This window comes from Methanobrevibacter sp. AbM4, from assembly GCF_000404165.1.
Lineage (GTDB): Archaea > Methanobacteriota > Methanobacteria > Methanobacteriales > Methanobacteriaceae > Methanarmilla > Methanarmilla boviskoreani.
Window position 1 is genome coordinate 772,501 of record NC_021355.1, and the last position, 57,671, is coordinate 830,171.

At 26.8% G+C, this 57,671-nt stretch carries 38 protein-coding genes (1 of these 38 running past the window's edge); 17 read left to right on the plus strand and 21 right to left on the minus strand.

Annotated elements, in window-relative coordinates; translation table 11 throughout:
• Positions 1-104 precede the first annotated feature (104 nt).
• On the plus strand, positions 105-1,646 hold the full coding sequence (locus ABM4_RS03120) for a hypothetical protein (protein ID WP_016358220.1): 1,542 nt from the start codon (positions 105-107) through the stop codon (positions 1,644-1,646).
• Between the two features lie 314 nt (positions 1,647-1,960).
• Entirely contained in the window at positions 1,961-2,251 is a 291-nt protein-coding gene (locus ABM4_RS03125) for a hypothetical protein (RefSeq protein ID WP_016358221.1), read from the plus strand.
• A gap of 307 nt (positions 2,252-2,558) precedes the next feature.
• Here the strand turns inward: ABM4_RS03125 and ABM4_RS03130 are convergent, their stop codons facing one another.
• On the minus strand, positions 2,559-3,101 hold the full coding sequence (locus ABM4_RS03130; RefSeq protein WP_016358222.1) for a hypothetical protein: 543 nt from the start codon (positions 3,099-3,101) through the stop codon (positions 2,559-2,561).
• A 713-nt stretch (positions 3,102-3,814) separates the two neighbouring features.
• On the opposite strand from ABM4_RS03130, the gene ABM4_RS03135 reads away from it, so the two are divergent.
• Entirely contained in the window at positions 3,815-4,240 is a 426-nt protein-coding gene (locus tag ABM4_RS03135) for a YkvA family protein (RefSeq protein ID WP_016358223.1), read from the plus strand.
• Positions 4,241-4,540: 300 nt separating this feature from the next.
• On the opposite strand, the gene ABM4_RS03140 is transcribed toward ABM4_RS03135, so the two are convergent.
• Positions 4,541-7,339 carry a hypothetical protein gene (locus ABM4_RS03140; protein WP_016358224.1) on the minus strand — a complete coding sequence of 933 codons (2,799 nt, stop codon included), beginning with the start codon at positions 7,337-7,339 and terminating at the stop codon, positions 4,541-4,543.
• A 160-nt stretch (positions 7,340-7,499) separates the two neighbouring features.
• Between ABM4_RS03140 and ABM4_RS03145 the strand changes: the two genes are divergently transcribed.
• Positions 7,500-8,336: a DUF4145 domain-containing protein gene (locus tag ABM4_RS03145; protein WP_016358225.1), complete on the plus strand. Its 837-nt coding sequence runs from the start codon at positions 7,500-7,502 to the stop codon at positions 8,334-8,336.
• Positions 8,337-8,586: 250 nt separating this feature from the next.
• Here the strand turns inward: ABM4_RS03145 and ABM4_RS08900 are convergent, their stop codons facing one another.
• Positions 8,587-8,751, minus strand: coding sequence for a rubredoxin (locus ABM4_RS08900; RefSeq protein WP_016358226.1), 165 nt, complete (start codon positions 8,749-8,751; stop codon positions 8,587-8,589).
• A gap of 156 nt (positions 8,752-8,907) precedes the next feature.
• On the opposite strand from ABM4_RS08900, the gene ABM4_RS03150 reads away from it, so the two are divergent.
• Entirely contained in the window at positions 8,908-9,675 is a 768-nt protein-coding gene (locus ABM4_RS03150; RefSeq protein WP_016358227.1) for an EFR1 family ferrodoxin, read from the plus strand.
• 201 nt (positions 9,676-9,876) lie between these two features.
• Positions 9,877-10,362, plus strand: coding sequence for a hypothetical protein (locus tag ABM4_RS03155; RefSeq protein ID WP_016358228.1), 486 nt, complete (start codon positions 9,877-9,879; stop codon positions 10,360-10,362).
• A gap of 1,343 nt (positions 10,363-11,705) precedes the next feature.
• On the opposite strand, the gene ABM4_RS03160 is transcribed toward ABM4_RS03155, so the two are convergent.
• On the minus strand, positions 11,706-12,485 hold the full coding sequence (locus tag ABM4_RS03160; protein WP_016358229.1) for a sulfite exporter TauE/SafE family protein: 780 nt from the start codon (positions 12,483-12,485) through the stop codon (positions 11,706-11,708).
• A 196-nt stretch (positions 12,486-12,681) separates the two neighbouring features.
• Here ABM4_RS03160 and ABM4_RS03165 point away from each other — a divergent pair, with 196 nt between their 5' ends.
• A complete protein-coding gene (locus ABM4_RS03165; RefSeq protein WP_016358230.1) occupies positions 12,682-13,155 on the plus strand; it encodes a hypothetical protein in 474 nt (157 codons plus the stop codon).
• Between the two features lie 338 nt (positions 13,156-13,493).
• Here the strand turns inward: ABM4_RS03165 and ABM4_RS03170 are convergent, their stop codons facing one another.
• Complete coding sequence (locus tag ABM4_RS03170) at positions 13,494-14,135, minus strand: DUF447 domain-containing protein (RefSeq protein WP_016358231.1); 642 nt, start codon at positions 14,133-14,135, stop codon at positions 13,494-13,496.
• A 149-nt stretch (positions 14,136-14,284) separates the two neighbouring features.
• Here ABM4_RS03170 and ABM4_RS03175 point away from each other — a divergent pair, with 149 nt between their 5' ends.
• The 4 genes from ABM4_RS03175 to ABM4_RS03190 are packed head-to-tail and all read left to right on the plus strand — an operon-like array spanning position 14,285 to position 15,924.
• Positions 14,285-14,590 (plus strand): hypothetical protein, encoded by a 306-nt coding sequence (locus tag ABM4_RS03175; protein WP_016358232.1) that lies wholly within the window; start codon positions 14,285-14,287, stop codon positions 14,588-14,590.
• A gap of 52 nt (positions 14,591-14,642) precedes the next feature.
• On the plus strand, positions 14,643-14,924 hold the full coding sequence (locus ABM4_RS03180; protein ID WP_016358233.1) for a hypothetical protein: 282 nt from the start codon (positions 14,643-14,645) through the stop codon (positions 14,922-14,924).
• A gap of 37 nt (positions 14,925-14,961) precedes the next feature.
• Positions 14,962-15,303 carry a DUF2085 domain-containing protein gene (locus ABM4_RS03185; RefSeq protein ID WP_016358234.1) on the plus strand — a complete coding sequence of 114 codons (342 nt, stop codon included), beginning with the start codon at positions 14,962-14,964 and terminating at the stop codon, positions 15,301-15,303.
• A gap of 24 nt (positions 15,304-15,327) precedes the next feature.
• Positions 15,328-15,924, plus strand: coding sequence for a class I SAM-dependent methyltransferase (locus ABM4_RS03190; RefSeq protein ID WP_016358235.1), 597 nt, complete (start codon positions 15,328-15,330; stop codon positions 15,922-15,924).
• A 202-nt stretch (positions 15,925-16,126) separates the two neighbouring features.
• On the opposite strand, the gene ABM4_RS03195 is transcribed toward ABM4_RS03190, so the two are convergent.
• From ABM4_RS03195 to ABM4_RS03215, 5 genes are all read right to left on the minus strand, one after another.
• On the minus strand, positions 16,127-17,071 hold the full coding sequence (locus tag ABM4_RS03195) for a hypothetical protein (RefSeq protein ID WP_016358236.1): 945 nt from the start codon (positions 17,069-17,071) through the stop codon (positions 16,127-16,129).
• Positions 17,072-17,329: 258 nt separating this feature from the next.
• Positions 17,330-17,815: a hypothetical protein gene (locus ABM4_RS03200; protein ID WP_016358237.1), complete on the minus strand. Its 486-nt coding sequence runs from the start codon at positions 17,813-17,815 to the stop codon at positions 17,330-17,332.
• A gap of 248 nt (positions 17,816-18,063) precedes the next feature.
• The gene (locus tag ABM4_RS03205) at positions 18,064-19,623 is read right to left on the minus strand and encodes a DUF530 domain-containing protein (RefSeq protein WP_016358238.1); all 1,560 of its coding nucleotides are present in this window, start codon (positions 19,621-19,623) and stop codon (positions 18,064-18,066) included.
• Between the two features lie 216 nt (positions 19,624-19,839).
• A complete protein-coding gene (metG, locus tag ABM4_RS03210; RefSeq protein ID WP_255349077.1) occupies positions 19,840-21,873 on the minus strand; it encodes a methionine--tRNA ligase in 2,034 nt (677 codons plus the stop codon).
• A gap of 480 nt (positions 21,874-22,353) precedes the next feature.
• Complete coding sequence (locus ABM4_RS03215) at positions 22,354-24,477, minus strand: Tex family protein (protein WP_338093127.1); 2,124 nt, start codon at positions 24,475-24,477, stop codon at positions 22,354-22,356.
• A gap of 308 nt (positions 24,478-24,785) precedes the next feature.
• Between ABM4_RS03215 and priL the strand changes: the two genes are divergently transcribed.
• Both priL and priS read left to right on the plus strand, forming a co-directional pair.
• Positions 24,786-26,144, plus strand: a complete 1,359-nt coding sequence (gene priL, locus ABM4_RS03220; protein WP_016358241.1) for a DNA primase large subunit PriL — start codon at positions 24,786-24,788, stop codon at positions 26,142-26,144.
• Complete coding sequence (gene priS / locus ABM4_RS03225; RefSeq protein ID WP_016358242.1) at positions 26,145-27,149, plus strand: DNA primase catalytic subunit PriS; 1,005 nt, start codon at positions 26,145-26,147, stop codon at positions 27,147-27,149.
• Positions 27,150-27,373: 224 nt separating this feature from the next.
• On the opposite strand, the gene cca is transcribed toward priS, so the two are convergent.
• Positions 27,374-28,759, minus strand: coding sequence for a CCA tRNA nucleotidyltransferase (gene cca / locus ABM4_RS03230; protein ID WP_016358243.1), 1,386 nt, complete (start codon positions 28,757-28,759; stop codon positions 27,374-27,376).
• A 485-nt stretch (positions 28,760-29,244) separates the two neighbouring features.
• Positions 29,245-29,844, minus strand: a complete 600-nt coding sequence (locus tag ABM4_RS03235; protein WP_016358244.1) for a TetR/AcrR family transcriptional regulator — start codon at positions 29,842-29,844, stop codon at positions 29,245-29,247.
• 453 nt (positions 29,845-30,297) lie between these two features.
• Between ABM4_RS03235 and npdG the strand changes: the two genes are divergently transcribed.
• Both npdG and ABM4_RS03245 read left to right on the plus strand, forming a co-directional pair.
• Positions 30,298-30,981: an NADPH-dependent F420 reductase gene (npdG, locus tag ABM4_RS03240; RefSeq protein ID WP_016358245.1), complete on the plus strand. Its 684-nt coding sequence runs from the start codon at positions 30,298-30,300 to the stop codon at positions 30,979-30,981.
• Positions 30,982-32,002: 1,021 nt separating this feature from the next.
• A complete protein-coding gene (locus ABM4_RS03245; RefSeq protein WP_016358246.1) occupies positions 32,003-32,512 on the plus strand; it encodes a nitroreductase family protein in 510 nt (169 codons plus the stop codon).
• A gap of 94 nt (positions 32,513-32,606) precedes the next feature.
• Here the strand turns inward: ABM4_RS03245 and ABM4_RS03250 are convergent, their stop codons facing one another.
• Both ABM4_RS03250 and ABM4_RS03255 read right to left on the minus strand, forming a co-directional pair.
• Positions 32,607-37,769 carry a collagen binding domain-containing protein gene (locus ABM4_RS03250; RefSeq protein WP_016358247.1) on the minus strand — a complete coding sequence of 1,721 codons (5,163 nt, stop codon included), beginning with the start codon at positions 37,767-37,769 and terminating at the stop codon, positions 32,607-32,609.
• Positions 37,770-37,951: 182 nt separating this feature from the next.
• Positions 37,952-43,504: a right-handed parallel beta-helix repeat-containing protein gene (locus ABM4_RS03255; protein ID WP_048200810.1), complete on the minus strand. Its 5,553-nt coding sequence runs from the start codon at positions 43,502-43,504 to the stop codon at positions 37,952-37,954.
• A 456-nt stretch (positions 43,505-43,960) separates the two neighbouring features.
• Between ABM4_RS03255 and ABM4_RS03260 the strand changes: the two genes are divergently transcribed.
• Entirely contained in the window at positions 43,961-49,345 is a 5,385-nt protein-coding gene (locus ABM4_RS03260; protein ID WP_016358249.1) for an Ig-like domain repeat protein, read from the plus strand.
• A 406-nt stretch (positions 49,346-49,751) separates the two neighbouring features.
• On the opposite strand, the gene thpR is transcribed toward ABM4_RS03260, so the two are convergent.
• From thpR to ABM4_RS03285, 5 genes are all read right to left on the minus strand, one after another.
• Positions 49,752-50,312: an RNA 2',3'-cyclic phosphodiesterase gene (gene thpR / locus ABM4_RS03265; RefSeq protein WP_016358250.1), complete on the minus strand. Its 561-nt coding sequence runs from the start codon at positions 50,310-50,312 to the stop codon at positions 49,752-49,754.
• 97 nt (positions 50,313-50,409) lie between these two features.
• Positions 50,410-51,546: a 3-dehydroquinate synthase II gene (locus tag ABM4_RS03270; RefSeq protein ID WP_016358251.1), complete on the minus strand. Its 1,137-nt coding sequence runs from the start codon at positions 51,544-51,546 to the stop codon at positions 50,410-50,412.
• Positions 51,547-51,643: 97 nt separating this feature from the next.
• Positions 51,644-52,435: a 2-amino-3,7-dideoxy-D-threo-hept-6-ulosonate synthase gene (locus ABM4_RS03275; RefSeq protein WP_016358252.1), complete on the minus strand. Its 792-nt coding sequence runs from the start codon at positions 52,433-52,435 to the stop codon at positions 51,644-51,646.
• Positions 52,436-52,763: 328 nt separating this feature from the next.
• On the minus strand, positions 52,764-53,300 hold the full coding sequence (locus tag ABM4_RS03280) for a class I SAM-dependent methyltransferase (protein WP_048200812.1): 537 nt from the start codon (positions 53,298-53,300) through the stop codon (positions 52,764-52,766).
• Positions 53,301-53,358: 58 nt separating this feature from the next.
• Positions 53,359-54,249, minus strand: coding sequence for a pantoate kinase (locus ABM4_RS03285; RefSeq protein ID WP_016358254.1), 891 nt, complete (start codon positions 54,247-54,249; stop codon positions 53,359-53,361).
• Between the two features lie 159 nt (positions 54,250-54,408).
• Here ABM4_RS03285 and ABM4_RS03290 point away from each other — a divergent pair, with 159 nt between their 5' ends.
• Entirely contained in the window at positions 54,409-55,071 is a 663-nt protein-coding gene (locus tag ABM4_RS03290) for a histidinol phosphate phosphatase domain-containing protein (protein ID WP_016358255.1), read from the plus strand.
• Positions 55,072-55,333: 262 nt separating this feature from the next.
• On the opposite strand, the gene ABM4_RS03295 is transcribed toward ABM4_RS03290, so the two are convergent.
• Entirely contained in the window at positions 55,334-57,010 is a 1,677-nt protein-coding gene (locus ABM4_RS03295) for a transglutaminase domain-containing protein (protein ID WP_016358256.1), read from the minus strand.
• Between the two features lie 315 nt (positions 57,011-57,325).
• Positions 57,326-57,671, minus strand: the 3' portion of a protein-coding gene (locus ABM4_RS03300) for a 2,5-diamino-6-(ribosylamino)-4(3H)-pyrimidinone 5'-phosphate reductase (RefSeq protein ID WP_016358257.1). The gene runs 314 nt beyond the window's last position; only the last 346 of its 660 coding nucleotides appear in the window; the start codon falls outside the window, past its right edge; the stop codon is at positions 57,326-57,328.

The window sequence follows — 57,671 nt, forward strand, 5'->3', positions numbered from 1 at the left end:
ATTTTTATTTAAATATTTTTTAAAATTACTCTTTTTTTTAGATAAGATTTAAATAATAGTGTTATTTATATATTTATTGATATTTTATTAGAACGTGATAAGTTATGGAAAATGAAACGATTGAGCTTTTGCATAAATTAGGTATAAACGAAGAATTAGAATATGATGAGTCAATTCCTATCTTATCTAATTATTTGTCCTCTAAAGTAAAACAATTATCACAACATCTTTGGCAATTTGAAAATGATACATATATATTAACTATTGATTTTAGTAATAAAACATATGAAAATATTACAAAACCTTATGAGGATATGCCAAGTGAAGGTTATATCTTTGATTTTCATGGTAATGTGATTGATGAGATTAAGGCCAAAGAGTTTAGAAATAATGAAGATCCTATTATTAATGTTAGACCTTTTATAGGAACAGTACCTGGGACTGATCATAATTTTTATTGGGAATTCGGTAATCCCCAACTTGATAATAAAAACATTATTCTAGAAGGTGATTCTCCATATAAGTTTGAATTGATTAAGAACTTTATTATTGATTTATCAAATAAGAATATCCCGTCTGTTGTAATAGATGCAAATCATAATTTTGATGATTTGGAAGAATTAATACCTGGCAAAGTTTCAAGAAGTGTTAAGATTTCAGCAAAATCTATTGAAAAACCAGATAATAAGGATCAAATTAATGAAAAAATTCTAAAGAAGGTTGGTGAAAAATACCAGGACTTACCTCAGGAAGTCTATGATAATGTAATGAAAGTGGCAAGTAAAAAATCATTTAATCCTAATTTAAATAATGATCATAAACATAAGGATAAAGTCAATTTCAATCCATTTAGAAGATATCTGGAATATAGTGAAGAGGGTTTTGTTGAAGAGTCTGATTCCTCAGTTGCAAGAAGATTTGTCTTAACATGTTTTAATATATATCCTGAAATTAAATCTAGTGTCCTTAAAGATCTCTATATATTTACAATTAAAGCATTGGCTAAACATAAGAATCTTAATCTTAAACAATTGAAAAATGAGTTAAAATTTGAAAAGGCGGATAATATTGTTGATATATTAAATGATCTTTTTGAAGACGACCCATTCAATAACAGTGGAAAATTTGATTGGTCCTATTTAAACGATTTGTCAGGTAAAGTTAAGATAATAGATATCTCTTCATATAAATATTCTACTCAAAGGTTTGTTTATGATGTTATTTTAAATGATCTTTGGAATTATAGATTAATGAATGGTTTATGGGAATTTCCTTTCTTCATGGTTTTAGATGATGCAGATAATATTGACTTTTCTATAAATTCAATCATGAAGACTATTTTAGATAGAGGTAAAGAATATGGCTGGTCTATTGCATTTTTAATAAATGGTTTGTTAGAGGAAAACTCTTTTGACATGTTAAATTCAATTAAAGATAGAATTTATTTCAAATCATACGCTAATTGCATAGATTCTAATTATAAATCTATAAAATCACTGGAAAATAGTACTAAGGATTGGAAAAATAAATTAATTAATCTGAAAGGGGATGAATCTATTTTAACAACTCACTTTATAATTAATGAGGATGTTTTATTATCTCCTAAACCTATAGTTGTAAAGATTCCAAAAGCATATAAAAATTAATTTTTTATAATTTTTCAATTCTTTAAACTTTTTTTAAAATGGTTTAAAGCCTTTAATTCTATTTATTTTTTGGTTATTTTCAGTTAAAATCTACTGTTTTCCCCTTAAAATCTATTTTTTTATTTTTAATTTTTTTTAAAAATTATTAATTTTCTCTATATTAAATTCTTAAATATTTAAACAATATTTAGATTTTTCATAATCAAATATTAATTTGTATTATTTTACTTAAATTAAAAATCAAAACCTTTATATTAGTTCTTAAACTATTTTCTATATGAAGATTAAAGTCATTTAATTGCGGAGGGGATAAATTGGTAAATAAATATGTTGAATTATTACACAAGTTCAATATTCACGAGAAATTAAATGATGATGAAATTATTCCTAGGTTGGAACATTTTATTGATAGTAAAATTACCATGATTAGACCTGGAATCTATAGATTTGAAAAATCAAATGCTGTTCTTACTGTTAATTTTATAAAAAGGGAGTGTAAGGACGAAATCAAACCAACTAATGAGTCATACGGTAAAAGTTGGATCTTTAATTTTAAAGGAGACAATATTTTGGAATTTACAACAGCTCCAATCTTAAACTTTTAAATTTTTAATTATTACTAAATTATTGTTTCATGTTTTTTTAAATTGATTTTATAATTGTCTTTATTTAAAATTCTTTTTTTTATATTTATTTTAATCTTATAAGCTTTTTATATATTTTTAATAGTGTTTTTATTTTTAAAAATTGTAAAAATAGTTTTTAATGTTGTATTATGTTTTTTTTATTTTTTAAAATTAGTTAAAATTAGTTTTTTAATATTTAATGGAATATGGATTTTTTTATTTAAAAAATATAGGATATTGTCCAATTAATCAAAATAAATGAAAATAAGAAGAAAATGTGAATACTTTAATTATCTTTATTTTTTTCTTCAATCCTTCTTATATTTTTATGTACTAATTCATCAAGTCTGTCAAGACAGTAATAATATAGGGTACAATCATATTTGTCTAAATAAATATTGTCTAATTCCTCAGTGCTTCTATAAATTGATGTGAAGTAACTTAATATGGTTTTAATATTTGATTCTTTAATAATTTCTAATTGTTTCTGATTAAAGTCTTCTCTATTTTCACTTTCCTTATATACTTCGGCAGTGGCATCCTTAATTATTTGTTCATAATTAGGTTCTAGTACGTCATATGCTTTAAGACTTAAATTAAAACGATTAAAATTTATTAAAAATTCCAATTCTTTTTTATTATCCTCTTCTACTTGACTCTCATCTAATATGATCTTATTGTTTTCATTTAAATAATCATATATCTTTTTAAAATAGGGTTTATAATTATTGATTAAAAATTCATAGTATTCTAAGTAGGATAAAGATTTAATATAATCTACAAAGCTTTTATCTAAATATTTATTCATTAATTCACTTTTTGATTCCATGTAAATCCTCTGTTTAAATTTAAAATTTTTTTTAATATCTTACTTTTTTTATTTTATGTTTTTTCTAATATTAATATTATTTTTTTAATTATTTTTTCTTTGGAATTAAAGAAGATAAAAAAATTTTCATTGGGAGAAAAGATAGTAGAATATTTGTTTTTATAGTTTACATAATTTTAAATTAGAAAAATTAAACATGGACAAATATTCTGAGATTTAAAAAATTTATTCAATTTTGATTATTTTATATCATTAAATATTTTATTTAAATTTTAACAAAAAACTAAGGATTAATTAATAAATTCTTATTAGTAAATTTTATATACTAATAAATTCAGAAGTTATTATGGAAATATTTTTTAATATTTTCATTAGGTATATATTATATCGAGGGTACATTTATTGTTCTATTATTTTGAAGATGTTGATGTAAACTTTTTTTTAGGTGATGATGGTGGTAATAGAATAATATCTGTTTATAATAATTTAATTATTATATTGACATAGATTTTTGGTACTGGTCTATGTTAACCTTAAATTTAAGATGATGGTGATTAAAAGGGAATTCGATTTAATATATACCCTTTTTTTATAATATTTAATTATTTGAACATTTTCTCATTTTATCTAAACTGATCTTTATTTTATATAAATTATTACTTAAACGAAATATTTATTAAATAATTTTTAAAAAATAGTAGTGAGGGAATATTATGGAAGTAGATTTTAAAGATTATTATGATACTCTTGTAAATAACTTAAATTGTTTTGAAGGGGAGTATGATTCTTTCATTGATTATGGTCCTAGTTTATATAAGTTATTATGTGATTGTTTAAATTCTAAACAGTTATCCAGTGGTTTACGTTTAAACATTAGTGCTGCAATAGCATACTACGTTGTTCCTATGGATATTATTCCAGAACAGGTATTTGGTCCATATGGCTATATTGATGATATTTACATATCTGTATATGTTTTAAGAAAGGTAGTTAATCAATATGGTTATGATTTTTTACAGGATTTATGGACAGATGATGAGAGTATTGAAGATGTTCTAAATACTTGTTTTGAGGAATCTGTAAAAATCTTACAGGATCAGGTTGATGATATACTTTCATATGTAGGATTAATTGATTAAATTACTATTTTTTTTAATTCTATTGTTTTTTTAATTTCGTGATAAATTATATTATAAAATTTTTAATAAAAAAAGATATTATGATGCTTAACTTTATTTTTTGAGGTATTAATTCAAAACGTAAAAATCGATTACTGAAATTCTTTATTAATAATAATTTTCTTAAAAAGAGATAAAAAAAAGATTTAATTTTTATATGATTTTGACATGTTTATAGTATTTGAATATTTTTTTGTGATTAGTTACATGATTTGTAGAGTCGGATTTGATAGGTTTGTAGTGTTTGGATATTTTTTGTGATTAATCATATAACTTGTAAATCCAGCCATTAGATAATAATAGATTTAAATTATAATTCTCATCGTTTTTGTCTACTTTGAGTCTAAAGTTTAAATTAATAAAACCCTCTTCTTTAGATGGCATAAAGTTTAATTCTTTGTTTGCTGCTTTTATTTTATTAAATATTTTAAATAATTCGGGGTTAATATTATCTATTTTAATCATACCGCTAATAACCTGATGTATATAACCTTCATTATCTGTGTTATTGATTTTATTTGATGTAATGTATTTGCCTTCTGTAATATTATCTGGAGATACTTCATCAGTGTTTTTCTCTTTAGGGCCAATTCTATTAATATCTTTAATTTTATCATTGTTTTCAGAGTTGTTGCTAATTCTTTCAATCATTATTTTCTGCAGGGAATTTTCTATCATTGGAAAATCAATGTTTTCTTTAATGGATTCATAATCCTTTTTAATTTTTTCAATTGAAACTTTAGCTTCTAGTTTTTCATTTAACACATCAACACATTTTTTAGCGTTACTGTAGTTTGAAAACTTATCAAACAATGTGTTTTTATTTCTCACTTCCCATATTCCATATTTGCTAATTGGCTTTACAATACAGTCGGAACATAATTTCTCATAATTTTCCTGATTAAATTCTTTACCACAGAGCATACAGGTTTCTGTATTATCTGTTTTTGAGTTGAATACAATTTCATTAATAATTGTTTCAGGATCTTTGTATTTTAATGATTCATTGGCTTTAAGACATATTTTTCTTACTTCCTCTTCGGATTCTATCCTTTCAATCTCTTTTATATCCTCTTTTCCCCTATATATGATTGCATATCTTCCATTTGTAGGTTGATATATAAATCTACATTTGGGGCAGAATTTTTCAAATTTGTATTTTGAATCAAATGATCTTCCGCATAATTTACAGATTAAACTGTATTTTTCAATGTTTTCATATTCGGGATAATATTTCTCAATGAAGTTTCTGATTTGATTTTTTTCTCTAAAATAATATTGTTCCAAGGTTTTGTTTTCCATTATCAAATCGAACTTCTTTAAATTATTGATTATTACCTCAGTATGTTTGTCTGTGTAATATTTGTTTAACTCTTCCTTGGTAAAATTGTTTTTATGGCTTAATTTAGGTAGAAGAAGATTTATTGCTTTTGCAGTTAAGTATTTCTGTTTACACTCTTTACAGAATTCCTCTTCATTTGATTCCAATAATTTATTACAGATTTTACATGTATTTCCCTCTGAAGGTGTATTGATTTTATTTAATGCATCTTTATAATCATTATAGTATTTAGCATATTCCTTATTTTCCCTTCCCCGTTTTATGTAATAATTAATGGTGAAATAATCAACATCTTCACCTTCACAGGATTCTTTAAGAGTTTTACCCTTCTTAACGTTTTTAATGATTCTTTTCCATTCTTTGTTTGAAATGGTGGTTTTTTCAAAATTGTCTTTAATACTAATATATTCTTTGTAGAGTTTGTTGAATGGTTCTTCCTTGGATTCTCCTTTTTTAATCCATTCATTTAGTTGATTAAAATCAATGTTTATAATCATGGAAACTTCTTCTAATGTTTTACCATTCTTAAGTAGGGTTACAATCTGTCCATAGTATTGATTGAATAGGTTTATTTCGTTTTTATCATCTGATTCTACTTTTTTAAGATTCTCTTTATCAATTAAATAGAAATTGTCCTCGTCATCTATTACAATCGCATCCCTTTCTTCCAGGAGTTTTATGATTTTTTTAACCTCATAATTGGTGTAATCTAATTCATCGGTTAAATAATCAATTGAATAAGGTATTTCTGAACCTATTTTATCGAATAAATCCTTTAGTTTTTTCTCCTCAATATTTTTAAAAATATGTTTATCTTCCTGACTTATATGGGAGTATTTATTTATAAAATCTATTAAGTCCTGATTGATTTTAAAGAAATATTGATTTTCATTTGAAAAGATGGAATTTAAATTATATAATAGTGTGGTAACACCTGCAATCATTTCAGAATCATAGTTATAGAATTCTTCATCATTCATTAATTGGTTCACTGATATTACTTGGTTTAAAGTTAAATCTCCATATAATAACTTAAGATTGTTTGCAACTTTTTTGTTACAACTGTTGCATGTTCTGCTTGGGGATTTATTATCTAAAGGTTTATCACATATTTCACATTTATCTGATTCTTTCTGGATTTCTTCTTGTTCGTTTAGATATTTTAATCTTTTTTGATGAAGTTTAGGATAAAATAGTAATTCCGCTTCATTTAAAACCTTTTTCAGGTTTTCAACAATCTCTTTCTGATTATTAATTTCCCCTAAATCTAAAAATTCTTCTTCTCCGTCGATTTTGTTGATTTTAATTCGTTTAAGAGATTTTAATTCCTCTGATTTGTTATGATTGGATTGATAATTTCTGTAGTAGATATTTATTCCGCAATGGATTTCATTAGTGTTTAAATCCTTTAAGAAATGACTATTGTTTTTTTCTCCAAAAATATTGAAATTTAAAAAGAGGATTGTTTTACCTGCATCAAATCCCTTTTCACTTTCATCGTAATTAAATCCGAAGAAATAATGGGATTCAAAGTTTCTTTTAATTCTTGAAAACCAAATTCTTTTTGATTTGGAATAATATTTAGGGTTTTCAATATGTTTATTCCCATATTTTTTAGTAAAATTAATTTTTTGAGTAAATTCTTGTTGAAAAGTGAAAAATAGCTGATTTTCTGCTCTTTCAATATCATCGGAGTTATCTAGTATTATGTAGTCCATATTATCCCTTAAATAATATAATAATTATTAATAATTTTGATTATCTTTATTTAAATTTATTCCTATAATTTTTTAGTTTTAAAATTTTTAATATATAAACTATATTAAGGAAATGATAATATAATAATAACTTAAATAAATTTAATATTGATGTGGTAAAATGTCTGATTTCTGTTTCGAATTTTTATATTCATTTGACGGGGAATTATTAGAAAAATGTGTGGAAATGGAGGCTTATATCCGTAATGGGTATTATACTGATTCTATTATTACAGCAAGGGTAATTGGGGAAAACACCATAGAAAAAATTGCTAAAATGGAAAATATTGATTTTAATGAATCTGAAGCCAATAATCAAAAAGATAAAATAAGTTTATTATTTAAGGTTAATATTATTAATGAGCCTACAGCTAATTCATTTGATAATATTCGAGTATTTTCAAATAATGTGGCGCATGGTGTTTATAGGAGTACTTTGGAATCTGCGTTAAATGTTCATCGTAATGTTTATAATATTTTAACTTTCTACTATTCTAAATATGGTGGGGATGATGATTTCCATAAAAAACCTTATGATTATGATCCATTTCATATGAGAAAGCCAATTAATTCAATGATTAATTTCCATATGGATGATAATGAAATTGAAGAGAATGCATTCTTATTTGAAATCAATGAAATTAAAAAAATGCTCAGTGAAAAGAATGGGGAACTTGATTCAGGTTATAAACAATCAATAAACGATAAAACTGATAATGAGGATAAGCATATTGAAGATTTCATTGAAATTAACAGTGATGACAATGATTTAATTGATGGTAATGATTTAATGGACAATAAAAATAGAGGTCTTATGGATGATTTTAAGGATGAGGGATTGATTTTAGATCCTATTGATTTTGATTCATTAAATAAAGAAGGGATAAAACCTGCAGATGATAGTGATTTAAGTAAAATAAAATCTTTAATAAATAAACGTTTTAAAAATGATAAATAATTTATTTTTAATTTATTTTAGTTTTTTTTAAATTTTTTATTCATTAAGTTTTGCTTTTAATTGATTTAGTCTAATTATAATTTGTTCTATTTTTTTAATAATTGGAAATTACTGTTTTTTTATAGTTTAGTTGTAAACAATATTCTTTATAGAATTAAATTAAAGATTATTGTATTTTATAAAAAAATATGGGAATATTTTTTAGTGTATATAAAATACAATTTAATGGTTAGGAAGATTTATATAATTATTAATCTTCAATTTTTACCCAGAATGTTGGAAGTATTCCTTTGCATATTGGACATTCCCCACCAGGAATATCCTCAACCTTAGTTCCTGGAGCAATGTTGTATTTTTCATCACCTAATTTCTCATCATAGATATATCCGCAATTTTCACATTTATATTTAGCCATAATATCACATCATTATTAAATAATATTATATATTTTAACTAATTAAACTATTCTTTTAATAGTTTTTTCCATACATTAGAATATGTGTTTAAAAAACTATTTATATAAAAAGTTAGTTATTATATAAGAAAAGTATTAAGGGTAAAATGTGATAATATGATTTTATATTTTTCTGGAACAGGTAATAGTAGATTTATTGCTGAAGGCTTAAATAAAATATGTGATGATGAACTAATTAATCTTAAAGACTTAATGAAAAATGGGGGAACAGGGGAATTACATTCAGATAAACCTTTTGTTTTTGTTTTACCAATTCATGCTTTTAGAATTCCTGGAAAAATCAGTGAGTTTATTGAAACTATTAAGTTTACAGGATCTTCTGATGCTTATTTTATTGTTGACTGTGGTGGAAGTCCAGGTAATGCATTAAAATACATCAAGAATACATGTAAAAAGGTTAATCTTCAACTAAAAGGTTTTGATGCCATAAATATGCCTGCAAGTTATATTGTTATGTATAATCCTCCTGATGTAAATAGCGAGGCTGTTCATGATTCATTAGTCTATCAAAAATCCCAAATTGAAAGGATTGGAAGGGATATCAATGAAGGTAAGGAATTCTTTAACAGACCGTCTGATTTTAAAGGTAAGATACAATCCTCAATTTTAAATCCAATATTTGTAAAGATGATGATTAAAACAAAGGATTTTGCAGTATCTGATAAATGTGTAAAATGTGGCAGCTGTGTTTTAAGATGTCCATTAAATAATGTGTTTTTCAATGGTAAACCAGAATGGGGAGATAATTGTATGCATTGTATGGCTTGTCTTTCAGGTTGTCCCTCCAATGCAATTGAATACGGAAATAAAACAGTTGGAAGAAATAGATATTATCTTTTAAAACATTATGGTGATGTTAATTAAAATAAAATAATTAAATATCAATATTGTCTTATTCTTTATTGATTTTAAATAAGATTTTTGATTTTTAAACTTTAATAATCTTTTTTTTAAATATTTTTTAAATTTAAATACAATAATATACCTATTAATATATTTTACTAAGGAAATGTTATATAATATAAAAATTATATTATGATTGATTTAAAATTATAAAGTGATTTCATGGTTAGAAAGATCTGTGAGTATTGTGGTAAGCCATTTTATAGTAAGGGACATAATGCTCAGAAAATGCATAAGAAATGTGCACAGTTAAAACATAAGGAAGATAATGCTAGACGTCTTCGTCATCAAAGACATATCTTTAAAGTATGGCTTGAAAGCTGTGAAATTGATAGAATTCATAATCAAACACCTCCTGAAATGGGTTTTATGCAAAATGATTATGATATGTATAATCATTGGTTAGGTGGAAATACTAAATATCTACAGTCACCTACATTTGGATATACTAAAGAGGGTAAACCTAAACCTAATAGATTTTCAAATCTACCTAAGGAACGTGAGAAACAGATTAGGGAGATCCATTCCAAGATTGAGAAAGAGAAGAACTTCATATTCTGTAGTGGTCAGCAACATAATACAAACTACATGTCCGCCTATTATTCAAGATATGAGGATAATTTTGGAGTTTCCTATGACGGTTTTTAATTTTTAACATCTTTTTATCTATTTTTTGATAGTTTTTTAATTTTTACAAGTTTAATCTAATTGCTTTTTTGTATTTTAAATTTTTATAATAAATTTGATCCTTTTTTTAAAAGTATTTTTGATATATAAATTGTATTTTAATATTCCCGTATAATATTAGTCATTTTTATTTTATTGTTTATATGTTAAATGTATAGTGTATTCAAGTAAAAATAGATCATTATACTAAATTTTAGATGTAAAATTAAGATTAATTTCATAGTTTTAGTATTATTTTAAAATAGTTTTAATAATATTTTGTAAAACTTTTAATGAAAAATAGCAAGCTTTATATTTAGAAAAAATATAATTGATTTTATGAAAATCAGAATGGTTTTCATATGTTTTGAAATGAATTTATTAGATAATATTTTAATTAAACAATTTTTTATTTTTATTGATTTATGGAAAATTAAGTTATTTAGGAATAATATTTTGGACTCATTTTCAAAACAATCTTATATTATTTTCTAGAATTCAGTAAATATTTGCTGTAGTATTTATTTGATAAGGAATTCTAGCTAGTCTTTATAAATTAGATTTAGCTCCCACTATTATTTTATAAATCTATATTTTCTAAGGCTTCCAAATTACAGTAGTATCTAGTTTCACTCTTACTAGATACTTTTTTTATACTTTTTTCTATTTTTAGTTTTTTCGCATTGATTTTTGATTAAATCTAATAATTTTTCTTGTTTTTATATCGGACTATCCTTTCTAATTTTTCATGACTTTATTTGTATATCGATTATTTTTTCCATAGGTTCTTCCTTATTTTTTAGGTAAATCTATTTATTTTTAGTCTATTTCATTTATATTTAAAAATTTTCTTAAATTTTTCTATTTTTGCCTGTTTTTTATTTTTAGTTTTGTTTTTTAGTCCTTTTTTGATTCTCTTTATTTTGCATACATTATATACTGATAAGAAAGACATCGTGTTTTCTTAATTCTATTTTTATATTTGTTTATTTGCTTATTTGTTCCTGGTTTTAATAGATGGGCTGTTTTTGCTGTTTTTATATAATCTAAAGGATTTTAAATGGATTTTTTATTTTATTAAATAATTAAAAAATTAGCATTTTTTAAAATATCTAAAAAACTGATATTTCGATAAACATATCTGCTAGAAATATTAGATTTTATAAAGTTAGGTATGGGAAGTGTTGTTTTTAATATTTGGAGAAATATGAATATTAATAATATTAGATTTTATAAGGTTAAGTATGGGAAGTGTTGTTTTTAATATTTGGAGAAATATGCTGTTATAAAGTTGGAAAAATGGGAAAATTCTATTTTTTTAATATTTAGATAAACATGGCTACTCCAAATATTAAATTTAATGAAATTAGGATAAGGGGAAGTGCTTTCTCTAGCTTTTCCTTATTTATTCTATTTAATACTTTAGGGCCTATGACTGCTCCAATTATTGTACCTGAACATAAAAGCACAACAAGCATCAAATCAATTCTTCCTAAAAATCCGTATGTACAGATTCCACCGATGGAATTAAAAATCAATACAAAAATTGTAGTACCGATTACTGTTGTGGCATTATATCCTAACATAAGTAGGACCAATTGTATTGGTGGCGTTCCACTTAAACCAAATAAACCTGCAAGTATTCCACCAAGAACACCAAACAATGGAACGAATATCTTTTTATATCCGGTAAGTTTAACATGTGATTTTTTCTCTATTTTTTCCTTGGATCTCTGTTCTTTAATGTAATTCTTAAGATTTATTAATGCAAGTGTTAGAAATAGAACACCAAATAATATTTTAAGAAGCTTTGCTCCAATCAGGGTCCCAATATATCCTCCTATAAAGGTTCCTAAAAATCCACCAACACCTAGAATAATTCCCGTTTCAATATCCACATTATTGTTTTTATTATGATTATATGCACCAACAGCTGTGGTTGGAAGAACCGTTGCAAGAGAACTGGCTACTGCTACCTGTGGATCTATTCCTAACATAATTAGTATGGGGGTGTAAAGTCCTCCACCTCCCCCTCCAATTATTGTTACAAATAGACCAATAAGGAAACCTAAAATTGGAAGTATTATCATTGTTGTAAAATTCATATAATATTGGTATTTATTAATTAATCAATATAAAATTTTAAATTATGTTTTTGCTATATTGATTCTTTCTATAATCTGTTAAAGCATTGTCCATAAAATACTTTAAGTATAAAAGATAATATGAAATAATATGTATGAAAGATTATAACCTATTTGCAATAATCTTTTAAAATTATTTTAAATAAAATATTAAGAGGTGTTTAATATTTCAGAAGGTGGAGATAAGTCTTCTAAAAGGATGAGAACACTAATTATTTGTATTATTATCATAATAATTGCTATTGTTGGAATTTGGGCTATTGTAGACCATAATCTAACATTAAATGTTGCTGGACATGAGTTCAATACTCCTATGGGATATAGTGTTAATAATTCTTTATCAAATAATTCAACAGATAATATCTCTATTAATGCAGTTCAAATTGAAAACGGAACTGATTATTATAGATTTACTGTTATAAGTCATGAAGAGAATAAAATTGTGTCTCCTTCAGACGCAGTTATATCAATAAATAATTCTGAGAATGTTACAATTAAAAATCATAAGGGTGTAATTATAAACAAAAATAAGAAAGATCAATCCTTTATGTATAAGGATGGTTCTGATGAAATTGTGATTAGAACGTCAAACCCTAATGAAAATGCATTTGCAGATGTTATTAAGAACTAATTATTTTCTTTTTTTAATATTTTTTTTATAAATTTGTTTTATTAAGGGTTTAAAATCTTTTTTTAAGTTTTATAATACATGTTTTAAATAAAAATAGTTTATATTCAAGTTATAAATCTTAGTTCTAATTTATTTTAAATAAATTTGTATTTTTGATAAAAAGAGTTTATAGTTTAACTGTATTTTATTTACTCACTAATTTTAATGATATTCATATAAAATAATTTTTTTTTATTAATGATTTATATTAATAAAGTAGATATTTTTCTTGTTTTTCTAAATAGAATTTATTAATAAACTTTAAAAAAATAGTAAATTCAATAGAATAGTTTTTTAAACTATTCTACATCAAATCCTTTTTTACTCATATTTTCTCCAAGTAACTTCATAGCTTCCTTGGTTTTATTATCTGCTATTCTGTCAATTACTCTTTTATTTTCATTATATCTTCCAATATAATATTCCTGCTGATTTTCATCCACTAAATCAAGACGGGTAAAATTGGTTAATGATTCAATAAGGCAGCACAAACCTCTGTTTAATGCCTTGGCACATGGATTGTTTTTAACAATCTTGTCCACTCTGGCATTAATCAGATAAGCTTCTCCATGAGCATTGACATGATCTGCAATTGGTTCCATTTTTTCAATATTGTTAACTTTACAGTATATATAAGCCTCGGCATCTTTCATTAGAGGAACATCCTCATCATCAGTAAATTCGTCCTCATCCAGATTACCTACAGTGGCTTTAACGAAAGCTATTGGGTTACTTGTAATATTAATAACATACCTTTTAGTATCTTGAATGTTTTTAAGGGTTTGACTTCCTACAAATATTCTACATCCAATTTCATTATCTGCCTTACAGTTAATACCAATTGGTGCTGCGTCTTTAACTCCGTCCTTGCTTATTGTAGTATAAATTCCCTCATAATGTAATCCTTCTTCCATTCCTAAACTTTTTAAATCATTTGACATCTAATCTCTCCTTTTAATGTGATTAAAATAATTAATAAATACTATTAATTTTAATAAATATAATTTTTATTCTATTTTTTTAAATAAAAGAAATATTTTTATATTATGAAGTTATATTATAATCTCGTAAATAATTGCTATGTGTTAATATGAGTGAAAAATGTTCTACTTGCAGTGTTGATTTAGAAGAAGGTTATAGACAATGTCCTAATTGTCTGAAAATTATTAAGGAAGATTTGCCTACTTGTCCATATTGTAATGTTAACTTAGTTCCTGAAGAACATATTGAGATTATTGAAAGAAATAAACTGTTAACTATATGCCTTATAATCTCTTTAATTATTTTAATTCTGGAAAATTCAAACTTCCTATCATGGATATTTTATTTTCAATTGGTTGTTATTACCATAATCTTATATTATGCATTAAATTGGTTTATTAATAAACAGGTTTGATAATAAATTTTAATTATTATAAATTATATAAATTATGAATGGAGGATATTAAATGTGGTGGATTTTTGACACTATAAATAATCTAATATTATCACTTGCTTGTTGTTGTATTGGTCTGATTCTTATTAGTTTCATTTTTGGTTTTGGTTTTATGGATCAGAACACTATGGAACAAAGTCAATATGAGGACAATCAAAATCAGGCTTCAAGTGTTAATAATACTCATATGAGTAATATTAACAATGTTTCTGTTGACAGTGATAATAGTTCTTATAATATTTCAGGGGTAGATGAAAATGGTACTCCCGTTAGAATAAACATAGTACATGGTTAATTTATTTTTTATTTAATTTTTTTATGTTGTGTATAAAATGAGTTTCAATCCATTAAATTTGATATGTCATAGGATGCCGGAGAGAACTTTCTCTTATAAAGGTCATTATTTTCCAGTTTGCGCTAGATGTACAGGATTTTATATAAGTCTATTTGCTTATTTTGTGTATACTTTTTTCTTCTTTGTTAATTATACTCCTACTTTGCTTCTAGTGGCAATATTGCTAAATGTACCTGCAGGTATTGATGGAACTACACAATATTTTGGATTAAGGGAAAGTAACAATTACTTAAGATTAGTAACAGGTCTTTTAGGTGGAATTGGACTTGGAATATTAGTAAAGGCTTTCAAATATTATATTTATTTAGGTGTAATCTAATTTTGTATTAAATAGGTAGAAATTATGGATGAGATAGATAAAAAATCTAGTAAAGATTTTATTGATACGGAGTATATTTTAAAAATTTTGGAATTGGATAAGGTTAATTCTTTTTTGGATATAGGATGTGGTGACGGACATATTTCATTTGCTGTTAATAAATTAAATGAAGATGCAATAATTTATGCAGTTGACAAATCAGAAGATGCAATAAACTATGTTAATGATAAAATAAACAAGGATAATGTTAAAAATATTAAAGCTATTTGTTGTGATGTAGATAAACATATCCCACTTAAGGACAATACAGTAAATATGGTTTTAATGATTAATGTTTTCCATGAATTTAAAACTAAAAGGGATAAATATAAAGTATTGTCCGAGATTAAAAGGGTTTTAACTCCTGGTGGTCAGGTTGCCCTTGTAGAATTTAGAAAGGTTCCAATGTCTTTTGGTCCAGATTTTAAATATAGATTATCTCATAATGAATTGGAGAAGTATTTTTATAATCAGGGATTTGCAATTGAGATTCTCAATGAAAGATTGGGAATTAAGACCAAATACGGATATTCCCATTATTTAATTATTTTCTCAGAACAAGAGTTTATAAGTATTCCTTAAATGGTTATACTTTATTTGCTATTTTTTTAATATTAAACCCTTTCATCTTTTTTTTAATATCTAACTTTTTTTAATCGGTTTTCAATATTTTTATCTTTAGCTATTTTCAATCCTTCATACCTTTTTTCAATAATTTTTCTAGTAGAAATATATTAAAGTTTTCATCCTCTACTTTCGAATAATTTTTTAAATCAGTATTCTATCATTTACCTGTTCTATTGGTTTTATTTTCATTTGTCATGACAACTTTAATTAGGCTTGAATTCGTTTCATTCTTATCATTGTTTAATTCCTTATCATAATAATTGCTCCAGCCATATTCCCTATAAGGAAATGCAGTCCATGAGTTATTGGTTAACATTATTTGTACGCTTCTATGGTTTTTAGAAAATAAAGTAGGATATTCAATTACCCTGACAGTATATCCTGCATTGGCTAATGATTCATAAAGATATTCGGAGAAACCCCAACAGTCTCCATATTTGTTTGATTTTAGTCCTGATGAGGATGAGTAAGTTTGTCCATATAATTTATATGTGTATTTTTTAAAGGTATCCTCAGATATTTTTTCAAAATCGTCGTAATCCTCTACACAGTATCCATATATAAATTTATTTGTACCTAGTTCAGTTCCAAAACCTGAATAAACGGTTATGTTGTGAAGTTGATAGGTTTTGTTTGAATTTTTATATTTTAGATTTAATGTGGTTTGTTTATCCTTTAAGAAATAAATATTATTGGAACTTGTTTTATTGTCCTTTTCAATATGTATATTGGTTCCATTATCTACCAGGACTGTTGAATTAGATTTAATATTTGGGATATCTGTGTATAGGAGATAATGGTCTCCATCACTTAGATTTAAATAATCTTTCCTAATCGTAATATTATAGTCTTTCCAGTCTGGATCATTATAGGGATAAACGGTTGAGATATTGTTTACACCAGGATTAATATTTTCGCTTGTCGGATTTTTATTTTTTGTATTGTTGTCTATCTTTTCCTGATTTGGATTTCCCGTATTACTTGGATGTTTTACGTCCATAGATGCATATGGATTTTCAATATCTACAGAAAATGCTCCTAATGTAAATATGCCTAAAATAATTAATAATATAACCAATAAAATAAGGACAGTTTTTTTCATCTAATTCTTCCTTTAATGTCTAATTTTTATTAATCAAACAATATCTGGTTTTATTTTATTTAAAAAATATTCAATTATCATTTGAGGAATATTCGATTTTTTAGTTAAATAGAATATTTTATCATTATGTTGGTGAAATTCTATTTTAATTAATAATCTTTAAAAAAAATAATTTTCTCAATTTCTAAGGTAATCCCATAGGTTTGTTGGTTGAATTGTTATGGTGTAAATATCAAATGATTTTTTAGAATAAACTATTCATTTTTTATTTAAAATGTAATATACAGATCTTATTGGTATTCCAGTTTCCTTGGATATGTTCTGGACTTTAAGTCCATCCCTCTTCATTTGTCTGATTTTTTCTTTAAGCTCATCGGGGTATTTACTTTTATATCCCTTTAATTTAATATCTGAGTATTTTTCAATAATATAATAGACTTGTTTGGTTTTAATGTTTACCTCATCGGATATTTCCGCAGCTTTATATCCATTGTTTTTAAGCTCAATTACATTATCAATTAACTCTTTGGAGAATTTAGGTTTTGCACCTTGTTTGTATTCGATTTCAACATTTATATCTAGTTGCTCAAGTGCATTCAAATATTTTTCCGGAATTCTATCATATAGGCTTTTGGAGCATGTTATCAACTTAAGTTCAGGGTTCTCATTAATAAGTTCCATAATCTTTTTAGAACTTAAGGCCTCTGTAATATGTATCTTGTAATTATTGTCTTCATCACTCATAAATGACCCTAAAAATTATTTATTTGTTAAAAGTTTGTCTAAGTTATAAGAAATTATTAATTGTTATAATATAATAATTTAACCTTTTAATATTGCTTTTAAAAATAGGGATAAATTGATATGTTCATTTAATATCATGATTTACAAATTATTTAGATATAAAATCTTATTTAAAATCTATAAATAGGTGGTATAAATTTTAAATTGTATTTTAAAAATAGTGTTTAAAAGAATTTTATAGAAATTAATTAGCTTTTAATTAATTCTAAAAATTTCTTACTTTTATCATTTTTTGGTTTTGCAATGTTTTCAATATTCTTTGATTCTTTTTTAACATCTTTAACATCTAAATTAAAGCTTTTAGCACATTCCTCTATAGGAATAGTTCCTTCATTATAAATCATTGCAGCTCCAAGTGCCTGATAATTGACTTTAAGATTGGAATTTTTAAGTTCCTCTTCCAATTTGAACTTTTTATGTAAAATCAAATCCATTTCCTTTACAGGAAGAATATTTTCATGTTCCTTCTTGTTTAGTAATTCGATAGCTTTTGTAAATGTTATTTGGAAAATTTTACGTTGTTGGCGATCTATTTCACTACGTATGTATGGGAAAGGTCCACTTTGTCTTTTACGTTTGTCATTAGAACTTGTAAGGTAATATTTGAAAATGTCCCATAGAATGAGGGAAGGTGCAATATTAATGAAGACAGATTTTTCAAGTAACTGCCTATTTCTTAAATCGATTTCTAGTGTTCTGTTTAAATCTCCATTTCCATATTTGAGATTTGCATCTTTTAAATCAGCATCTATTTTTTCTTCTCTCCATGCTTCTATAGAATCTGTTTCATCTAAAAATCCTGGATTTGCAGTTTTTGCATTAATTACAATTTCATCATATTTATTTAATTTATCAATATCTTTGATGTTTTCTTTGAGAATTTCATCTTTATGTCTATTTGCAATTAATTCTGCAAGTTTAACATATCCAATGGCCAGGGCGGTTCTTGTATTCTTATCATCAATTATTGCAGGTTTGGTTCTATGAAATTGTAAAGCTTCAATACGCACATTTTTTCCATATCTTTTTCTAATTTCCTCTTCATAGCTATTTACATAGTCTGAACCAAGAGATACTCGTTTTCTGATTAATTTTTTATCTTCTCTATAACGAATAATTAATGATACTGTTTTTACAGAACCTTTACGTTCCTGTTTCAGCATATTGATGACTTTCTTAAAGGATTCCCTACCCCACTTAGTTAACTCACTCATTTTTACCATATAATCTCCAGCAAGGGGGAGGTATGGAATAATGTCAACTCTATGATTGCCGTTTTTATTGATGGAAAAGGAGTATTCTGTTTTACCGCAATCACATTCTGCTTTATAATTGTCAATTCTATAGGTTTTATTACAATTCTTGCAGTGAATTAATCCATATTCTTCTAGATTACCTAATGCTATTTTATGTGCATCAATGGCTGATTTGACTCTATCTAAAATGTTTTTCTTTGCAGATGCTTTTAATCTGAAGTATTGGTTGTGTCTATGTGTTTCTGATGCTTCCTCTGCAGTTACATCTGCTACAGTACTGATACCATATTTACTAAGTGATCTGTAGGGTGATGTATAACCCTGTGTATCCATAGTTTCTTTAAATTCTTGAAGAATGTTTAAGTGATTATTTAAATTGTCATATGTTTTTTTAAAATATTCAAAATCTGATAATCTGCTTGTTTCTATTTGTTCTTCTGATATTTTTTTTAGATATTCTTCAGCTTTTGTAATTAATCTATTTGAATCCATTAACTCACCGTGAGGACTTTTATAAAATCTATTGCCGCCTATAGACTTTAAAGTAAGTTATTATTTTGTTTTCAAACTTTTATTTAAAAATAAAATTTACTCTTCTAAATTTATAGTTTAATATTTTTAATTATTTAAATCTAATTATTAGTTAACTAGATTTTTAATTTTTATTAAGTGTTTTAAAAAAATAGTAAAAATCCAATTAAGGATTATTTACATTACTCTTTCGCCGACTTTACAGTCTTCATGTACACCTAAAAGTGCTGCTGCTTCTTCGGTTGCAAGAATCATACCTTCTGATTTTTCACCACAGAGTTTTGCAGGTTTAAGATTACATAATACAACTACTTTTCTGTCAATTAAATCTTCAGGTTTGTATTCATTTGCAATACCAGAGACGATTTGTTTAGTCTCATCCCCAATATCTACTTGTAATTTTAATAGTTTTCTGGATTTTTCAATCTTTTCAGCTTCTTTAATTTGTCCTATCTTCATTACTATTTTATCAAAATCATCAATTGAAATCATTTCTTCGCTCATTTTATCTCCTCTTTTGGTTTTTTTATCTTTATTTTCAGATTTTTCAAGATTTTTATATAGTTTCTCTTTCTCCTTAGATATTACATCGTCATCAATCTTCTTGAACAATGGTTTTGCTTTATTGATTGAATGTCCTACCTCTAGGAAATGACCTGCATTAGCCCAGTCTTCACTTGATTCCATATTCATTATTTTAGCTATTTCATCTGCTTTAGTTGGCATATATGGTTTGAGTAATGTTGCAAGTGATTGGCATAATTGGTTTGAAAGGTAAAGACAGTTTTTAGCTTTTCTTGGATTTTCTTTAACAGCTTTCCAAGGTTCCTGATCATTAAAATATTTATTAGCCGCTTTACATGTTTTCATTATTTCTACAAGACCATCCCTAAATTCCATATTTGCAATATGTTCACCTACTTTCTTAGGTGTTTTCTTGATTAATTTAATGAATTCTAAATCATCTTGACTTGGGAATTTATAATCAGGTATTTTTCCATCAAAGTTCTTGTTTGTAAATGTAATTGTTCTATGTAAGAAGTTTCCAACTACATCTGCAAGTTCATCATTGTTTCTTCTTTGGAAATCATCCCAACTAAAGTCGGTATCTTTATTTAAAGGTGCTACAATTGTTAAATAATATCTGAGTAAGTCCGCATCGAATTTCTTAACAAAATCATCGACCCAAACAACCCAATTTTTACTTGTAGACATTTTACGTCCTTCAAGGGATAAGAATTCACCTGCAAAAATGGAATCTGGCATTTTACAACCATGTGCATATAACATGGCTGGCCAAAATATGGTATGGTGATAGATAATATCCTTTCCAATAAAATGAATGGCATTATCATTCCAGTAGTCTTCCCATGCAGGGTTTCCATCTTTTCTAGACCATTCTGCTGCTGATGAGATATAACCTATAAAAGCCTCTCCCCAAACATATATTACCTTGCCTTTGGCCTCATCAAGTGGTACAGGTATACCCCAGTCCATATCACGGGTGTATACCCAATCTTTAAGACCATCATTAATCCAGTTTATTGTATAATTTTTTACATTATTAGGTAATTTATCGTTATTTTCAATGTAATCTCTTAATACATCTTCAAATTCACTAAGTTTAAAGTAATATTGAGTTGAATCCTTAATAATTGGTTTTGTATTACATGTTAAACAATGAGGTTCTAAAAGTTCTGTAGTCTCTAATGCTCTACCACAATTTTCACAATGATCTCCCCTTGCTTCACCACCACAAACTGGACATGTACCTTCCACATATCTATCTGGCAGGAATTTTTTACAATTTGGACAGTATAATTGTTCAATGGTTTTTTTATACATATATCCATGTTCATAAAGGTAAGTGAAGAAATCCTGTGATATTTTGTAATGTAGTGGATTTGTAGTACGTGAAAAATTATCAAGTGATATATTACATGATTTAATATCTCTCACAATCATATCATGGTATCTAGTTGCAATATCAATAGGTTTTTTACCTTCCTTGTCTGCTTGTACTGCAATAGGAGTTCCATGTTCATCTGTTGCACCAACCATAAGTACATCGTCGTCAATCATACGGTGGTACCTACAAAATATGTCTGCAGGTAAATAAGTTGATCTTAGATGTCCTAAATGGAAAGGACCATTAGCATATGGAAGTGCTGTAGATACAAAATATTTTGCCATTTGATTTTCTCCTTTAATTGATTTGAAATAAGTTTTTTATAAAAATTAATAGTAAATAAATTAAAAATTTATATAATATTTTTATATTTCTTAAACCAGTTATATATAGTTTTAATTATTATAAAATACTCAATTGATTTTAGTAATATTAATTTTTATTTATTAAAAAATTTTTGGATTCATATTTACACATTAATTTTAAAAAATATGTTTTGTTAAATATGGTGAAAAACAGCTTATTAACTCTATTAAAAATAAAAAATATGAAAATTTAGGGTTTCATTTAAAAAATTAATAAGAATAATTATATTTTTTATAAATTTAAAAAAAATAATTTTTAAATATTATTATTTATTAATCCAAGTTTCTTATTATTTGTCTTTGTTTTTATTTCAAATCCCAAATACTTTTTTAACTTATCATAAATGACTTAGTTCTATTTTATTTGAAATTTAATGGTGACTTGAATGATTATGGATAAATTGATTGTGATTTAATTTAAATTATCATAGATAGATTAATTCTATTTCTATTTAAATCAACACTTAAAACCCTAACATCTACAATATCCCCGACACTTACAATATCTAGTGGATGTTTTACAAATTGATCTTCAACAAGTTCTGAGATATGGACCAATCCGTCTTGATGAACTCCAATATCTACAAATGCACCAAAATCGACTACATTTCTCACTGTACCTTTAAGAATCATTCCTTCTTTTAAATCTTTCATTTCCAGCACATCGTTTCTAAGTATTGGTTCGGGCATTTCATCACGGGGATCACGGCCTGGTTTTTTAAGCTCCTTTACAATATCCTTTAAGGTTATCTCTCCAATACCTAATTCAGAGGAAAGTTCTTTATAGTCAAGATTATCTAGTTTTAAATCGTTACGACCGATATCATCTAAAGTGTAACCTAATTGTTTCAATAGCTTTTCGGTAGCCTTATATGATTCTGGATGAACGGTGGTGTTATCTAACGGGTTTTTAGAATTCGGTACTTTTGTAAATCCTGCACATTGTTCAAATGTTTTAGGACCTAATTTCTTTACCTTTTTAAGTTCTTTTCTACTTGTGAATTCCCCGTTTTCTTCTCTGTATTTAACAATGTTTCCTGCAACTGTATTTGAAATACCTGATACATAGGATAAAAGTGCAGGTGATGCAGTATTGAGGTTTACACCTACGTCATTTACTACCTTTTCTACAACCTCACTTAATGATTCATTTAATTTTTTCTGATTCATATCATGTTGGTATTGTCCTACACCAATGGATTTGGGATCTATTTTTACAAGTTCCGCAAGTGGATCTTGCAATCTTCTTGCAATGGATATTGCACTACGTGCACCTACATCATAATCCGGAAATTCCTTGTCTGCAAGTTTACTTGCAGAATAAACACTAGCACCTGCTTCGGATACAATAACATATTGGCAGTTAAGATTGTATTCTTTAATCATATCTGCAATGATCTGCTCAGATTCCCTTGAAGCGGTACCGTTTCCAAGAGCTATTAAATCAACATTATATTTTTCAATGAGTTTTGATATTGTTTCTTTACTTTCCTTAACCTTATTTTGAGGTTCCGTTGGATATATTACACAGTGGTCTAATACCTTTCCAGTTGGATCCACAATGGCTATTTTACAACCTGTTCTAAATGCGGGATCCCATCCTAAAACTGTTTTATTTTCGATTGGGCTTGTAAGAAGTAATTGTTCAAGGTTTTTTGAGAAAACTTTAATAGATTTATCCTCAGCCTCTTCCTTTAAGATAGAACGTATATCCCTTTCAATTGCAGGTTTGATAAGTCTTTTATATGAATCGTCAATGGAATCCTCTATGATCTCATCAGTGTATTTATTTGGTTTTATTGTATGGTTTGCAATATATTGTTTAATCTCATCGTCATCGGTATCGATTTTGATTTTTAAAATACCTTCCTTCTCACCACGATTAATTGCAAGGATTCTGTGAGGTGTAATGTCATATATGGATTCATCATAATCATAATACATCTCATACTCGGATTCAACATTATCATCTTTGGCCTTTATTGAAATGTCTCCATTCTTATAAGTATCATCACGTATTCTTTTTCTAAATTTAGCATTTTCTGCAATGTCCTCTGCAATAATATCCATCGCACCCTTAATTGCATCTTTAATGGTCTTAACCTTGTCATTTAGAAAATCCTTTGCAATGTTTTCAACCGGTTCATTAATATCCTGATCAAGTATGATTTCAGATAATGGTCCGAGACCTTTGTCTCGTGCTTTGCTTGCTCGTGTTGCCCGTTTTTTCTTATAGGGTAGGTATAAATCCTCAAGTTCAACAAGGGTTAATGCTTTGTCAATTGAATCTTTTAAAGTAGAGGTTAATTTTCCTTGCTCTTTGATGCTTTCCATAATTGTTTCCTTTCTACTTTCAAGATTTCTTAAATAGTTTAACCGTTCATTGAATTTTCTTAAAACAGTATCATCAAGGGAACCTGTTGCTTCTTTACGATATCTTGCAATAAATGGTATTGTGTTTCCATCATCAATTAGTTTTATAACAGCCTCACTTTGCTGAGGTCTAATATTTAGTTCTTTAGATAGTTGTTTGGAAATTATCATTATTTTATTCCTTTAATTAAATGTTTAAAAAAAGTATACTTTAAAATATTTTAAAAATATTAATAGATATTGCATAAAAATATTTGATTTTATCTTTTTTAAACTTTTATTTTTTTAAAAAATTTTCATCTAAACTTTATTAATATAATCTGTTTATTAAAAAAAAAGTCCTGATTTTTATTTTCATATTCCAAGTCTTTGATTGATTTCTTTTATTGCTTTTGAATATTATTTTTTAAATCATTTCTTTAAACTTTTGTTTTTAATAAATAATTTTTTATTATATAAATAATAGATTTATTTTCATGGTTCAAATAGCATATTTAAATCCTTTATCTGATACTGGTAAAGAGATTGTTAGAAGAAAGTCAGATTTGCAGTCTGTCTTCTATGAGGATATTGATTTATTGGATATTGTTAGCAGTACAAATAATCAAAATCTTGACGATGATTCAAAATTACCTAAAAAAATATCAGATCTAGTTTTAAAAAGGATTAATTGGTATATTGAAAAATCTAATAATAAAAATTACGATTCTCATGATTATTCCTATTTATTTAATGACGATATAACGGATTATGATGTTATTGCATTCCATTTGAGTTCTCAGGCTATAGCATATAAATTTAATTATAATTCCTGTGAGATGAGGTTGTTTATTCAATCTGAAGGTGCCATTATTGAGGAAAGACTTTCAAGATTGCTTTTAAATGAAAGAAGAATGATTGTAAATGATGTATTATCTGAACTTATGGTTTCAGGTACGGTAGAATGGACGTTTTTAAAGGATATCTTATCAAGTCGTAAATTATCACTTACTGATTTGGTAATTGATGACGGTGAGGTTGTTCTTGATAAGGATGAGTTTGTCTCCCGTTTTGATGAATATTTAAAGGATTATTCTATTGATACTATCTATGATGTTCTTGTAGGGGATAATGTAAAGGAAGAGGTTTTAAAAAATATTGTCATGGAGGAAACCGAGGAATATATTAAAAGGATTCAGGACAATATTGAATTTGTTAACATTCACCCAAGTATTAAAACACTGGCTGATGAGATAGAAAAATTAATTGATGAGGAGATGACTAAATATAGTGAATTCTACGCTAGTGTAAATAACAATTCCGGTTTTATGGAAATTGGAAAACTAGTAAAAGAAGCCTTTCCACCATGTATTAAATCAACATTGGAGGGTGTATCCTCCGGTGGCCGTAATGATGCAATCGTATTATTTTTAACATCATTTGTATCATATGCACGATTATATCCTGCAATATTTGCTAATGAGGGTGCTAATGTTAAGGTATCAGATATAGATAAGAATCTAAATATCACCGAAAATGAGATATTGCCTTTGATATTTGAGGCTGCAGATAATTGTACACCTCCATTATTTGAGGACCAGCCACAGGAGAAAATAAACATTATATCAAAGCTTGGTTTTGGAATGCATAATGAAGTTAGTTTGGAACATGAGGGAGAAACGAAATGGTATACTCCTATGAGTTGTGAAAAGGTTAAGATTCATCTTCCACAGTTATGTAAAAAGGATAAAGGATGTAAAGGGATTTCAAATCCATTATCCTATTATACAAGGGCTAAATGGAATCTTAAAAAGGAAGGAAAAATTGATTCCGAATCTTCAACTGGAGGTGATTAAATGTTTGGTAAATCTAGTATTCGTGAAAGAAGGGAATTTTATAGGGAAGAGTGGTCCTTGAAAGACTTACCAAGTTTTATTACAGATGAGCTTCCAAGAAGGGAATTTGGTTTTGACCATTATGGTAAGGGACCAAATGACAGATATAAGGTCTTTAAAAATCCGGATATTCTAAGAAGATTTCTGCGAAGCAAGGCTCCCTTTGCGGCTTATATTTCTATTGCCTATTATATCAATCCAAGAGCTAGGGAAGATTGGCAAAAGGCAGAATATGTATTTGATGTAGATGCAAAGGATTTACCAATACGTTCATGTGATTGTAGGGAAGGTGAGGTATGTCCGGTATGTTTGGCTGAATCACTAGAAATCGTAAACAATCTTATTGATACTTTGGATTCTAATCTGGGACTTAAAAACATTCATCTGATCTACTCTGGAAGGGGTTACCATATACGAATATTGGATCCTGACATGATGACTGCAGATAGTGACCTACGTTCTGAGGTTTTAAAATATGTGGCAGGTGCTACGGTTCCTAAATCTGCCTTTCCAAATCCAAACCCCGGAGAGGCTGCAAGTACTTTAAACATTCCTCACTTTGCATTACCAATCGGATACAACAAAATCTTTACAGATCGGGTGAAATATAACATTCAACATCTTAGAGGTAATGAGGAAATTGATGGAATTAATAAAAAATTAATGAAGGATATAATTAAATTCAGATATTTATTGGATGATGATAATTGGGGCATGTTTAGATTAAATATAGGTCCAAGACGTTATAATAATCTTGTAAAAGCCATGGCTAATGTTAATCTATCCACCATAGATGCAAAGGTATCAATTGATATTAAACGTATTTTAAGACTTCCAAGCTCTCTACATTCAAAGGTTAGTATGAAGTGTGTGGAGGTTAAAGATAGGGAAACATTTGATCCTTTAAAATATGCAGTTCCCAAATTCGTATATGAACGTAAAGATGAGTCTCATCCAGATAAATAATTGGTATTTAAAAATAGCGTTTTTTTTTAAAAGAAAATTTATTCAGATAATATTTAGAATTTAAAAATATTATTATTTTAATTTTTTAAAAGGTCCCGTTTTGGCTATTTTTTTTATTTGAGTAGTTATTTTTTATTTTTTTTTTAATTAAGTCTTAAAGTAAATAGTCCTGATTAAAAAATTTATATTCTATTTTAATTTTCAAATTAAGAAAATAATTTCATTTATCTTCTTGTATGTTGGCTTGGATGTAGAAAATCATCTAGATAATCTAAAAAACCATTTGAATCTTCTTTGTTTAATGTTTTTAAATAGTTTTCAAGTAAATATATCTTAAATGTTTTAATTGCAGTTTTTTTAAGATTCTTACCTATTTTAATATGTGAAATATTCTCCCTTTTGAATATGTATTCGATATAGTCGGTTGCGTTCTTAAATTCTCTTTCCTTATTAACTACTAAAAATTCATTTAAACAATAACAATTTGGCCCGTTAGCTTTTTTAAAGTTTTCGCAAGCTTGTTTTACCCATACCTTAGGTCCATAATGGATTTTAATATTATTGAGTTTATATACGTCCATGTTAAATATTAAAACTCCTTTGTCTTTCTCATTGGTCCAGTAACCACTTTTAAATACCTTAAAATCTTCCTCTTCAAGTTTTTCACTTAAAGACTCCTCAGTTTTTCTAAGTTGGGGATATAATGTATCTGCAGGAACTTCCGGAATTTCAAATTCGACAATATATGTTTTTCCACCAATATCGTTAAAGTCTTTTAAAATGGATTTTCTACTAATGTTTTCCTTTTTAAGGGGATAGAAGAAATCTAACTTGTTTTCGCTTCTTCTAAAATTACGGCAGGCATTAATGAACTCTTCCATTTTATCAGATCTTAAAGCCGCACCTACATTACGATTTTTATCTGTTGGATCTATGGCTATTAAAGGATCATTAAATAGTTCTGATGTTCCATATTCTTCTAAATCAATTACGGTTCCATATCTCCAGTTTGAAACCTCATCTATTAGGTTTTCAAAGTTACCATATTTAAGAATCAAGATCTCACATAAATATCCTGCAAATCCACCTACCTTAAATTCAGATCCGTAAACTCCTACACAGTCCATAAATCTTTTAAGAAGTAATATCTCATCAATCTGTTCTTCTTTAATATGGGATTTAATGTATCTTGTATGTAATATGGTTCTATCAACTGCAGATTTCATATCTTTGGCATCATCGATTTTATAGCAGGGAACAAAGTCTATTTCATATCCTTCGATTATACAGGTTAAGTATGGATGTGATGCATAGTGTTCATCGCACTCTCCGTTATATTCATCATTAATTTTATAAGCTATTTCAAGACCCTTTTCTTTTAAAACATTCATATCTGTGCTTAATGGGAAGGAAATAAAGATATCAATATCTGATTTACCTTTTAGAAAGGTTTTTTTAGCAACTGATCCAACTTGAACTGCCTCGGCATTAATATTCTCCTCTCTGCAAATTTGATTAATCCTTTTTATTAATTTAGATGAAATCTTTTCTATCTGATTTATCTCATCTGTATCTGGTTTTATAATATCTAAAATTCCTCTATAATCCATTCAAACCACAAATAAATTTTTTAAAAATAGTTTACATCTAACTTTAATTTTTATCTTTTATAATATAAATATCTAAATAATTATTTTTAAAGTTATTATTTCCTAATTTTCATAAATATCTCATTTTCAGATGGAGACGGTTTTTTAATAATTAGATTTAGATTACAAGTGGATGATTTAAGGTTTTATTAAAATTAATGATTGTTTTAATAAATTTGAATTATAATTATATTCCGAAGTTAATAGTTTAAAATTCAGTTGATAATATTAAATTATTCTTCTGGAATTTTCTATTAAAATTAGTTTGTGGTAAATTCAATTTAGAATATAAATTATTGTTTAAGATTTTTAAAAATAGAGTAATTATATTAACTTCTAAAATAAGCATTTGATTTAATTAAAAATATTCATTATCTGATTTATATTTATTTAAAAGATTATTTTAAATTTGAACCACCCTAATATATTAAAATAACCTTTCTATTTTAAAATATTTCGGTACCACCGTCAACTATATATGGATGATATAGTAGTAGTTTTAAATCCTCGGAGAATTTATTTCTATCGTATTCCTCTTTATTATTGAGATACCCATCGGTTACTTTTAGTATGCCTCTGGAAAAGAAATCACTAATTATTTTTATAGGAATTGTAAATTTAACTCCCTCTAATTCTATTTCTTCAAGATTATCATAGATTTCTTCTGAGATTATCTCATATAATATAAAACTGGAAATGCTTTTATTTTTTAGGTTCAATATCTTTGAGTAGAATTGTTCATGTTTTTCAACATGGTCCAGATAGGTATCAATCAAAATATCATAATAGTCATATAGGTTATCTTGATTTTTTAGTTCTACATCTTTGTATAGTTCATCTACGGTTTCTTTAAGGCATTCCTTAAGAAGTTCCAATTTATCATTAAAATGATAATAGAAGGTACTTCTGTGAATGCCGGCCTTTTCACATATATCAATAACTTTAATTTCTTCTAATGTTTTTTCTTCTAGAAGTAAGAAAAGACTTTCCTTAAGTTGGTGATATGTGTTTTCCTTTCTCGCATCAATTTTTTTCTTCCTTTTCATGTTAACTTTCTGCCATAAAAATTATTCCTTAAAAAAAATAGCTTTAAACATTTTTTAATATTGTATAAAATTCTTATTTGATACTTTTAATAATATTATAATATAAATGTATCTTTTTAATGTAACTTTTTTTAGAAAAAGATGTAATTAATATTTTCTAGATTGACTATCTAAGAGACTAATGAGCAGAATCATTGTATAGGATATTGGTATATTTCTTAATTGCTTGTTTGTATATTATTTTTAATTAAAATATAAAATTTTTGAAATAATTTTAATTCCGTATATGTTTTCACTGAAAATGACTAATTTTTCATTAATTTTTTAATAAAACACTGAAGGAAATCATATAGAAAACTTAAAATATAAGTTATTCATATAATATAGAGTAGATGAGTAAAAAGATGTAAAAAAAAATTTTTTTACTCAAAAAAATATGGGAGGTATAAATCTTTGGTGATTAGTGTAATTGGTGGAACTGGACCTCAAGGTTTAGGTATTGCAAAAAGATTAGCTATTGCTGGTGAATCTGTTATTGTAGGATCCCGTAAAGAAGAAAAAGCCGTAAACATTGTAAAAGAAACAATTGAAGAATTAAAAGATTATGATGTTGACATTAAAGGAATGGCTAATGAAGATGCAGCAAACAATGGTAATATCTTGATAATTACTGTTCCTTTGCAAGCTCAAAGTGCTACACTTAAAACAATTAAACCGTATGTAAAAGGAAAAATTATTCTTGATGCTACCGTGCCTCTTGAAACTGCGATTGGTGGAAAAGTTTCAAGGTTGTTAAAACTTCCCGAAGGATCTGCAGCTGAAAGAACTGCTTCACTTTTAGAAGGTGAAGATGTAAAAGTTGTTGCAGCTTTTAATAATATTAGTAATAGTTTACTTTTAAATATTACTGAACCTATTGATTGTGATTGTATAATTGCAGGTGATGATCAGGAAGCAAAAGATATTGCTTCAGAATTAATTGGTAAAATACCTGGAATAAGGGTTATTGATGCAGGTGCATTAGAAAAATCACAATTAATCGAGGCAGTTACTCCATTACTTATTGGATTGAATATAAAATATAAATCTAAATATGGTGGATTTAGAATAACTGGGATTCCAAATTTAGATGATTAAATTTGAATGCTATATATTTGTTTTAAATTTATAAAATCAAGAAACTAGACTTTGTTCTAGATATGTTTGATGAGCTAAAAACACAAAGAAGGTAATTAAAATCTACTAGTGAGTTTATAATCAAGGAAATACTTTTTAGTATTGGATAGTTGAATTATAAATTTAAAAGAAGGTAATTAAAATCTACTAGGAAAATTTATATTAAGTACTTGACTGTTGATTAAAAAATTTAAAGGAGAGTAATTAAAAAATACTAGAATGTTTTTATTCGGATTGTATTTTTGTCTGTTGATTTAAAAATTTACAGGGGAGTAATTAAAAAATACTAGAATGTTTTTATTCGGATTGTATTTTTGTCTGTTGATTTAAAAATTTACAGGGGAGTAATTAAAAAATACTAGATTGCTTTTATTTAAATTGTATTTTTGACTGACGAATTTAAATATTGAATTTGATTGATGAACTAGAATTTGTTAAGATTCTAGAAGGAAATTTGACTGTTGAGCTAAAATTACTGTAAACAAGAAAGGGACCTTGTAGTTTTAGTTGAAACTGACAGATGACTTGAATATTTTAATATTCAGAAGTGAAAAATGTAGTTGACGATTAAAAATAGTTATTGAAACATAATATTGTTTCTTTAATTTATTTTTAGTTTGATAAAGTTGTAGAACTAAGATTAGTTTGATCTTAGTAGTACTCTGTTGTTGAATTACTAAAGTTTATTTAAAATATAACTGTAATCTTATTTTAATGAACTTTTAGTAATATTATGATTGTTAAATAATAATGGCTTATTAGATTCTTTTCTAATAGGCTATTTTTTTTAATTGTCTTTGCTATTTTTTAATATTTTTTTTATTTATTGAGTTGTTTTATATGCTCTTTAATTGTTTTAAAGATTTTTTTTAAGATTATTTATTTTAGTCTGTTTTTAATAAGATTAGGCTATTTTTTTAATTTCTGATTCATCTTTAGAAAAAAATATATTCTATATGATTTATATTTTATAATGATTTTTATGGATTATGATGTTATTTTTAAAAGGAAAAGTATAAGGGATTATACTGATGAGGAAATTGATGACGATTCAATTAAAACCATTTTAAAAGCAGCTATGCAGGCTCCTTCAGCATGTAATACTCAGGGATGGGAATTTCTAGTTGTTAAAAATAGGGAAAATATTGAGAAACTGTCAAAAATGAGTAAATATTCCGGATGTGCAAAAAGAGCCAACACTTTAATATTAGTCATGGTAAATTTGGAAAAGGTTCCGAAAACCAGGCCATGGTTTGCACAGGATCTATCTGCATCTACAGAAAATATTTTACTTGAGGCAACAAATTTGGGAATTGGTAGTGTATGGCTGGGATTATATCCTGATTCAAAAAGGGTTCAATATGTAAAAGAGACCATGGACCTTCCATTAAATATTGTTCCATTTTCACTTGTAGCCTTAGGTTATCCGAAACATGAATATGCTATTGAAGATAGATATGATGAATCTAAGGTTCATTATGAAAAATATTAAAATTAGTCATTGTTAAAATTCAATTAATAAAATATGATTAAATAGTTTTTAAAAAAAAAGAAATTAAAGTGGAATTTACCACTTTTTAAAATATTTAAATAACTTTTATCTTACTACTGCCTGTGGTTTTATAGTATTTGCCGTCTCCGGAAAAGATTGCTGAGTATTTATAAGTTTTCTTTTGATTCAAAGTAACTTTAATTTTAGCCACTCCTTTTTTATCAGTTGTTGCTGTATAGGTTTTTCCATTAATAGTAATTTTTAATTTTTTACCTTTAATGACTTTACCTTTTTTATCTTTTAGTGTTACTGTTATATATTTGGATTTTGTTTTTAACTTGTATGTATTTGTATTTGCGGATATCCTTGTACTCTTTTTAGTTATAGTAATTTTAGATCTAGCAAAGCTTGCATCATATTTACTATCACTTAAAAATCCAATTGAAATAGTATATGTTCCAATCTTTTCAAGGTTTATTTGAAGTTTCGCAATTCCCTTACTATCAGTTGTCTTAATGTATTTCTTGTTGTTGATGAAGAATTGGACTTTCTTATTCTTTAAAATCTTTCCATTTTTATCTTTTAATGTTACCTTAAAGTATCCTCCTCTTTCACCATTTCTGTAGTAAACGAATTCCTGTTTCATATCTGTAGATATTATTTTAGTTGAAATCTTACTTGACGGTTTTTTAACTGTTAATTTGCTAGTATTGGTACTATTGAAGTATCTACTATCTCCAGTGTATTTCATTGTAATGTAATATTCACCAATATTGAGATTTGTTTTTAGTCTAGCTATTCCATAGTTATCGGTTGTTAGGTTGTATTTCTTGTTTCCATATATGGAATCGAGGTTTACTGTGATTTTCTCATTTTTAAGTAGATTATTGTTAATATCTTTTAAGGTAATTTCATAGAGTTCTCCACTATTGTATTTAATTGTAATGTTTTCTCCAATAATTCTTGTTGGGGTTTTAAGTATTGTAATTGAATTTTTACCAGTTTCATGTATTCCATAGTATATATTATCATATTTATATGTAATATTGTAATTTCCGGGTTCTAATTCTATTTTTAGTCTTACAATACCGTCTACGTCAGTTGTTAAATTATATGTTTTATAACTAGATTTACCGATAATACTTACAACTATATTCTTACCATTTAATGTTTTAGCATTAGGGTCAATAAGACTAATGTTAAAGTATTTATTTTCACCATAATACTGTTTAAAGTCAGTTCCATTTAATTTAATGTTGCTTGTTTTGTTACTTTCTAAATCTTTTGTTAATGATATACCATTAACTGTTGGATAATACCAATTATTTCCTAAATAACTTATCATACCTTGATAGTCACCAGGATTTAATTTGGTCTTAATGTATCCTATTCCCTCTTCGTCAGTTGTGGTGTTTATTGTATAATTCTGGTTTTCCATGTAAATAGTAATACTTACAGTTTGATTAGTTATTGCTCTCATGTATAGATCAATAAGTTTTATCTGGATTAAACCATCTGTTTTAGTAAGGTTAATATTTAGATCAGAGTTAATTCTACTTATTACTTTCTCTACAGTTATCTTAGCGTTTACCTTTGTAGGACTATAACTTTGGCTACCTTTATATGAGGCAGTAATATTATAAACTCCTGGTAAAAGGTTAATAGCTATTTCTGCATTAGCTTCATCATTTGTAATAAGTTTAAAGCTTTGACTTATATTTCCTTGTTTGATAGTTAATTCTACACTTTCTCCTTTAATTGGATTATTTTCATTATCTAAAAGTTTAAAGGAGTAAATGTCTCCATAACCATATAATATTTTGTCTGTTGCTATTATTTTTGTATTAGTTGCATAAATTGTAACATTAAGAGTTATGCCTGATGCAGTATACCAGCTATCTCCTTTAAATGAACTTGCAATTTCATATTTTCCAGGTTCAATTGATAATTGGATATCTGCCCTTCCACTTGGATCTGTATTGGTACTAAAGGCATAATGGTTCTTACCATCATTTACATCAAAGTAAATCTTTTTATTCATTAATGGATTATTAAATGAATCCTTTAATATAACATAAAAGTCATTGTTTTTTCCATAATAAATTTGATTATATCCAATAAGATTTGTGGAGGATATTAATATACGTAATGATGCTGTAGCATTACTGGATTTAAAGTAATTGTCACCGTCATATCTTACTATTACTTGATAAAGATCTGGTTTGAAATTTAATTCCAGATTTGCTGAACCTGTATCATTACAATCAAGTCTGTATGTTCCTTGATTTTCTCCTGTAGAATTAATGAAGCTTACAAATAATGTTTGATTAGCTATTTTATAACCGTTAATGTTGATTAAGCTTATATTGATTATTTGTTTATCTCCATAAACTACATTATCATCAATTAATATCTTTGTACTTCTATTGCTTATTCTTAAGTCTAATATCTGATTATCTACATTAACATAAACTATGGCATCATTATCTTTAAGATTGGAATATACTGTAGTATATCCGGTTCCATTTATAATTGGGACAATCTTCTGATCTAAACTACCATGGGTACAATTAAAGTATGCTATTCTTGAATCCGGAATAGAACTTTCACTGTCAAAGACCTCTCCTTCAGGATTTGTTAATTTATTTAAAGACACTTTAACTGTGTAATTATCTCCGGTATAATTTTCAATATTTAATGTCATTACTATCCAATTATCTAGGATTAAATCTCCAAGGAATCTATATGCCTTATCTGAGGTTGGACCTTGATTTGATCCCCACCAGTTAGATGAAGCATTCATCATTCCCTCTTTATTGAATAAATCATTACCTAAATATTTTGCTGTATTGTTTATAAATATGGAATATTTGATGTTGGTTGTTTTGGTATTGTAAATAGCTCCACCATAGGATGCGCTATTATTTATGAATGTTGAATTCTCAACATCAAGTGTGCCTCCATTAAATATTGTACCTAAATTATTGTAGTCTAATCCGGTGTAATTGTTAGTATTGTTAATAAATGTGGAATTATAAATTTCAAATTTATAGTAATTATTAATGATTATGTTATCTCCATAATTAGAGATAAAGCTTGAATTAATAATAGTGCAATTTCCACCTTTTATACAGGTACCAGGATTTTTTATAAATCTACAATTTTTAATCTGTATTGGATTTATACAGTATTTATTGAAGTTTATTACAGGTAATTTATTGTAATAGTTGTCGCTTGTATTTCCATCGACATTATTAATCTCTGAATTTTCAATTATGATTTTATTAATGAGTAGATTTTCACCACCACCGTTATTACTACCAATGTAAATTGCTGGGACGGTGCTATCTGTAAATAGTGTATTATTGATTATTAGATTGTTGTTTGTTGCAATAATGGTTTTTTTCTGATAAAAGGTACCATATGGTTTAAACCCTATAAAATTGCTGTTATTTATATTTAAATCAGCTACTCCATAAATGGCACATCCGTCAATATTACTAAATAATGTATTGTTGATGTTTAAACTTCCATATCTAAAGTAATCTTCACTAACATAAATAGTATGTACACTTAAAATATTTTTAAATGTACAATTGTTTATATTAATATTTCCTGCACTGGAAATTATAATATTGTTTGAAAAACTTTTATCTTTTGAATAGAAGTTTATACCTTCCAAACTTAATCTGGCCCATCTTGGAACTTTAAAAATATAATTGCTTTCATAAGTTTCAATATATACTGGTCCATTATAAGCTTTAAAGTTTATATTCTTATTAATATTCATTAAGCTATTATAATATCCATCATATGTTCCTTTGTCAATATAAATGGTATTTCCATTTAGAGCTTTTGATACAGCTTTAGTTAAGGTTTCATATGGATTTTCTTCTGAACCATTACCTGTACCATCATGGCCTGTTGTGGAAACATAAATGCTATAATTGGTATATCCTTTTCCAATTAATAGACTTAATCTTTCCTTATTAATAATAGCATAAATAACAGTCTCTTCTGTATTGTCACTATATTTTGTTTTAAAGACATTATCTCTTATAATTCCGGAGTCCGGGCTGAATTTACCATTTTCACATTCAAATTTAACATTAATGTCTATAACTTTAATGTTTTTAGGAATGTCCCGAGTATTCTTTCCATCAGTTAAATAAAGATTTATTGCTAAAGTATTGTTTTCACCTTTATTTAAAGGAGTTTCTGATGTAAAATTTGCAATTATCCAGGTTTCAGGTTTAAAACTATTTAAAATATCATTTTCTGGTATTTCATTAATTTGCCACCAATTGTTTGAAATATTAACAAATTTCTCATTTTCAGGTTTATTGCTATAAACTTTGTATAATGAAGAATAGGAAATTGTAAGATTGTTTAATCCATTTAAGTTTATAATGGATTCAAATAAAGAAGAACTAATAGTAATATTTGAATTATAGAAGTAATTTCTATATAATGACTCATTACCGTAAATCTTTGAATTTTCTATTACTCCATTGGAGTTAAGAATTTCAAAGTACGAATAACTATCTCTTAAAAGGATTGTGTTATTCATTTTAAGATTTGAAGGTTTACCACTTTCTGTTGTATTTGATATTAATCCATATTGGATATTACAATAATTTAAATCAATATTTCCAAAATTATAGATTCTATTTCTGTAAATATTGGAATTATTTGCATATAAATTACCATAATTAACAATATCCTCGTAATTTTCCCCCTTATTTAAATCAAGAGTTGAATCTTTAATTGTTAATGTACCATAATTGCTTATTCCAGATACAAACCCTGTATTATTTGTTAAAGTACATTTAATAATGGTTAAATTACCCCTATTATAAAAGGAACTTTCAGTATTTGCATCACCATGTCCATCTATAATATTAACAGATTCTAATAATAAATTAGAATTCTCTTTAACATTGAATATGAACTTACCAGATCCGTTTATCACTACGTTTCCATTAATTGATTTAATTGTTAAATCTTTATCTATGGTTAAGCCGTTGATATTGTAACTTCCATCAAAAAGGTAAATCGTTGAATTGTTACCTACATGATTAATTGCATAATCTAGGCTTTGATAAGGATTATTGTTTGAACCGTCACCTGAAGTATCACTACCATTTAATGAAACATAAGCTATATTATTTTCATCTAAACGTGTATGGTTTGTTGATTCATTACTTAGGATCGATGTGTTATTGGTTTCTAAAGTAGTTGAATTATGGGGTTCCATGTAATTAGAACTATTGTCATTATTGTTAACAGCACTAATTCCTGATATAGATAAAGTTATTATAAATATTATACATAGAAGAATAGAGTATCTTGCTTTTAACGTAATAATTCACATCCCCTTTTAATATTTGATTAATAAATCTTTTAATTTTAATAAAAATTGATGAAATAAATGAATAATCATTTATAATCATCGTTTCTTTTTTCTTTTCTATATCCAATATAAATTAATACTGCAAACATAATTATCACATATATTAATGTATTTGGATCTACTTTTTTGCTGTTTTTTAATTCCTCTTTTGTAAGTTCATATGCTTTAGACAATCCTGAGGATAATGAAGATCCAGAACTACTGCCTGCTCCTGATGGGTTAGCACCTCCAGAGTTTGGTCCGTCAACACCAACGTTTCCTTGGCCTTGACCATTGGTTGCTCCCTTGGCACCACTACTACCTTGGCCATTGGAGTTTCCATTTCCTCCATTTCCACTACCTTGGCCATTGGCATTTCCACCATTACTATTTCCACTACCGGTTCCATTTCCATTTCCACTACCGGAGTTTCCATTTCCATTTCCAGAACCACTGTTACCGTTTCCAGAACCAGGATTAGGTATTAAACTAGTTCCTGTACCTGAAGGTAAATTTGTATTAGTTTTACTATTTCCAGGTATAATTCCTCCAGTATTATCTTGGCTTTTACTGTTATCATTGATCTTGTACCATTCAACTTCAGATTTAGCCCAGTCTCTTTTATCTAGGTTTGCATTTCTCCAAACAGAGTCATCAGGTCCTTTTGAAGAACCCCACCAATTATGATTATCTACATCAAATACATCTTTGTTATATGATTTGATTGTGGAGTCATCAGGTGCAAAGTTATTCATAATATTGGAATTGGAAATACTTATATTTCCGTAAGCGCTTTGAATAGCACCACCTGTATTTAAACCACGATTACCATTTATAGTTGAGTTAAAAATGTTGACATGATTAGTAAAGTGATTATATCTATAATTTCCATTATAGTTTATTGCTCCACCTCCAGATGCAGTGTTATTGCTTATAAAACTATTAGTTATTGTGATATTTCCTGAAAGATAGAGTCCCCCTCCATTATTGGCAATATTTCCAATAATTGATGAACTGTCAATTATTCCATTATCGCATGAAAGGGATGCTCCTCCACCATTTTTATTTGCTTCATTTTTGGTAATGTTTGTAGATTTGATTATAAGATTATTTGTAGATGCGTCAATTGCACCTCCACTATTTGAAGCCTTGTTTTTATTGAATGTAGAATTATATATCTCAAGGGTAGAATTTGAACCTCCATTGAAGTATATAGCTCCTCCATTAATTGCATTGTTTGAATCAAATTTACAATTTCTTATAACTAATGAGGAATTTCCCATATTAAATATTACAGCACCTGAACCAAGATTGCAACATTTACTTACATCCTCGTTACGTGATTTGTAGGTTATACAGAATTTTGTTGAATTAATAGCAGTGTTCTTATTAAAGTTAGAATTGTATAGACTACAATTTCCTTGATTATATATGACTCCACCTTCACTAGCAGAGTTATTATAAAATTTAGATTGATTTACCATTAAATTTCCATAATTTCTAATTACTCCTCCTTTATGAGCAATATTATTACTGAAACTACTGTTGATTATATTTAAATCTCCATAATTTGTAGCTACACCACCAAAACCAGATACCTCTGTTTTATTTACATTAGTTGCACTATTATCCTCAAATGTTGAATTGACAATATTTAATCTACCTTTATTTAAGAAAACTGTACCATTACTTGAGTTTCCTTTAATAAATCTAATTTTTTCAACAGTTAATGATCCATTTTTATCAACTGTAAATAATTGGCTTTGATTAAGGTTTATTGTTACTTTTCCAGGGTTTATTCCAGATAATGTAATATTTTTTAGTATAGTTAAATTAGATTCAAAATAATCTCCATCATCTAAATAAATAACGCTATTAATTCCTTTACTTAATCCACGTGCAATGGTTTTATAAGGATTTTCTTTACTTCCATCCCCATTTTCGTCACTACCTTTTGGTGAAATGTAGATTTCGTAAGGGCTATTGTCATAAACTTTTGAATTAATAAAGTAAACAGCACTATTTGCGGTTTTTCTATTATTATCACTTACTAAATAATTCAATCTAACATATGTATTACTTGATTCACTTGGAATATATACACAATAATCATTTTCGGAATTTAAAGACTCTATGTGGTTATATTCAATTAATATTGAATTGGAATCTAAAGAGTAAATGCCAGTTTGATTTCCAGTTATTAAATCCTTGGTTATATCCTCTAGATTGCTACTGTTTAATGGTTTATTTATTATGAGAATATTGTTTTCTTTAATGGTTTCATTAATGGTATTATTTCCGAAATATCCATAACCTTTAAGGTTTTGAATCTCAATGTCATTAGAACTTATTTCTGTATTATTGGATTTAACTGATTCGATTAATTTTACTAAATCTGTATTTAACACAATCTTATTGTTTGTAATTCTAGTCTCTCTTGAATTTTCATTATTTATTAATGTAAATAATCCAGTGGTATTTCCTTGAATAATGTTGTTGCTAAAAACACTATTTCTACTACCTTTAATATCTAAAAACTCAACATTAGAACAATTATCAAAAACAATTTCATTACTTGAAACATTGTTATCTAAACCAGAATCCACTATAATTATTGGACTGGAATTAGTATTATTGATTCTGAAAATATTATTGTAGATTTTAAGATTTTCAGTATTGTTCAATATGATTCTTACTTGATTAAATATTAAATCTGAGATGATTGAATTAGAGCCGTTTTTATTAAATATTATTGTAGATGAGATAATTGAATTTCCATCATAAGAACTTATATTTAATGGAACGTCGATTATGAATGAATCAACAGTTGATAAGTTTTTAAATAAAATTTTATCATTTGATTTGATTAAACCATTTAGTCTTCCATTAGTTTTGCTTGTGAAATAATTTAAGAAATTATAATCTCCAATAATGTAGTTGGTATTCTTTATATCAACATTAAGAGAATATTTATATTTATTTAAAATATCCTTAATATTGGAATCAACTGAGTTATCATTTATTTGAATATTATTTGATTTTCTTGATATGTTAAATATTGAATCATTTCCATTTTCCTTGTTAATTATTGCAGTAATCTGATTTTTATTGATGTTAACATGGGATCCGTTGTTAATTATGATAGTTTTACTACTATCTGATTTGGTGTTAATGTCATTGTTATTGATTGTAAAGTTTTTAACATTGTTTAAAAATATTGGATATGCATTGGAGTTTCCTTTTATGATAATTCTATTTGAATCAATGTTAGTACCATTTGAGGTATTTCCTCCATTAATGTAAACTCCGTATCCTGAATTATTTAAAATATAAATATTAATGTAATTGTCAAGTATTTTACTTTCGTTTAATAGCTCAGCGGATATTCCTTTAGCATCATCATATGATTTTATAACAATATTGTTTTTGGATATTAATAATGAACTACTATTATTTGATAGATTGATTCCATCTGCTTTTGTATTGGTTTCAATATATATGTTGTTATTTGCTATTTCATCGTCATCTGAGTTAATAATTGAGATTCCATTTATATGGTTATTTTTATTGTTGTTTATTAGGGTAATATTATTTCCAGTTATTTGAATATTGTTTGTATTATTTACTGTAATTGCTTTATCATTGTTTAAATTATAAAAGGTTAAATCTTTAATAATGGTACCATCAGAACCTGAAACTAGGTCAATTGTAACATTATACAAAAAGTTATTGTCCATATTAGACATTAAAACCATTTTGTTATTGATTACTATTTTTTTATTAGTTATTATTCCAAAGATTATGACCCTGTTTGCATGTTCTTTAAATGTGTAATTTAAATATCCATCCTTTGTAAAGAAATCGTAGAAGTTATTATCATTAATTGTAATTGCCGTTGGATCTGTTAATATTCCATTAATAATATTATCAAATAGATTATCGCTTTTATTATCGGTTATCTCTCTTCTTATACCTGTAGCGTTTGTGGTAATTATATTGTTTCCAATAGTTGTGTTATAAATTAAACCATTGGTATAGATACCTTCACCATCGGAAAATATGGTGTTTGCCAGAATAGTATTGTTTTTAATTCTTACTTGAGGGCTATTAGCACTTATTCCACTTGAATTTGTTTCGATATAGTTTTCATGGATTCTATTATTTGATCCGTTAAATTGTATTCCTGAGTCTTTATTGTTTATAATTGTGTTGTTAAATATTGTATTGTTGTTAAATGTAACAATACCAATACCATAGGTATTTAATTTAACAATGTTGTCATAACAGCTGCTATTAACATAAACGTCTATAGCAGAATATGCACCATTGCTCATAGATATGTAATTATTGGATATTGTAGTATTATTCACATTGGATATTATACCTTTTAACACACTTCTATTGGTTAAAATAGTGTTGTTTTCTATTAGGGCGTTTCCTCCGTTTTTTACTGCAATTCCTGATTCGGTATTATCTAAAATCTTATTGCCTGTTATGGTAACATTTTCTCCATCAAGATTAATAGCGTCAGATACATGTTCAATGGTGTTATTAATAACTTTAGTATTATTATGTTTTCCATAGACTATTTGCATACCATAGGACATCTGGGAAGGTATTTCACTATACATATAATTATTTGAAATTAAAGTTCCAATACATACGTCAGTTGCTCCCATCCATCCTAAATGATTAAAATAAATACAATTTGACTGAACTGTTGTTAAATTGTTATATGAAATGTTATTGTAATTAGAGAGATCCATTACTAAACAACTTGTAGATTCAGTACGGGAGTTTCCAGTGTGGAATGAATTGTATATTATATTGTTGTAAGATGAATTGTATGCATAGAATGCAAAACCGAAGTTACATTCTGTATTATTAAACTTATTAAATGAAATAATGTTGTTATTTGTATTGTTTAAATAGATTCCATAGTATAATCCAATATTTACTCCATTGATATTAATATTCGATTCTTTGTTTTGAATATTGATTTTAGTAATTACTGAACCATCACTACCTTTTAATAAATATATTGCTCCATTTCTAATTATATCATTTGGACTTATACTTGTGATATAAAGTTTTTTATTTAATTTAAAGACTCTATTAGTAACATTCCCTATTTTAAGAATATCTCCGTCTTTAAATGTATCATCAGATAATAAATAACCAGTATATTTATTAAAATATTTCTCGTAATTGTCATTTGTAATTTCTATTGTTTTTCCAGCATGATCATTATTGGATATTAATGGTTTAGTTGGTTTTATAGAAATATTGCTTGTTTTATTGTCTTTATTTTTCCTTTCAATATTCATTGATTTTTTAATATTCTCTTTAGAATTTTTGGTATTGTCTAAAGATTTTGAATCATTATTTAATTGGTTCTGTTCTATAATTGAAATATCTTTTATCTGTTTTTGTTTTATAATTGAATTATTCTCAATAGTTAAATTTTTATAGTCATGGTTAATTGTTAGGTTACTCGATAATTCACCAGTATTGGGGTCTGTATTATTACTTGCATTAATTGTGCTTATTGTATTTAATGTTAATAAAATAATTAATAGTAAGATAATATAATAATTCAAACTTTTTCTCTTTATCTTTTCACCTCCTTTTAGGTTTTTAATCAAATTAAATTTTGTTTTAATTTCTAACTAAAATCATTAAAAATCAACTATTATTTATAGAATATAAAATTAATTTGATTACGATATATATATTAAATTTTATACATATTAAGTTTTTTTATATTTTTATTGGCGATTTAAATCATATCTCTTATCTTTTGATAGATATTTAATTCTATTTTAGTTTGAAATTCCTATGGCTTTTTTAACCATTTTAAATGGTTTTAATTCGTTTTTTATCTGTTTATGGTAAAATTAAACAATATGTTTAAGATTATTTTAATTTTTTTAAAATTCAATTAACAAGTAATAAATACTATTATCGATATATTAATTTTGTCAAAATTAATTTATGTTTTATCAATTATTTTTGACATTTTGAAAAAACAATTTTTTTGAAATAGAATAGATGTAATGGAGGTAAAAAAGATTAATAAAAAGATAATATTTGTATTAACTTTTTTTATCTGTGTTTTTTTAACAGTTTCTGCTGTTGGTGCTGCTGATTCAAATAATACTTCAGCAAACACAGTCAATGATTTAGGTACTAATCATAGTTTAAATGCTGTTAATACAAATACTCAAAATAATATATCACGTGATGGAAATGATATAAATAATGATATTTATGTTTCTCCTACTGGTGATGACTCTAATACTGGTGAAAGTAATACTAGTGCATTAAAAACTATTAATGCATCATTATCCAAAGTAAATGAATCAGATAATGCAGTTATTCATCTTTCAGAAGGTACCTTTTCTGGTGATGGAAATCATATGATAAAAATTAACTTTGCACATACTAATTACAATGGTTCCTTGACCTTTGTAGGTGCAGGTTACAATAAAACTATAATTGATGGTGAAGGTCAGTATAAATTATTTACTATTTCTGCTGATTCTCGTGTAAACTTTATTAACATTAGTTTTATTAATTGTAAGGATAATGCAGGTGGTGCAATTACTAACAATGGTAATGTAAGCTTTGATGCTTGTATATTTGATGGTAACAATGCAACATCTTATGGAGGTTCCATATACACTGGTGCTTTATCTACCACTACTGTTAAAAACTCATTGTTTATTAACAACTATGCTTCTGAAAGAGGTGGAGCAGCTAATTTAGGTGGAAACGTAAGTTTTGAAAACACCAAATTCATAAACTGTTCTGTTAAACAATCAGGTTGGGATGGTCAAGGTGGAGCATTAGATTATGGTTATATGTCAGCTGCTTCTGAGTACTTTAATATGATTAACTGTGAGTTTAATAATATTAAAGGAAGAGAGGGCGGAGTAGGCTATTTATTAGGTAATAATAAGGATATGACAAATTTTAACATTAAAAACAATAAATTCGTTAATTGTTCAGCATCTTTAACTAATAATGCTGATGTTTTATATTTACTTAACGGTAAATTAATTAATTTAAGCAATAACACTGTCTCTGAGTTAGGTAATAATGCACCTTTCTATATCTATTCAGGTAGTTACGTAACTGGCCTTAATATATCCTTTATGAATAATGAAACTGTAAATGTTGGAACTTCAACATTCCCATTAACTGCTACTGTTACTGATGATATGGGTAATGAAATATCCGGTGGATATGTATACTTCTATATTGACGGTAATCAAGTTAGTAGTAGAGACAATACACTAGAAAATGGTGAGGCATCTATTAGTGTAACTAAATTACTTGATAATGGTGTCCATGTAATTACAGGTTATTATGAAGGTCAAGACAACCAAACTCAAACCCTTAATAATGGAGCTATTAACTTTTACATAAATAGAACTATTGTTCACATTTATGTTTCTCCAAATGGTGACGATGAGAATGGTACCGGTTCTGCAGATAATCCATATAAAACTTTAAACAAAGCTATTACTGAAGGATTTAAAAACAATGTTAATGTATACATTCACATGGATGAAGGAGAATATGCCGCTGATGGAAATACTGGATTTTATTTAAATACTCCAGGTTATGTTAAAATCATTGGTAATTCTTATAACAAAACAACAATTATAAATAATAAATCTAATACAAGATACTTTGCTTTCGGTGAACATGTTTCCGGTGATATTAGTAATGTAAGTTTTGTTGGTGGAAATCATAATTCAGGTACTATTTATTCTGTAAAATCAGATGAATCTAAATTAAACATTGCTGATTGTATTTTTGAAAATGTTACTAATGCATTAAATGTTTGTAATGCTAAAATTGATAATTGTAAATTTTTATCTTCTTCAGCAACAGTAGGCCTTTCCAATATTACAAATTCTATTTTTGTTGGTGTTTCAGGCATGACTGCTTTAACATTACGTACTTCTAATGTTTTCAATTCATTATTTGAAAATAATAGTAATGGTGCAATTATTGCATCTCAAGGTGTAAGTGGACATAAAGGTATTTCATATATAATCGATAATTGTACTTTTATTAATAATAAAGGAACTAATGGTTCAGCTATTGATTATCCTCATGGTTCCATGTCCGCTGGAGATTTAATTGCTATAGTTAATAATTGTCTCTTTATTAACAACACTGCTTCTTCCTGGGGTGGTGCTTTTGCAATAGATCCTACTTTAAATATCACTGTATCTAATAACAGGTTCTATAACAACACTGCAAGTTATGGCGGAGCTATTGCTGCAGGTTCAACCGATAGTTTCTTTAGTAGATATACAGGTAATGTAACTTTTGTAAATAATACTATGGAAGGTAATAATGCTACTGTTGAAGGTAGTGAGATTTATGGAATTAGTTCTAATATGAATGTAAATGTAGTGTATGATGATTTAACCACTACTAAATTGTCAGATAAATTATCTGCAACTGTTACTGATGATATGGGTAATAAAATATCTGGTGGATATGTATTATTCTATATTAATGGTACTTATTTAGGTCAATCTCCATTAATCAATGGAACTTCTACTTTGATCTATGTTGGGTTTAGTAATGGAACATATAATCTAAATGGTACCTACTCTTTAGGTGGAAGTAATTCTACAAGTAAAAAAGGTATTATTACAGTAAATATTGTAAGTCAATATGATAACATTACTTTATATGTATCTCCAAATGGATCAGATGAGACCGGTGATGGTTCAATTGATAATCCATTTAAAACTATAAACCATGCATATGAAGTAGCTATTATAAATTCAAAAAATATTTTCCTTGAATTATTGGAAGGTAATTTCACTGGTGCTGGCAATGTTAATTTAAACATTTCTGGTAATATTAATGTTACAATTAATGGTAGGGGAATAGATAGAACTATAATGGATGAAACTCCAGTAGATACTGTATTCCAACCTTCAATTACTCTTACTCCAGGTTCTGGTAACTTTGTATTAGCAAACTTAACCTTTACTAATGGAGTAATTAAATATAATCAAACTAATCCTAATGCTCCAATATCTGATAATATAATTATCCCAAGTGGAGTTAATGCATATATTGAAAATGTTAACTTTACAAAAAACAATGGTTATAATGGTGGAGTATTTAATAATGATGGTAATTTAACTGTTGTTAATTCTACATTCTTTAATAATGGAGATTCCAAAATTGCTTCTGCAATTTATAATACTGGTGAACTAGAAATTATTAATTCAAGTTTCATATTAAACCATGCAAGTCAGTGTACCATTTATAATAGTGGTAAAATGACTATTTTATCTTCTTTATTTGAAGATGATTTACGTTCTGGTTATATGAGTTTCCACTATAGAATTTATAATACTGGTAATGCTGAGATAAATGAAACCAAATTTATTACAAGTAACAAAACTAGAAGTGAAGTATTGGATATTATTGGTAGAGGAAATGTTGGATATGGTCAGAAAGCATCATGGTGGGGACCTTCAAGAATAGATAATCCGCTATTTTCTAATAACCTATTTAATAATGGAACCATTTTATATTCAAATGATATATTTGAAGACCATCCTGAAGTAATGGATGCTGATAAATATGGTAACAGATATCGTCAACAGAGATGGGGAACTGATGGTATTTCTGTTAATCTAATGGGAAATACTAGTATTATTAATTCTACATTTAATAATATTCAATCATTCCAAATAGGTAACATTAAAGATGGTTTTGGATTAGTAGATGGATGTGTATTTAATAATGTTACAAATATTACAATTTCAATAACATATAATGCAATTAATGTTTTAATGTCTAATAATGTAATATTGTTTAATGAGAGTACTAAAAACTCTGATGGTAAATTTTACGTAAGTTTATATCAAAATGTTGCTTTAGGTAACATTAGTTTTGAAAATAATTGGTTTGGAAATAATAGTCAACCTACTTATACATTTGTTAATGCTTCTAAATCAAGTACTGTTAATTTCACTAACTGGTTAGTTTTAACATTGGATAATGTTACAAATGGAAACTTAGCACAAAATGCAACACTTTCATTTAAAAGATTTGACGGTGAGAACTTAACTGATTATAATGGTAATTTACCAGTAAGAACATTTAAATTTGAAAGTGACGACGGTACAATTACCCCTTTAAATGGTAATATTAGTGGTCCAGTTAATGTGGAATTTACTTTCCCAAGTACAGGTAATAAAACATTAAATGTCACTGTCGATAATCAAGTATTAACTTATAATACTACAATCTATAAATCATCAAAACTTAATATTACTCCAAATGTTGTTATCGGAGTTAATGCTGCTGTAATTACATTAACTGATGAAGATTCTAATCCAATTGACGGTGATGTTTTAGTTAATATTGGTGGTGTAGATTATCAGGTTACTGTTACAGGTGGTAAAATAGAATTTACTCCTGAAGAATTTAATACCGTGGGAGATTATGATGTAGTATTAAGTTACAAAGGAAATGGTAACTATTTACCATCAAACTTAGAAACCAAAGTATCAGTATTAATCCCAACTAATTTTGAATTTAGTTTTGATAATAAAGCTAATGTAATTGTTAAATTAGTTGATGATAAAGGTAATCCTATTAGTAATGCAGATATTAGTTATTTAATCAATGGTACACAAGTTAATCAAACATTAATCACAGATGAAAATGGTATGGCAAAAATCAGTGGTTTATCTGGTAATGTTAATTTAACCGCTGTATATGATGGAAACAATCTTTATTCACCTAATAATAAATCTATTGAGATTTTAATGGTTCCTAGACCTAAAAAATTAGCTACTCAAATTGTTTCTTCTGATTTTAGTCAGACTGCTGTTGATTATTATAAAGGTGAGCGTGGTGGATACTTTGTTGTTGCACTTAAGGATTCTGAGGGTAATGCTTTAGCTGGTAAACATATTAGTATTGGTTTTAATGGTAAGGTTTACAATCGTACAACTGATGAAAACGGTGGTGCTCGTCTTCAGATCAACCTTGCAAATGTGGGTGTCTATACTTTTGCTACTGCATTTTTAGGTGATGATGAGTGTAACGGTAGTTTTGTTGTAAATAAGATTACAGTTACTAAAAAATCTTCCACTATCACTGTTAAAGGAACCCAACCTGTTAAAGTAAGATCTTACAGAACCTTAACCTTCAATCTAAAAGGTGTTAAGGCAACTGATAAATCATCTTATGTTAATGCTATTGGTAGAACATTAAAGGTCACTGTTAATGGTAAGACATATACCTTAAAGACTGACAAGAATGGTAAAGCTACTTTGAAAGTTAGATTTACCAAGGCAGGTACCTATACCATTAAAACTGCATTTGCAGGTGACGGTACCTTTAATGCTAAGACAATGAACAGCAAGATAACAGTAAGAAGATAAAAATTATATTTTTTTAAAATAGTCAATCTCTTGACTATTTTTCCTTTTTTTTAAATTAATTATTTTTAGAATTTTTCATTTTGCTTATTTTATTTAATCAGTGTTCTTTTTTAATTTCAAAAATTAGAATTATTATATTAAGGTTTTAGGTAAATTTTCTTTTAATTTCTGAAATTATAATGATTGAATTAGAATAAGATTATAAAAATTATTTTAAAGTTATATTTATGTTTTGACTGATTTTTTTTAAAATTTTTACATAAATATAATTCTTTTATTTCTAAAATTATGATGATTGAATTAGAATAAGATTATAAAAATTATTTTAAAGTTATATTTTTATATTTAAATAGAATTGATTTAAATCATGTTTATATTAAAAGTGGATAATTAGAAATTATAAAGTTCAAAGATTAAACTCTTTTATATTTTCATATATGGGACCATTTGATGTTAATGTACTTTTTTTGAGATATATTTTCCTAACACACATATCACCAATCTCATAATCCTTATATTTTCTAATTTTATTCTGGACCTGATTTTTATTCCTTCCACTTTTCATTCTACCAATTGTTAAGTGGGAAATATAGTTTCTTTCAAGATTAAAACCTAATTTGTTAAACTCATAATCTAATTCCTTTTGAAGACTTTTAAGTTCTGGGTTTTCCTCAATTCCAATCCAAATAACTTTTATTCTTTTTTCATTTGGAAATGCACCAGACCCTTTTATTTTTAGCTCAAATGGTTTATAGTTTTTAATTACTTTTTCAATTGATTTTGAAATCCTATCTATCCTTTCTAGATCGATATTTCCAAAGAACTTTAAGGTAAAATGCATGTTTTTACTTGGAACATATTTAATATTGGTGTCAATTTGTTTAAAATCATCTTCAATTGTGTTGATTTTTTTAAGAAGGTTTTCATCTACTTCAATTGCAAGAAAACTTCGAATATTATCACTCATAATATCATCATAAAAAAAGTAATTGTTTTTAAGAAAAAATATAAAAATTAAGTTAAAAACTTAATTTTATTGTGTTTTTTGAATTTATAAAAAGTATCTATTTTTCAATAATATTTTCATCAATACTCATTCCGAAATGGCGAGCCTTTTGATCTATGAAGACCTTGATTTTATCTCCTTTTTTCAACTCAGCAACAGATAAAGGTTTTCCCTCATTATCCACTACACGGATTGTCTCAGCATTTTGAACTAATGTTTTGATTTTTACATCTTCATATTCTGCTTCAATTAATAGGAGTGGTCTTTTTTCTATTTTAGATCTACCAACATAAGCCTTTCTTGTTTCACCATCAGTATTGACTATTAATACTTCATCTCCAACTTCAAGCTCTGATAGATAACGTGTTTTTCCACCAGGAATCATTACATATGCTTGAACTGGTCCTGCATTAACTCTAAAAGGTCTTGATGCCACATATTCACTTTCTAAACTTTCGGAGTGAACAAAAATCATAGCTTTTGAATATGAACCAATAAGCATTCCTTCACCTGGTTCCATTATTGCAGTAGTATCTATGCAGACTCTATCACCTGAGCCAAGTGGGGTTACATTGGTGACTGTTGCATCTTTAAGACTATAGGTTTCCTGGGATAAATTCTCAATTAATTTTGAAATTTCTTTAATCTGATTAAAGTCTTTAGGTTCAAAGATAACACCATCTGTACCTACTTCTAAAGTTTCAATTGCTACTTTTGCATCTTCTACAGATTCTACAGCTGCTATGAGTTTAACATCTTTAGTTTGTAAGTCAGCAATAATGTTTTCAAGTGGGATTACAGTCCAATCTTTTCCAACAAGAATTAAATAATCACAATAATCTCCAAGTTTAACTGCTAACTGTTCATGATTCTTATCAGTTATCTCTATATAGGCACATACTGGTTTATTTAAGTTTTTAAATTTTTTTGCCTCAGCTAAATCTTTAGATTTATCTAAATTTTCATCTAATTCAAGTGTTCCATCTCCCTCAGAGGAAATACCAACAAGATAAATATCACTATCTTCACTATTTGATACAATATTTATATTTCCAAGTTTTCTTATGTTCTCATTATTTTCACTTGAAAAATTTACAATATGGTCAATTCCAGATTCAAGAGATGTTGTAATCATTTCTTTTGTTTCATCCCAACTACTTAGTGGGTTTAATATCCAAGCAAATTTTTCTGACATTACATATCTCCTTTTTGATTTTGAAAATAGATTAAATTTTATAAATCCTATATGATAGGTATTTATATATTTAATTTATTTTTTGATATTTTTTGGTTTATTTAAGTATTTCTAAAGCATCTTCAACATCAACATTATCATGTACAATACTTGAAACTGCTTTTGTTATCTTTTCAGGATTTTCAGCTTGGAAGAAATTACGGCCAAATGCTACTCCTGCACCGCCGACTTCAATAGAATCTTTGGTCATTTGGAGTAAATCTTTATTTGAATCTACACTAGGACCACCTGCAATAATGACAGGTACTAATGCACCTTCTACAACTTCTTCAAAACTAGCTGGATCTCCAGTATAATTGGTTTTTACAATATCTGCTCCAAGTTCTGCACCTACACGTGCTGCATGTTTTACAAGGTTTACATCATGTTCATCTTTTATATTAGGTCCACGTGGGTACATCATTGCAAGAAGTGGCATACCCCATTGACTACAGGTTTCAGCAACTTCTCCTAAAGATTCTAACATGTATGGTTCAGTTTCGGAACCTACATTTACATGTATGGACACTGCATCTGCGCCAAGTTGTATAGCTCTTTCAACAGAGGTTACGATAACCTTATTATTAGGGTCTGTACTTAAAGAGGTACTTGCTGATAAATGGATAATAAGACCAATATCATTACCATATCCTCTATGACCATTTTCCACAATACCTTTATGCATGAGTACTGCATTTGCTCCACCTTTGGAGATATTCTCAATGGTTTTATCAATGTTTACAATACCTTTAACAGGACCGTCTGATACACCATGGTCCATAGGTGCTATAACTGTCCTTCCAGTTTTACGATTTATAATACGTTCTAATCGTATTTTCTTACCTATCATATTTTTGTCTCACTTTTTAAATTATTTTTAAAATATCTATTTTTTTAATTTAATAGATATTAATACAGTTTTTATAAAATAAGATTTATAAACTTTTATAAAATGTTTATTTTTGTACATTTGATTTGATTTTTATTTTTAGGTGTCTTAATTGGATTTGTAAATTTTATAAATTTTAAAATAAAACAATGTAAAAAATAGTTTCTAATTAATTTATTTTAGTTTATGTATCTTTTTCTTATTAGTTCGATTATGTTTAATTTAAAGATATTCCTATTAAATTAGGAAATTACATTATAAAAAAAGGATAAAAATAGTATTTAGTAATCTATTTGTTTTTTAGAGAGTTTGTCCAAAGATTAAACTCCTTAATCTGTGGTGGTATACCTTCGTCATTATAGCTATCAAGATAACCTTTTTCTGAAACTATATTCTCCTCTAATTGGGCGGTATTTACAAAATCTATTATTCCTTTATTTCGGATAATTGAGTCTCTAGGTTTAAACGTTGAAGACCATATATAATAAACTTTAAAAACAGTATCTGGGTGATATCCTCCACCTAGATCTACTGATAAAACATCAGCACTCTGAGTAATCTTATATACTTCTTGAATTATGTCATGTAGGCGGACATCACCACTTATGAATTTAATATTTGAATACTCTTCCTGAAGTTTTTCCATTTTATCTATTGCCTCAGGACTATTGTCTAATGATATTAACCGTCCATCTTCTAAAATTTCAGCAATAATCTTAGAACTCCCACCAACATGACAGCCTAATTCTATTACAGTATCGGTAGGTTTTAATATTTTCCTAAGGGATTTTCTATATAATTTAATGTCATAGTTAAGTTTAATCATTATATCACAGATTATTAACATTAATTGTTTTTTCTATCTTTATTCCATTGCTATCAATTCAACTTTTATTCTTTTCTATTCTTATTCCGTTATTGTCAATATTTGCAATTGAATATTCTTTGCTTATTGAATCTGTATCTTTTGTAAAGCCGAATACCGTATTTCCAATCATTGCCATAGATGAACCTATACAAAATTCGTTAAATTCATCAATCATATCTTCAATTTCACTATTAAATAATCCGATATTTTTTGAGAATTCATAAGAACATCTAATAAAGTTTTCACTACCTATGTCTTTAACATATGCTTTCTGAGCTTTAATTCCCTCTTCATTTATCCTTTTTTCAAATTCCGGATTTGTTATAATTGAGGAAGTGTCTATTTTACTTAATGACTTATATACAACCTTATAATCAGATTTAATGTTGGTTGTTTTACCTATTCCTGGTGCACCAGGTCTTATTCTTAAAACAATTCCTTTTGACATCTGGGCTATCACATCACCAAGTCCGCAATTAAGGGATACCTCACTTAAATGTCCATATTGTCCTGCTTTAGTATAATCAATAGGTAACCTTAATGCCTCTTTAAGACCTAGTGATGTTCCAAGACAGGATGATGCTGAGGTTCCGAATCCACAACCTATAGGTACTTGAATTTCGTGATTGATTTCAAGACCATTTACATCTATTTTATCTAAGTATTCATTGATATCGTAATGTGAATTGATTATGTCAATAGTTTTTCTACTGATGACCTCATGGTATTTGTCTTTTTTACCATTGATCTTTATATTAACTCCATCTTTGGAACTTTCTGTAATTATTGTTTTAACACCTTTATCAAGTAGTACACCACATCCAAGTGATCCTTTAATGAGCTTATTACTTTTCGGATAAATTGAGAAGAAACCTGTAATATGTGATGGAACAAAAATTTCTACCATTAAAACCCCTTTAAAAAATTTTTATTTATTTAATTAAAAATATTAATTATTATATATTATTGTTTTAATATTATTAAATGTAAAGAAATTTGTTATATTGAAGAATAAAAATATTAAAGATGATAGATGAATTTTTTATGATTTATTTGAGGATTGAAAATGAATAATAAAAGAATTGATTTACATATGCATAGTTTATTCTCTGATGGGGAGTTATTACCTTCAGAAATTGCAAGAAGAGCATACGTATTAGGTCATGAGGCTATAGCTATTACTGATCATGTGGATTATTCAAACATTGAATACATATCAGAAATACAAGCTGCTATTGATGATATAAATAGCAATTGGGACATTAATGTTTTACTTGGCGCTGAAATTACTCATGTACCGCCTAGTTCAATTGAGCCATTAGCAGGTAAAGCACGTGATTTTGGAGCTAAAATAGTTGTAGTTCATGGTGAAACTTTATCCGAGCCTGTAATTGAAGGAACTAATTTGGCTGCAGTTTCATGTAAGGATGTTGATATTTTAGGACATCCTGGATTAATTAGTAGGGAAGAAGCAGAAATTGCAAAAGAAAATGATATAGCATTAGAGATTAGCTGTAGGGCAGGTCATTGTTTGGGAAATGGTCATGTAGCCCAAATAGCTCGTGAAGTAGGTAATGCTCTTGTAATTGATACTGATTCTCATGCTCCTGAGGATTTAGCTGATTTTAATACAGCTTATAAAATAGGTCTTGGTGCAGGATTAAGTAAAGAAGAGACTTTAAGAGCATTAATTGATAATCCTAAACATATTATTGAAAAAAGAGTATAATAAACTATTTTTTTCCTTTTTAAACTTTTATTTTAAAGTATTATTATTTAACTAATAATTTTTTTTATAATAAATCTAATATTTAATTTAGAATCTTTTTTTTAACTTCATTTTAAAAAATAGTCCTTTTGATTGTTTATTAATTTTTGAAAATATTTCTAGTTAGATTTTATAAATCTCATATACCTTTTTTCAGATTTCTATTGAAATCAGATTTTTAATAAAAACATTTAAAAAAAGAAAAGATAGAAGTTAAAAACTTCTAAATTGATGAATATGTTGTGTATAATGGATAAGTATTCCAAATACCAAATCCATATGATTTGGTAGTTGTATCTGCTGTAATCCATATTGCATTATCTTTATCTAAGATTTGTGTCCATACATGTTCAGTTCCATAACAATATCTTGCAGGAATATCTATGGATCTACATAATGCAACAATTAAATGTGCTTGGTCTGTACAATTACCAGTTTTCTGTTTTAATGTTTCTAGTGCCCCATTGGAACTTAAATAGTTTTCGTATTTGATATTCTCTTTAACATATGAATAGATTGCATTTGCCTTTTCAACAGTTGTTTTCTTTCCTTTGGTTAATGACTGTGCAAGTTCTTTTATTATTGTATTATTTTTTTGACAGGTACCGGTCTCTATTAGGTAAGGGGAAATAGGTTCTCCTTCATATTTCGTATTTCCTTTATTATATGAAATAATAGTTAGGAAATTACTACATGCTGAAGGATAATAATGTGTATCTCCAAGATATTCTCCTGTAATATTGTAAATTCCCGGCTTTAACTTAATTTTTAGGGATACATATCCTTTTTCATTAGTTTTAACATTATATTGAACCGTGGATTTATATTGGTTAGTTAGGTTGTTTTTATCTGTATTGTATTTATTGACTAGTAATTTAACTGTTTGATTAATTAAGGAGTTGTTATTCTTGTCAGTAAGTTTTATCTGATGTGTTCTATCCTCATTATAAACCATGTAAATATTATTGGCAGATAATCTTGTTTCAGTTTTATTTGTAATCTTAATTTTGTTTTGAACACTTTCACTACTATAAAAATCATTTCCAACAAATGTTGTATTAATATTATAGCTACCAGGTTTTAAATCAATTTTTATTCTGGCTTGTCCGTCATTATCTGTCTGTTTTACATAGGTTCTTGAATTTATTGTAAATAATATTATTTGATTTTTTAAAGGATTATCAGTTTCATCTAATAATTTCACATCAAATATTTTTCTATCACCATAATTATAGATAATATCTCTTGTTTTTATTTTGACTCTAACTTTATTGTTTGTTAGGTTTGAATTGTAGTAACTAATATAAGGATCTATTCCAATAGGTTTCGGAATATTCTTATGTGGAACTGAGTTGTTTTCTGGATATTTGGGATCAATGTCAATATAATTGTAATTAGTATTGGATATTAGATTACTATCTGAGGTAATATCCTCATCTGTTGTTGTGGTTAAATTGTTGGTTGTGATGTATTTACTAGATGTGATTAGAGTGGAATCATTGGAAATATTTTCGTAATTAATATTATTATTAAAATATTTTAGATTGCTCATATTTTCCTTGAGAAATGGTGGTAAATCGTTAACAGGTTCCGGATTATGAACTGGAATATCCTCTAAGTCAAATTCCTCCGGATGAATAGAATTTGTATATATTATTTCATGTTGTCCAAACTCAGAATCGTTGTTCTCATCATTATTATAACATTCACAATAGTTGGTTTTATCCATGATAATGTCATGATATTCAACAGATGCATTGCTTACATTGGCAACTATATTAGAATCATTATAATATGTTTGGCATGTATTGTTAGCTGAAATTCCATTTAAACCAAGAAATATTATGCTGATTAATACAAGAACCAAAATAAATTTGGTTTTGGTTTTAATCTTATTCACCTCTACAAATATGAATTTGTATAAAATTTTTTACATTTTTTAATTAATTATATTTAAATTAAATATATATAATATTATTTATTTTATTAGGTTATTCATGTATAAAAAGAATTAATTTATATTTTTATTATTTCATATTTTTTTAAAAAATAGTAGGTTTTTTAAATATGTTTATTATATTGATATGATCCATGTTTAATTTAAAAGTTAATTTGTAATCTTTCTAATTATTTTATATAAATTGGAGGGTGTATATTCTTTTTTTTATTTTTTTTTAAATAGGTTAAATTTATTATGGATTTTTTTTAAAATAGTTTAATCACTGTGTTTAACTTTATATTCTAGAATAAGATCCTTTCCTAATTTATAACCCTTTTTAAGTTCTAATTTTGTTGAATCTTTCATATAATCGAAACCTTCACCATCAAATAATGTTTTTGAGTTTTTACCTCCAACTATCATTGGCGCAATACAGATTTTTACCTCGTCAATTAAACCTTCTTTTAGCATTGAAAAATTAAGTGTAGAACCTCCTTCCAACATTAATGTTTTAATTCCTTTCTCATATAGGTAATTCATTAATTCTTTAAGGTTCACATGTTCAGTTCCTGATGCATATATTTCTGCTTTTTTGCTAAGTTCTTTTACCTTTTCTGTATTT

Excerpts from the sequence above, each read along its gene's own strand:
- ABM4_RS03120 (WP_016358220.1), top strand. The coding sequence starts at position 105 with ATGGAAAATGAAACGATTGAGCTTTTGCATAAATTAGGTATAAACGAA.
- ABM4_RS03130 (WP_016358222.1), bottom strand. The coding sequence starts at position 3,101 with ATGGAATCAAAAAGTGAATTAATGAATAAATATTTAGATAAAAGCTTT.
- ABM4_RS03135 (WP_016358223.1), top strand. The coding sequence starts at position 3,815 with ATGGAAGTAGATTTTAAAGATTATTATGATACTCTTGTAAATAACTTA.
- ABM4_RS03140 (WP_016358224.1), bottom strand. The coding sequence starts at position 7,339 with ATGGACTACATAATACTAGATAACTCCGATGATATTGAAAGAGCAGAA.
- ABM4_RS03145 (WP_016358225.1), top strand. The coding sequence starts at position 7,500 with ATGTCTGATTTCTGTTTCGAATTTTTATATTCATTTGACGGGGAATTA.
- ABM4_RS08900 (WP_016358226.1), bottom strand. The coding sequence starts at position 8,751 with ATGGCTAAATATAAATGTGAAAATTGCGGATATATCTATGATGAGAAA.
- ABM4_RS03150 (WP_016358227.1), top strand. The coding sequence starts at position 8,908 with ATGATTTTATATTTTTCTGGAACAGGTAATAGTAGATTTATTGCTGAA.
- ABM4_RS03155 (WP_016358228.1), top strand. The coding sequence starts at position 9,877 with ATGGTTAGAAAGATCTGTGAGTATTGTGGTAAGCCATTTTATAGTAAG.
- ABM4_RS03160 (WP_016358229.1), bottom strand. The coding sequence starts at position 12,485 with ATGAATTTTACAACAATGATAATACTTCCAATTTTAGGTTTCCTTATT.
- ABM4_RS03170 (WP_016358231.1), bottom strand. The coding sequence starts at position 14,135 with ATGTCAAATGATTTAAAAAGTTTAGGAATGGAAGAAGGATTACATTAT.
- ABM4_RS03175 (WP_016358232.1), top strand. The coding sequence starts at position 14,285 with ATGAGTGAAAAATGTTCTACTTGCAGTGTTGATTTAGAAGAAGGTTAT.
- ABM4_RS03180 (WP_016358233.1), top strand. The coding sequence starts at position 14,643 with ATGTGGTGGATTTTTGACACTATAAATAATCTAATATTATCACTTGCT.
- ABM4_RS03185 (WP_016358234.1), top strand. The coding sequence starts at position 14,962 with ATGAGTTTCAATCCATTAAATTTGATATGTCATAGGATGCCGGAGAGA.
- ABM4_RS03190 (WP_016358235.1), top strand. The coding sequence starts at position 15,328 with ATGGATGAGATAGATAAAAAATCTAGTAAAGATTTTATTGATACGGAG.
- ABM4_RS03195 (WP_016358236.1), bottom strand. The coding sequence starts at position 17,071 with ATGAAAAAAACTGTCCTTATTTTATTGGTTATATTATTAATTATTTTA.
- ABM4_RS03200 (WP_016358237.1), bottom strand. The coding sequence starts at position 17,815 with ATGAGTGATGAAGACAATAATTACAAGATACATATTACAGAGGCCTTA.
- ABM4_RS03205 (WP_016358238.1), bottom strand. The coding sequence starts at position 19,623 with ATGGATTCAAATAGATTAATTACAAAAGCTGAAGAATATCTAAAAAAA.
- priL (WP_016358241.1), top strand. The coding sequence starts at position 24,786 with ATGGTTCAAATAGCATATTTAAATCCTTTATCTGATACTGGTAAAGAG.
- priS (WP_016358242.1), top strand. The coding sequence starts at position 26,145 with ATGTTTGGTAAATCTAGTATTCGTGAAAGAAGGGAATTTTATAGGGAA.
- cca (WP_016358243.1), bottom strand. The coding sequence starts at position 28,759 with ATGGATTATAGAGGAATTTTAGATATTATAAAACCAGATACAGATGAG.
- ABM4_RS03235 (WP_016358244.1), bottom strand. The coding sequence starts at position 29,844 with ATGAAAAGGAAGAAAAAAATTGATGCGAGAAAGGAAAACACATATCAC.
- ABM4_RS03245 (WP_016358246.1), top strand. The coding sequence starts at position 32,003 with ATGGATTATGATGTTATTTTTAAAAGGAAAAGTATAAGGGATTATACT.
- ABM4_RS03250 (WP_016358247.1), bottom strand. The coding sequence starts at position 37,769 with ATGGAACCCCATAATTCAACTACTTTAGAAACCAATAACACATCGATC.
- ABM4_RS03260 (WP_016358249.1), top strand. The coding sequence starts at position 43,961 with ATGGAGGTAAAAAAGATTAATAAAAAGATAATATTTGTATTAACTTTT.
- thpR (WP_016358250.1), bottom strand. The coding sequence starts at position 50,312 with ATGAGTGATAATATTCGAAGTTTTCTTGCAATTGAAGTAGATGAAAAC.
- ABM4_RS03270 (WP_016358251.1), bottom strand. The coding sequence starts at position 51,546 with ATGTCAGAAAAATTTGCTTGGATATTAAACCCACTAAGTAGTTGGGAT.
- ABM4_RS03275 (WP_016358252.1), bottom strand. The coding sequence starts at position 52,435 with ATGATAGGTAAGAAAATACGATTAGAACGTATTATAAATCGTAAAACT.
- ABM4_RS03280 (WP_048200812.1), bottom strand. The coding sequence starts at position 53,300 with ATGATTAAACTTAACTATGACATTAAATTATATAGAAAATCCCTTAGG.
- ABM4_RS03285 (WP_016358254.1), bottom strand. The coding sequence starts at position 54,249 with ATGGTAGAAATTTTTGTTCCATCACATATTACAGGTTTCTTCTCAATT.
- ABM4_RS03290 (WP_016358255.1), top strand. The coding sequence starts at position 54,409 with ATGAATAATAAAAGAATTGATTTACATATGCATAGTTTATTCTCTGAT.